General features: G+C 42.3%; 61 protein-coding genes and 2 pseudogenes (2 of these 63 running past the window's edge). 27 read left to right on the forward strand and 36 right to left on the reverse strand.

The features are described from left to right. The 3 genes from A0256_18655 to A0256_18665 form a co-directional block, all read right to left on the reverse strand. Positions 1 to 846: the 5' portion of a hypothetical protein gene (locus tag A0256_18655; protein AMR33296.1), read on the reverse strand. It extends 96 nt beyond the left edge of the window; the window shows 846 of its 942 coding nt (coding positions 1-846); its start codon is at positions 844 to 846; its stop codon lies beyond the left edge, outside the window. A 184-nt stretch (positions 847 to 1030) separates the two neighbouring features. Next, the gene (locus A0256_18660; protein ID AMR33297.1) at positions 1031 to 1582 is read right to left on the reverse strand and encodes a hypothetical protein; all 552 of its coding nucleotides are present in this window, start codon (positions 1580 to 1582) and stop codon (positions 1031 to 1033) included. 466 nt (positions 1583 to 2048) lie between these two features. Further along, on the reverse strand, positions 2049 to 2738 hold the full coding sequence (locus A0256_18665; GenBank protein AMR33298.1) for a methyltransferase: 690 nt from the start codon (positions 2736 to 2738) through the stop codon (positions 2049 to 2051). A 184-nt stretch (positions 2739 to 2922) separates the two neighbouring features. On the opposite strand from A0256_18665, the gene A0256_18670 reads away from it, so the two are divergent. Continuing rightward, positions 2923 to 3672 (forward strand): HAD family hydrolase, encoded by a 750-nt coding sequence (locus A0256_18670; GenBank protein AMR34615.1) that lies wholly within the window; start codon positions 2923 to 2925, stop codon positions 3670 to 3672. Positions 3673 to 3722: 50 nt separating this feature from the next. On the opposite strand, the gene A0256_18675 is transcribed toward A0256_18670, so the two are convergent. From A0256_18675 to A0256_18685, 3 genes are all read right to left on the reverse strand, one after another. Next, positions 3723 to 4520: an oxidoreductase gene (locus A0256_18675; protein AMR33299.1), complete on the reverse strand. Its 798-nt coding sequence runs from the start codon at positions 4518 to 4520 to the stop codon at positions 3723 to 3725. A 72-nt stretch (positions 4521 to 4592) separates the two neighbouring features. After that, positions 4593 to 5453, reverse strand: a complete 861-nt coding sequence (locus A0256_18680; GenBank protein AMR33300.1) for an NAD(P)-dependent oxidoreductase — start codon at positions 5451 to 5453, stop codon at positions 4593 to 4595. Between the two features lie 59 nt (positions 5454 to 5512). Then, positions 5513 to 6670 (reverse strand): glutathione-dependent formaldehyde dehydrogenase, encoded by a 1158-nt coding sequence (locus A0256_18685; GenBank protein ID AMR33301.1) that lies wholly within the window; start codon positions 6668 to 6670, stop codon positions 5513 to 5515. Between the two features lie 208 nt (positions 6671 to 6878). Between A0256_18685 and A0256_18690 the strand changes: the two genes are divergently transcribed. The 6 genes from A0256_18690 to A0256_18715 all read left to right on the forward strand — a co-directional run bounded on the left by A0256_18690 (position 6879) and on the right by A0256_18715 (position 14334). Continuing rightward, positions 6879 to 7718 (forward strand): MBL fold metallo-hydrolase, encoded by an 840-nt coding sequence (locus A0256_18690; protein ID AMR33302.1) that lies wholly within the window; start codon positions 6879 to 6881, stop codon positions 7716 to 7718. Between the two features lie 119 nt (positions 7719 to 7837). Beyond that, complete coding sequence (locus A0256_18695) at positions 7838 to 8698, forward strand: RNA polymerase subunit sigma (protein AMR33303.1); 861 nt, start codon at positions 7838 to 7840, stop codon at positions 8696 to 8698. A 168-nt stretch (positions 8699 to 8866) separates the two neighbouring features. Beyond that, positions 8867 to 9124, forward strand: coding sequence for a hypothetical protein (locus A0256_18700; GenBank protein ID AMR33304.1), 258 nt, complete (start codon positions 8867 to 8869; stop codon positions 9122 to 9124). Continuing rightward, positions 9102 to 9761, forward strand: a complete 660-nt coding sequence (locus A0256_18705; GenBank protein ID AMR34616.1) for a hypothetical protein — start codon at positions 9102 to 9104, stop codon at positions 9759 to 9761. The genes A0256_18700 and A0256_18705 overlap by 23 nt, the downstream gene beginning before the upstream one ends. Before the next feature lie 10 nt (positions 9762 to 9771). Then, positions 9772 to 10557 (forward strand): isomerase, encoded by a 786-nt coding sequence (locus A0256_18710; GenBank protein ID AMR33305.1) that lies wholly within the window; start codon positions 9772 to 9774, stop codon positions 10555 to 10557. Positions 10558 to 10737: 180 nt separating this feature from the next. Further along, positions 10738 to 14334, forward strand: a complete 3597-nt coding sequence (locus A0256_18715) for a chromosome segregation protein SMC (protein ID AMR33306.1) — start codon at positions 10738 to 10740, stop codon at positions 14332 to 14334. A 50-nt stretch (positions 14335 to 14384) separates the two neighbouring features. Here A0256_18715 and A0256_18720 read toward each other — a convergent pair whose 3' ends face one another. From A0256_18720 to A0256_18735, 4 genes are read right to left on the reverse strand one after another with little or no spacing between them, the layout of a single operon-like run. After that, on the reverse strand, positions 14385 to 15953 hold the full coding sequence (locus A0256_18720; GenBank protein ID AMR33307.1) for a hypothetical protein: 1569 nt from the start codon (positions 15951 to 15953) through the stop codon (positions 14385 to 14387). 60 nt (positions 15954 to 16013) lie between these two features. Further along, positions 16014 to 16631 (reverse strand): haloacid dehalogenase, encoded by a 618-nt coding sequence (locus A0256_18725; protein ID AMR33308.1) that lies wholly within the window; start codon positions 16629 to 16631, stop codon positions 16014 to 16016. Next, the gene (locus A0256_18730; GenBank protein ID AMR33309.1) at positions 16612 to 16920 is read right to left on the reverse strand and encodes a hypothetical protein; all 309 of its coding nucleotides are present in this window, start codon (positions 16918 to 16920) and stop codon (positions 16612 to 16614) included. The genes A0256_18725 and A0256_18730 overlap by 20 nt, the downstream gene beginning before the upstream one ends. Before the next feature lie 3 nt (positions 16921 to 16923). After that, positions 16924 to 17580 carry a lipoprotein ABC transporter ATP-binding protein gene (locus A0256_18735; GenBank protein AMR33310.1) on the reverse strand — a complete coding sequence of 219 codons (657 nt, stop codon included), beginning with the start codon at positions 17578 to 17580 and terminating at the stop codon, positions 16924 to 16926. 254 nt (positions 17581 to 17834) lie between these two features. Here A0256_18735 and sucC point away from each other — a divergent pair, with 254 nt between their 5' ends. After that, positions 17835 to 19028, forward strand: coding sequence for a succinate--CoA ligase subunit beta (gene sucC / locus A0256_18740; protein ID AMR33311.1), 1194 nt, complete (start codon positions 17835 to 17837; stop codon positions 19026 to 19028). 199 nt (positions 19029 to 19227) lie between these two features. Next, positions 19228 to 19761: a hypothetical protein gene (locus tag A0256_18745; protein AMR33312.1), complete on the forward strand. Its 534-nt coding sequence runs from the start codon at positions 19228 to 19230 to the stop codon at positions 19759 to 19761. Between the two features lie 200 nt (positions 19762 to 19961). Here the strand turns inward: A0256_18745 and A0256_18750 are convergent, their stop codons facing one another. Further along, on the reverse strand, positions 19962 to 21077 hold the full coding sequence (locus tag A0256_18750) for a tetracycline resistance protein (protein ID AMR33313.1): 1116 nt from the start codon (positions 21075 to 21077) through the stop codon (positions 19962 to 19964). 91 nt (positions 21078 to 21168) lie between these two features. On the opposite strand from A0256_18750, the pseudogene A0256_18755 reads away from it, so the two are divergent. Then, positions 21169 to 22122: pseudogene (locus A0256_18755) on the forward strand (transcriptional regulator). 183 nt (positions 22123 to 22305) lie between these two features. Here the strand turns inward: A0256_18755 and A0256_18760 are convergent. Both A0256_18760 and A0256_18765 read right to left on the reverse strand, forming a co-directional pair. Beyond that, the gene (locus A0256_18760; protein ID AMR33314.1) at positions 22306 to 22839 is read right to left on the reverse strand and encodes a hypothetical protein; all 534 of its coding nucleotides are present in this window, start codon (positions 22837 to 22839) and stop codon (positions 22306 to 22308) included. Beyond that, positions 22836 to 23015 (reverse strand): hypothetical protein, encoded by a 180-nt coding sequence (locus A0256_18765; protein ID AMR33315.1) that lies wholly within the window; start codon positions 23013 to 23015, stop codon positions 22836 to 22838. The genes A0256_18760 and A0256_18765 overlap by 4 nt, the downstream gene beginning before the upstream one ends. A 570-nt stretch (positions 23016 to 23585) precedes the next feature. Between A0256_18765 and A0256_18770 the strand changes: the two genes are divergently transcribed. Both A0256_18770 and A0256_18775 read left to right on the forward strand, forming a co-directional pair. Next, entirely contained in the window at positions 23586 to 24206 is a 621-nt protein-coding gene (locus A0256_18770; GenBank protein AMR33316.1) for a threonylcarbamoyl-AMP synthase, read from the forward strand. A 32-nt stretch (positions 24207 to 24238) separates the two neighbouring features. Continuing rightward, positions 24239 to 25417, forward strand: coding sequence for a hypothetical protein (locus A0256_18775; GenBank protein AMR33317.1), 1179 nt, complete (start codon positions 24239 to 24241; stop codon positions 25415 to 25417). Positions 25418 to 25437: 20 nt separating this feature from the next. Here the strand turns inward: A0256_18775 and A0256_18780 are convergent, their stop codons facing one another. From A0256_18780 to A0256_18820, 9 genes are all read right to left on the reverse strand, one after another. Further along, entirely contained in the window at positions 25438 to 26208 is a 771-nt protein-coding gene (locus tag A0256_18780) for a tryptophan synthase subunit alpha (protein ID AMR34617.1), read from the reverse strand. A gap of 140 nt (positions 26209 to 26348) precedes the next feature. After that, positions 26349 to 27251, reverse strand: coding sequence for a deacetylase (locus tag A0256_18785; protein ID AMR33318.1), 903 nt, complete (start codon positions 27249 to 27251; stop codon positions 26349 to 26351). 4 nt (positions 27252 to 27255) lie between these two features. Continuing rightward, on the reverse strand, positions 27256 to 28113 hold the full coding sequence (locus A0256_18790) for a hypothetical protein (protein ID AMR33319.1): 858 nt from the start codon (positions 28111 to 28113) through the stop codon (positions 27256 to 27258). Then, a complete protein-coding gene (locus A0256_18795; GenBank protein AMR33320.1) occupies positions 28113 to 29405 on the reverse strand; it encodes a kynureninase in 1293 nt (430 codons plus the stop codon). Before A0256_18795 ends, A0256_18790 begins: the two co-directional genes overlap by 1 nt. A gap of 145 nt (positions 29406 to 29550) precedes the next feature. Further along, positions 29551 to 30048, reverse strand: coding sequence for a pyridoxamine 5'-phosphate oxidase (locus A0256_18800; protein AMR33321.1), 498 nt, complete (start codon positions 30046 to 30048; stop codon positions 29551 to 29553). Positions 30049 to 30087: 39 nt separating this feature from the next. Next, positions 30088 to 30690 carry a 3-methyladenine DNA glycosylase gene (locus A0256_18805; protein ID AMR33322.1) on the reverse strand — a complete coding sequence of 201 codons (603 nt, stop codon included), beginning with the start codon at positions 30688 to 30690 and terminating at the stop codon, positions 30088 to 30090. Continuing rightward, positions 30687 to 30956, reverse strand: coding sequence for a hypothetical protein (locus A0256_18810; protein AMR33323.1), 270 nt, complete (start codon positions 30954 to 30956; stop codon positions 30687 to 30689). Before A0256_18810 ends, A0256_18805 begins: the two co-directional genes overlap by 4 nt. A gap of 38 nt (positions 30957 to 30994) precedes the next feature. Beyond that, positions 30995 to 31342, reverse strand: coding sequence for a hypothetical protein (locus A0256_18815; protein AMR33324.1), 348 nt, complete (start codon positions 31340 to 31342; stop codon positions 30995 to 30997). Then, complete coding sequence (locus tag A0256_18820) at positions 31342 to 31818, reverse strand: diguanylate cyclase (protein AMR33325.1); 477 nt, start codon at positions 31816 to 31818, stop codon at positions 31342 to 31344. Before A0256_18820 ends, A0256_18815 begins: the two co-directional genes overlap by 1 nt. On the opposite strand from A0256_18820, the gene A0256_18825 reads away from it, so the two are divergent. The 3 genes from A0256_18825 to A0256_18835 all read left to right on the forward strand — a co-directional run bounded on the left by A0256_18825 (position 31817) and on the right by A0256_18835 (position 33488). Then, a complete protein-coding gene (locus tag A0256_18825) occupies positions 31817 to 32470 on the forward strand; it encodes a hypothetical protein (GenBank protein ID AMR33326.1) in 654 nt (217 codons plus the stop codon). The genes A0256_18820 and A0256_18825 overlap by 2 nt on opposite strands. After that, a complete protein-coding gene (locus A0256_18830; protein AMR33327.1) occupies positions 32471 to 33169 on the forward strand; it encodes a spheroidene monooxygenase in 699 nt (232 codons plus the stop codon). Between the two features lie 70 nt (positions 33170 to 33239). After that, positions 33240 to 33488, forward strand: a complete 249-nt coding sequence (locus A0256_18835) for a hypothetical protein (GenBank protein ID AMR33328.1) — start codon at positions 33240 to 33242, stop codon at positions 33486 to 33488. Positions 33489 to 33877: 389 nt separating this feature from the next. Here the strand turns inward: A0256_18835 and A0256_18840 are convergent, their stop codons facing one another. Next, on the reverse strand, positions 33878 to 34963 hold the full coding sequence (locus tag A0256_18840) for a DNA topoisomerase I (GenBank protein AMR33329.1): 1086 nt from the start codon (positions 34961 to 34963) through the stop codon (positions 33878 to 33880). Between the two features lie 100 nt (positions 34964 to 35063). On the opposite strand from A0256_18840, the gene A0256_18845 reads away from it, so the two are divergent. Further along, on the forward strand, positions 35064 to 36080 hold the full coding sequence (locus A0256_18845; GenBank protein AMR33330.1) for an aldo/keto reductase: 1017 nt from the start codon (positions 35064 to 35066) through the stop codon (positions 36078 to 36080). Between the two features lie 96 nt (positions 36081 to 36176). Here the strand turns inward: A0256_18845 and A0256_18850 are convergent, their stop codons facing one another. Then, a complete protein-coding gene (locus A0256_18850; GenBank protein ID AMR33331.1) occupies positions 36177 to 37181 on the reverse strand; it encodes a threonine aldolase in 1005 nt (334 codons plus the stop codon). Positions 37182 to 37221: 40 nt separating this feature from the next. Between A0256_18850 and A0256_18855 the strand changes: the two genes are divergently transcribed. Beyond that, complete coding sequence (locus tag A0256_18855) at positions 37222 to 37908, forward strand: hypothetical protein (GenBank protein ID AMR33332.1); 687 nt, start codon at positions 37222 to 37224, stop codon at positions 37906 to 37908. Between the two features lie 44 nt (positions 37909 to 37952). Here the strand turns inward: A0256_18855 and A0256_18860 are convergent, their stop codons facing one another. After that, on the reverse strand, positions 37953 to 38612 hold the full coding sequence (locus A0256_18860) for a hypothetical protein (GenBank protein AMR33333.1): 660 nt from the start codon (positions 38610 to 38612) through the stop codon (positions 37953 to 37955). Between the two features lie 191 nt (positions 38613 to 38803). Between A0256_18860 and A0256_18865 the strand changes: the two genes are divergently transcribed. Next, positions 38804 to 39328: a 5'(3')-deoxyribonucleotidase gene (locus tag A0256_18865; protein ID AMR33334.1), complete on the forward strand. Its 525-nt coding sequence runs from the start codon at positions 38804 to 38806 to the stop codon at positions 39326 to 39328. Between the two features lie 14 nt (positions 39329 to 39342). On the opposite strand, the gene A0256_18870 is transcribed toward A0256_18865, so the two are convergent. Together A0256_18870 and A0256_18875 are read right to left on the reverse strand one after the other, a co-directional pair. Beyond that, positions 39343 to 40203, reverse strand: a complete 861-nt coding sequence (locus A0256_18870) for an alpha/beta hydrolase (GenBank protein AMR33335.1) — start codon at positions 40201 to 40203, stop codon at positions 39343 to 39345. A 31-nt stretch (positions 40204 to 40234) separates the two neighbouring features. Next, on the reverse strand, positions 40235 to 41176 hold the full coding sequence (locus tag A0256_18875; protein ID AMR33336.1) for a cation transporter: 942 nt from the start codon (positions 41174 to 41176) through the stop codon (positions 40235 to 40237). A gap of 30 nt (positions 41177 to 41206) precedes the next feature. Between A0256_18875 and A0256_18880 the strand changes: the two genes are divergently transcribed. After that, complete coding sequence (locus A0256_18880) at positions 41207 to 41596, forward strand: hypothetical protein (protein ID AMR33337.1); 390 nt, start codon at positions 41207 to 41209, stop codon at positions 41594 to 41596. Positions 41597 to 41612: 16 nt separating this feature from the next. Here the strand turns inward: A0256_18880 and A0256_18885 are convergent, their stop codons facing one another. Continuing rightward, entirely contained in the window at positions 41613 to 43091 is a 1479-nt protein-coding gene (locus A0256_18885; protein AMR33338.1) for a hypothetical protein, read from the reverse strand. A 137-nt stretch (positions 43092 to 43228) separates the two neighbouring features. On the opposite strand from A0256_18885, the gene A0256_18890 reads away from it, so the two are divergent. After that, positions 43229 to 46042, forward strand: a complete 2814-nt coding sequence (locus tag A0256_18890; protein ID AMR33339.1) for a peptidase S9 — start codon at positions 43229 to 43231, stop codon at positions 46040 to 46042. Positions 46043 to 46153: 111 nt separating this feature from the next. On the opposite strand, the gene gpmA is transcribed toward A0256_18890, so the two are convergent. Continuing rightward, positions 46154 to 46840 (reverse strand): phosphoglyceromutase, encoded by a 687-nt coding sequence (gpmA, locus tag A0256_18895; protein ID AMR33340.1) that lies wholly within the window; start codon positions 46838 to 46840, stop codon positions 46154 to 46156. A 105-nt stretch (positions 46841 to 46945) separates the two neighbouring features. On the opposite strand from gpmA, the gene A0256_18900 reads away from it, so the two are divergent. Both A0256_18900 and A0256_18905 read left to right on the forward strand, forming a co-directional pair. Then, positions 46946 to 47530: a hypothetical protein gene (locus tag A0256_18900; GenBank protein AMR33341.1), complete on the forward strand. Its 585-nt coding sequence runs from the start codon at positions 46946 to 46948 to the stop codon at positions 47528 to 47530. Positions 47531 to 47699: 169 nt separating this feature from the next. Further along, positions 47700 to 48083: an ATPase gene (locus A0256_18905; GenBank protein ID AMR33342.1), complete on the forward strand. Its 384-nt coding sequence runs from the start codon at positions 47700 to 47702 to the stop codon at positions 48081 to 48083. Between the two features lie 174 nt (positions 48084 to 48257). Here the strand turns inward: A0256_18905 and A0256_18910 are convergent, their stop codons facing one another. From A0256_18910 to A0256_18925, 4 genes are all read right to left on the reverse strand, one after another. After that, positions 48258 to 49613, reverse strand: a complete 1356-nt coding sequence (locus A0256_18910; GenBank protein AMR33343.1) for a flagellar motor protein MotB — start codon at positions 49611 to 49613, stop codon at positions 48258 to 48260. A gap of 351 nt (positions 49614 to 49964) precedes the next feature. After that, positions 49965 to 50801 carry a hypothetical protein gene (locus A0256_18915; GenBank protein AMR33344.1) on the reverse strand — a complete coding sequence of 279 codons (837 nt, stop codon included), beginning with the start codon at positions 50799 to 50801 and terminating at the stop codon, positions 49965 to 49967. Positions 50802 to 50807: 6 nt separating this feature from the next. Continuing rightward, positions 50808 to 51989: an O-succinylhomoserine sulfhydrylase gene (locus A0256_18920; protein ID AMR33345.1), complete on the reverse strand. Its 1182-nt coding sequence runs from the start codon at positions 51987 to 51989 to the stop codon at positions 50808 to 50810. An 18-nt stretch (positions 51990 to 52007) separates the two neighbouring features. Further along, positions 52008 to 52439 carry an osmotically inducible protein OsmC gene (locus A0256_18925; protein ID AMR33346.1) on the reverse strand — a complete coding sequence of 144 codons (432 nt, stop codon included), beginning with the start codon at positions 52437 to 52439 and terminating at the stop codon, positions 52008 to 52010. 201 nt (positions 52440 to 52640) lie between these two features. Here A0256_18925 and A0256_18930 point away from each other — a divergent pair, with 201 nt between their 5' ends. Continuing rightward, positions 52641 to 53117: a hypothetical protein gene (locus A0256_18930; protein AMR33347.1), complete on the forward strand. Its 477-nt coding sequence runs from the start codon at positions 52641 to 52643 to the stop codon at positions 53115 to 53117. Between the two features lie 36 nt (positions 53118 to 53153). Here A0256_18930 and A0256_18935 read toward each other — a convergent pair whose 3' ends face one another. After that, positions 53154 to 53573: a hypothetical protein gene (locus A0256_18935; GenBank protein ID AMR33348.1), complete on the reverse strand. Its 420-nt coding sequence runs from the start codon at positions 53571 to 53573 to the stop codon at positions 53154 to 53156. Between the two features lie 349 nt (positions 53574 to 53922). Here A0256_18935 and A0256_18940 point away from each other — a divergent pair, with 349 nt between their 5' ends. The 3 genes from A0256_18940 to A0256_18950 are packed head-to-tail and all read left to right on the forward strand — an operon-like array spanning position 53923 to position 56025. Beyond that, complete coding sequence (locus A0256_18940; GenBank protein ID AMR34618.1) at positions 53923 to 55161, forward strand: hypothetical protein; 1239 nt, start codon at positions 53923 to 53925, stop codon at positions 55159 to 55161. Positions 55162 to 55185: 24 nt separating this feature from the next. Continuing rightward, positions 55186 to 55593, forward strand: coding sequence for a hypothetical protein (locus A0256_18945; protein AMR33349.1), 408 nt, complete (start codon positions 55186 to 55188; stop codon positions 55591 to 55593). An 18-nt stretch (positions 55594 to 55611) separates the two neighbouring features. Continuing rightward, positions 55612 to 56025: a peroxiredoxin gene (locus A0256_18950; protein AMR33350.1), complete on the forward strand. Its 414-nt coding sequence runs from the start codon at positions 55612 to 55614 to the stop codon at positions 56023 to 56025. A 1-nt stretch (position 56026) separates the two neighbouring features. On the opposite strand, the gene A0256_18955 is transcribed toward A0256_18950, so the two are convergent. Next, a complete protein-coding gene (locus tag A0256_18955) occupies positions 56027 to 56641 on the reverse strand; it encodes a hypothetical protein (protein AMR33351.1) in 615 nt (204 codons plus the stop codon). A 185-nt stretch (positions 56642 to 56826) separates the two neighbouring features. Further along, complete coding sequence (locus A0256_18960; GenBank protein ID AMR33352.1) at positions 56827 to 57351, reverse strand: hypothetical protein; 525 nt, start codon at positions 57349 to 57351, stop codon at positions 56827 to 56829. A 95-nt stretch (positions 57352 to 57446) separates the two neighbouring features. Here A0256_18960 and A0256_18965 point away from each other — a divergent pair. After that, positions 57447 to 57671: pseudogene (locus A0256_18965) on the forward strand (hypothetical protein) (it continues 237 nt past the right edge of the window).

A 57671-nucleotide genomic window follows, 5' to 3' on the forward strand; every position in this document is an offset into this window, starting at 1 on the left:
GTTAGCGCCGGCGGTTAACTCAAGCCCGAGTAACGACTGAAACATGTATTTCGCCAGGCCGCCAACCGCTGTTGCATTCATTCGGTTGCTTGGGAAAGGCATATTATTACGCGTTATATCAAAACCGCTTGTTGAAGTATACTTGGTTGCAATAGCTTCAACATTTAATTGCAAGCTGCGGAAACCTGCACTTACCAAAAAGTTGGTTGCATTTGGCATTGCTACCTGGTTGGTGTAGTGCATCTCAGTTGTGTAATAAGAGTCCCTGTCAATGGTGATATTATCCCGGCGAATATACTGCCCAGCCCCTGCGACGAAGAAACGGCCTACCTGGTAATTCAATAAACCGCGGATAGCAACACTTCTGCTACGGCTGCCCAGTGCAAGCGGTAAATAGTCTGGCTGATAACTACCCAAAGGAATAGAACCAGTTGCAATGGCATGAAAGCTTAAAAGACCCCGGCCAATCTGCTCGCGAACGGCCATCCATTTAAAGGCAAGCGCAATGTCCTGTACACCGCGCTGCGACCGCAAAGTGCCCGCACTAACATTGGTTTGAATATAAGGAACGAAAGCTGAAATGTTGATCCTATTGCTAAGGCCATAAACAAGGCCAAGGTTATAAACGTTGCTGCTCACCGTACCAAGGTTTAAATTGTTCCGGTTAAGGGTGCCTTCCCAGTAATGATCCCAGTTATTGTGTGCATACATACCCGCAACGCACAGGTAGTTTTTTGGGATCATGATCGCGTCAGACTCCGTTTGCGCACTAGCAGTTTGCACCAATGCGGTAAGAACAAAAATTCCAACACAATACCTGTAAGTATATTGTAAAAGATGTTTCATATAAAACAAGTAAAATAAAATAGAAAGTTAAAATACAGCCTAACTTGCCTGTACAGGCAAAGTAATATCCCCTTTACATTTTTTACCGCGAAGCCAGTACTAGGAATTGCAAAATCAAAAACTACCCCAATAGTATTGGAACTACCGTAAAAAATGTAAGGGATACAAAATCAAATATATTTTGTTAAGCGCTGAAATTGGGCGGTTTGCCCGGAGATTCAATGTATGGATTGGTAAGACTGGAAGATATAGGGTTCTCAGGTCCTTTCAAATGTTGGGCGAAGGTAACGAAGCTGTATTGCACAGATGGGTTATTGTACTCAAAGCCGCCGGATGCTTTCTTTACCGTGGTCTCCGATCCCTTTTTACTTACAGGAACATCGGCAACATCTTTTGCAACAATAAGGTTAGCACTTACCAGCCGGGTTTTTACACTGTTGGCAATACAAACCAGGTACATGGTATCCCTGGTCATTTTCACACCCAGGTAATTGTAATAACCATCCTTTAGCTGAACCTGGCCCTGCAGGTGTTCATAATCCTTCCAATCCTGGATACCGGGCATATGTACAGGAATTTTAATTTGAATCAGCTGGGTTGCATCTACTTTATTTTCGTAGATCTGTTTTACCATCTTCACCTCAGACCGGTGGATGAAATATTGGAAGAAAAGGGTATAGCCTCCTGAATTAAACAGGTGAACACTTAACAAAAGTATTACTAAAAGCCTTTTCACTAAGATTTTGAATCAATTAGGTATAATTCGGAGGTAAATATATATTAAAAAAATGTAATCGCAAATAATATTCGCGGGACTTACACCTATTATACTTTTACAGGTATCATAAAAAATATTCTTTCAATCATACGAGTATAATAGGCACGTTGCCGCAAATTCAAAACCGGGTCAACACAAATGAAAATAATTCTATTCTAACTTTCTCTAATCCCTAATAATCAATTATTTAAAGTATAAAAAACGTCATGCGAACTATTTAAGATTCGATAAGCATTAGATATTCGATATTGTCCCAAATTTTTTTCCATGTCCTTTACTCAAAAGTCGGCCCCATAGGGGTCATATGTTTGCGGGAAGAAAAATTAAAAAAAATATTGTGCAGCAGGCACAGCACTTAGCTTTCGGTAATCATAAATTGCACATATAATAATGGTGATCTAAAAAAGACACCAGGCAAAATGTTTTAGTCTGCCACCATCAGTCGCGCAAGGTATTGGTCCATATTATCTTCGTGCAAAATCTCAACGGCCCATCCTTCTTCCGAGGCAATATCAATAAGCATATCCTGATCTATATAGAGCCACTGAAACCAGTCGGTTTTTTGACCCTTGTATCCATACTGATACCACAACTCGCCGTAATATCTTCCTGCCGGCAGGTTTCCCTGGTATAGATAGGCAATATCCGAAGAATCAAACAATAACTGGCCGCCCAAATTAAGAAGCGTTTTGCTGTGGCGTAAAAAAACGCGTAATCGCTCTGTATTACCAGCGAGGCCAATGCCATTCATCAATAGTAACAAGGTGTCATACTTTTCACCTTTGTAGGTATAAATATCCTGCTCAATGGCTTGCTTTAAACCACGCTCGCGCATGATATCTACTGCCCTGCCCGAAATGTCCAATGCGGTAACATCGGTGCCAAGGTTTTGCAGGCATAAAGCATGGCTGCCAGCGCCCGCACCAATATCCAACACCCGGCCATGGCAGCGGCCAAGTGCCATTAATTCCAGCTCGGGCATTTCTAACTCTGTGCGGAAGTATACTTCAAGTGGCATTTCTTCTTTTGGCCCATATTTATTGTAGATAAATAGCTTGGCTGCTTTTGTGCCCTTAAAATGATCGTATAGTGCGGTGCCGAAAATGTCTTTCAATATGATAATTATTTTGTGAGCCAAAGTAAGGGATTGTATGTTATTTTGAAGAAATAAATTTTCAAATGAGTTATGAGCCAGGGTGACTCAAGCAAATACCTGATCAATTTAATTATTTTAATATTACTGTCTTGCTACCCGCCACTAAATGAAACAAGCCGGAATGACTACTGTTAAAGGGATCATGAAGAAGCTGGTAATATTTGATTTGGATGGTACACTTGCTGAAAGCAAAGCTGCAATAGATGAGGAAATGGCAAATACGCTTAGCAATCTGTTGAAAGTTGCCAAAGTGGCGATCATATCGGGGGGCGACTGGCCCCAGTTTGAAAAGCAAGTACTCTCCCACTTAGATGATAAAGCTTTGAAAAGGCTCTCCATCCTGCCAACTTGCGGTACTAAATACTATTCTTATAAAAATGGCTGGAAACAGCGATATGCAGAAAATTTCACCATGGCAGAAAAACAGCTAATTATTAAAGAATTGGAAGCAGCAGTTGAAGAGTCGGGTTTTAAAGCAAAGAAAACCTGGGGCGAACAAATTGAAGACCGTGGCAGCCAGGTAACTTTTTCTGCATTAGGCCAGCAGGCGCCACTTAACGATAAAAAGAAATGGGATCCGGATTTTGCAAAACGCAAAGTGATCAAGAAAACTTTGGACCAAACACTTAAGGCTTTTTCGGTACAAATGGGCGGTGCAACATCCATAGATATTACCAAACCGGGTATAGATAAGGCTTACGGTATTCGCAAACTTAAAAAAGTGTTGGATATAAAGATCTCTGAGATGATCTTTATCGGAGATGCATTATTTGAGGGCGGTAACGATCATCCTGCGCGCAAAACCGGTGTAACCTGCATCCAGGTTCGCGACCCTGAGGAAACAAAAAGAGTGATTGAGGGAATAGTAGCCTGTTTAGGTTCCAAAAAATAGATGTGCAGTTTAAAATATAGCCGCCCTTTTAGGGCAGCTATAAGTTCTTGTTAGTCACGTTCAACTGGTTTCTGTTGTTCATAAACCATATGTGCCAATGCGGCATCTGGTGTTAAGTTCCCCATAGCTACCTGTACTTTATTTTTAATACCGGATACTACTTTATCGGTACCGGCCATTAAAGCATCATAACCATCTTTGGCTACGTCGGCCGCATTAGCCATTGCAGATTTATCCTGCACTGCCTTGCTGCTATTCATACCTGCCTTGTTGAAGAAATCGGTATCAGTTACACCCGGCAGCAATGCAGTGATAACCACCTCTGTATCTTTCACTTCTTCTCGCACAGCTTCTGTCAGCGATAACACATATGCCTTGGTTGCATGGTAAACTGCTTGCCACGGGCCGGGAGTGGTACTGGCTATAGATGCCAGGTTGAGAATCTTACCCGAGTTCCGGCTAGTCATTTCTTTAACAAAATACTTTGTCAGAATGGTTAATGCACCAATATTAAGGTCGATAATTCGCAGTTCACGGTCTATTTCGGTATCTTTAAACTCACCATAAACGCCCTGTCCTGCATCATTTACCAGCACATCTATTTGCAATCCGCGGGCTTTGATATCATCGCAAAGCGAAAACACTTCATCTCGATTAAAAAAGTCTTTGGCAATCGTAATTACCTCTACCCCACTTTGACGAAATTCAGCGGCTTTGTTATCCAATTCCTGCTGATTGCGTGATACGATGACCATGTTATATCCGTCTTTCGCAAAAAGTTTCGCTAATTCGTACCCTATTCCGCTGGTTGCACCGGTTATCAGGGCATATTTTCCTGTGTTTGCCATAATTTAAGTTTAGTTTTAAATAGATATATAATCGGTCAATTATCAAGCCGATAACTATTATCCTCTCCTTATCTAACCATTAACCACTTCTCCCCCGTTTACATGTATTACCTGCCCGGTAATAAATGAGGAGTCATCAGAAGCAAGGAAGACGTAGGCCGGCGCTACCTCGGAGGGCTGCCCTGCCCGTTTCATTGCAGTTTCACTTCCAAAATCTTTTATCTTCTCTTCCTCAAATGTTGATACGATGAGCGGAGTCCAAACCGGGCCGGGTGCAACTGCATTCACCCTGATATTTTTTTCGACCAAATTGGTGGCCAGCGAACGGGTGAAAGTAGTGATTGCCCCTTTTGTTGATGAATAATCAACAAGGTTAGGTGAAGAGCGGTAAGCGGTTACCGATGTTGTATTTATTATGGTATCGCCTGCTTTTAAATGATCCAAAGCTGCTGCTGCGAAATGGAAATAAGCAAAGATATTTGTTTTAAAGGTAGTTTCGAGTTGCTCCCCGCTGATATCTCTGAACTCCTTTTGAGGGAATTGAACACCCGCATTATTGACCAGAATGTTGAGCTTGCCTAGCTTTGCTATCTTTTGCTCAACGGCATTTTTACAAAAATCGCGATCTTTTACGTCCCCCGGTATTAATATACATTGTTTGCCCTTTGCCTCAACCAATCTTTTGGTTTCTTCGGCATCTTCGCTTTCATCCAGGTAAACAATGGCAACGTCCGCACCTTCCGCTGCATAGTGTACCGCTATTGCCCGGCCAATGCCACTATCTCCGCCGGTTATCAGTGCTACTTTATCAGCCAGTTTCCCTGCTGCTTTGTAGGTTGCCTTCATATACTCTGGCCTCGGCTCCATCTTTGCTTCTATACCAGGCTGGTGTTCCTGCTTATCAGCCACTTTTACTCCTTCTTTATTTTCCATTTTTACTTAAATAAAAAAACCGGCGCAACGTTAAGCTGCGCCGGTTTGGGTAATTATAATTATGGTTTTAAAACCACTTTAACGCAATCGTCCTCTTTCTTGTCGAAGATTTCATAAGCATGAGTTACCTCACTCAATGGCAATGTGTGGCTGATAATATCATCCAACACAACCTTTTCCTCTTTAACCAGGTCAATCAAATGATCAATATAGTTGATCACCGGCGCCTGCCCCATTTTCAGCGTTATGCCTTTATCAAATAAGCGGTGGAAAGGGAAATTATCATAGGTAGAGCCGTAAACGCCCACTATGCTTACAGTACCCATACGGCGAACTGCTTTAAAAGCCATATCCAGCACTTTCATACTGCCAACTTCAAAGTTAATTGCTGCTTTTGCCCTGTCAAGGATGGTGCGCTCCGGTTCGAAACCTACTGCATCCACGCAAACATCTGCTCCACGACCACCGGTCATTTCGCGGATAGCTTCAACCACGTCAACTTCGTTGGGGTTTAATGTATCAACTTTATTTACCGCGCGGGCTTTATCCAGGCGATAGTTAACCGGGTCGATAGCGATGACGCGGCTTGCACCATTGATCCATGCAGCTTTTTGCGCCATCAGGCCAACTGGTCCCGAACCGAATATGGCCACTACTTCACCGCCTTTAAGTTGCGCCCAGTCAATAGCCGACCAACCTGTTGGAAATATATCAGTAAGGAACAAAACTTGTTCATCCGTCATGTTATCTGGCACCACGCGCGGGCTGATATCAGCGTAGGGAACCCGTACGTATTCTGCCTGGCCGCCAGAATATCCACCGTAAAGATCGGTGTAACCAAATAATGCTGCCCCTTTTTGATCGGCCATGTCACCATTAGGTCCGTAGTGCTTATAATTAGAATTTTCGCAAGCCGGAGAAGCATCGTGATTACAGAAAAAACAATGCCCGCATGCAATTGGGAATGGTACCACAACGCGGTCACCACGTTTTAAGTTAGTAATTTCTGATCCTACCTCTTCCACTATGCCCATAAATTCGTGCCCCATTACCATTGGGTCGGCTTGCGGCACGCCGCCACTGAGAATATGTAAATCCGAACCGCAAATAGCTGTCGAGGTTACTTTGAGAATTACATCACGTGAGTTTTCGATCCTGGGATCTTCTACCGTGTCATAGCGTATGTCGCCTGGTTTGTGAAATACTGCAGCTTTCATATTGTTGTTTTGTTTGAGTTTATTTTACAACAGATTTGAGTGCATTATAGTTTTAAGAATAATTATAAATTATAAGTAACAAGAAATTACTTTGCGTAAAATTCAAACAAGAGTATCAGGAATAGGTGTTAGGAGGTGGTAATATTTTGTCTCATTCTGTTAAAATCATAAAAATCATCCCAAATAAAATTTTGAAATTCGTAGTCATATGAAACTGCATACGATAGATACCGGTTTTTTTAAATTAGATGGCGGGGCAATGTTTGGAGTTGTGCCGAAAGCGATCTGGCAAAAAACCAACCCGGCTGATGATAATAACCTGTGTACATGGGCGATGCGTTGTTTATTGGTGGAAGACGGGAACCGGTTAATTTTGATAGATACGGGTATAGGTAACAAACAAAGTGAAAAGTTCTTCAGTCACTATTACCTGCATGGCAGTGCATCCATGGATAGCTCATTAGCGGCCAAAGGTTTTCACCGCGATGATATCACCGATGTTTTTCTTACACACCTGCACTTTGATCATGTTGGCGGTGCGGTTATACGAGTGGGCGACAATTTGCAACCTGCATTTAGAAACGCCACTTACTGGAGCAACACCCAACATTGGGATTGGGCGGTAAACCCAAATGACCGGGAGAAGGCCTCGTTTTTAAAAGAAAATATCTTACCGATACAGGAGAGCGGACAACTTAAATTTATAGATGCGGTTAATGGATTTAAATTTACGGAAAACATCAGCATTCGGCTTGCCTTTGGGCATACAGATGCCATGATGCTCCCGCTGATCAGCTACAAGGGGCATCAGATTTTATATATGGCCGACCTGCTGCCTTCTGTAGGGCACCTGCCGTTACCCTATGTAATGGCTTATGATATATTCCCCTTGAAAACCTTGCAAGAGCGCAAAGTTTATTGGGCTGAGGCAGTAGAAAAAGAATACATATTGTACCTGGAGCATGACCCTTTTAATGAATGTTGTACCCTGCAGCAAACGGAAAAAGGTATAAAAGTGAAGGAAATTTTTGACCTGGATAAACTTTAATTTAGCTTTACATTTATAATAAATTAATGCATTTTAGCAACCGCCAAATTTAGATTTTGGAAACAAAATAATAGCTTTGCACGTTTAATTTAAAACCCAGAACCGAGGTTAAAAAATAGATGAGACAACTCAAAATAACCCAATCAATAACCAATCGTGAGTCACAATCCCTCGATAAATACTTGCACGAAATTGGTAAAGTTGATTTGATAACCGCCGAAGAAGAAGTAATACTAGCCCAAAAAATACGCGAAGGCGATCAGGCTGCATTGGAAAGGTTAACCAAAACCAATCTTCGTTTTGTTGTGTCTGTTGCTAAACAATATCAAAACCAGGGCCTCACCCTTGGAGATTTAATAAATGAGGGTAACCTGGGGTTGATAAAAGCAGCCAAGCGCTTCGATGAAACCAAAGGATTTAAATTTATTTCTTACGCAGTTTGGTGGATCCGCCAGTCAATTTTGCAGGCCATTGCCGAGCAGAGCCGTATTGTGCGTTTGCCGTTAAACCAGGTTGGGAGTTTAAGTAAAATAAGCAAGGCGTTCTCCAAATTAGAGCAGGAGTTTGAACGTGAGCCATCTCCGGAAGAACTTGCAGACACACTGGAAACTACGGTAGACAAAATATCTGACACATTAAGTAACAGCGGCCGCCACGTATCGATGGATGCACCGTTTGTACAAGGCGAAGAAAACACATTGCTGGATGTACTGGAAAATAAAGAGCCCAATACAGACTCGATTTTGATCAACGAATCTCTGTCTGAAGAGATCAAACGTTCCTTATCAACCCTAACCGAGCGCGAGCGGGAGATCATTGTATTATTCTTTGGCCTTGGCAGTAACCACCCGCTTTCATTGGAAGAAATTGGCGAAAAATTTAACCTTACCCGCGAACGGGTTCGCCAGATAAAAGATAAAGCTTTGCAGCGTTTACGCCATACCTCGCGCAGCAAAATCCTCAAATCATACCTCGGTTAAGTAATCGATACAGCTATCTTTTAAAGCCTTTGCCTAAATAACAAAGGCTTTTTTTGTGGTACACAATTTATTGCTGCTATAAGCGTATAGTATCAGCAAATGAATCGCCTCATCACCCTAACAATTCAATACTATAGGTCTATCTTACTCTATAATGTTGCCTTTTTTATGTTGACCATCCTTTTTGTTCTATTCGGTGTTGGGGCAGGTACTGGTGGCTGGTTATTTTGTAAAATATTTGCCGTATTAGGTGCAATTGGATTACACTACTATTCATCGCCGCAAACTTTTTTTTATTATCGTAATGCCGGCCTTAGCATTCGTAGGCTGTACGGCTATACGTTACTGATTGATCTGGGTATATTTATCATTATTGCCCTGCCCCTAAACCTTATTGCCCATGCTGCCGCTCACTTTAAAGGTTGATAGTGTACAATTGGAATTTGGCAACCGCAGAATATTGCAGGATGTACATCTGGACTGTAAACAGGGTGAGATCATTGGCCTTTTAGGGCGAAACGGATGCGGTAAATCATCTCTTCTCCGCATTATTTTTGGCACATTGGAGCCTTCTTATAAATATGTGGGCATCAATAATAATGTCATTCAAAAAGGCTATTTAAATAACCGCATTGCCTACCTGCCACAACATGGGTATTTGCCGAAGAATATCAAAATTAAAAATCTTGCCCGGATGTTAGTGGATGGAACTTTATGGAATGAATTTGCGCAATTGCCGATCTTTACTGCAAATGAAGAAAAAACAGCTGATCAGGTCTCTGGTGGGGAATTGCGCCAGCTGGAGATGCTGATGATCATACATAGCCGGGCCGACTTTATCCTTTTAGACGAACCCTTTACCCACATCTCCCCCATACAGGCAGACGAATTTAAACCCATAATGAGAGCCTGCGCCAAACGCAAGGGCATCATTGTTACCGATCATCAGTATTATAATATTTTAGACGTGAGTGACAGGGTTATTCTATTGCAGGATGGCACCACAAAACACATCACCGATAATAGTGAATTGGTAACATATGGCTACCTTAGTGGAACGTAAATATTACCTTATGACTATCCCAATTTACCAGGCCGATGCTTTTACCGATCAACTATTTGGCGGGAACCCCGCTGCTGTTTGTCCGCTGAGTGACTGGCTGCCGGATGAAGTAATGCAAAAAATAGCCTTAGAGAATAATTTAGCCGAAACAGCTTTCTTCGTGAAAAATGAAACCGGTTACCTCTTGCGGTGGTTTACGCCGGAGTTAGAAATTGATCTCTGCGGCCATGCCACGCTTGCTTCGGCTCATATTATTTTTACTGAGTTGAATTTTCAGGGCGATACCATCCATTTCGATACGCTAAAAGCAGGCGTACTAACAGTAAAGCGCGATGGTGATAAATATGTAATGGATTTCCCTTCGAGGCCACCATTTCCGGCCGAACTTCCGATAGGCTTGGTAGAGGCCCTGGGCGATAAGCAACCACAAAAAGTGCTGCGATCAAGGGATTACTTATTGATCTATGAAACCGAAGATGATATTGCCAGTATAGTGCCCAACCATTCTGCCCTTGCTAAAATAAATACGCTGGGCGTTATTGTAAGCGCGCCAGGAAATGATGTCGATTTCGTGTCGCGCTTTTTTGCGCCGGCGGCCGGTGTACCGGAGGATCCTGTTACCGGATCAGCTCATTGTAACCTGATCCCCTATTGGGCCGAAAAATTGGGCAAGAATAAATTGCATGCCTTTCAGATCTCCGCCCGGAGAGGCGAATTGTGGTGCGAATTAAAAGGCGAAAGAGTAACCATGGCTGGCAAGGCAGTAACTTATTTAAAGGGAGAAATTTATGTGTAGTATTGTTTTAATAAACGGTTTCTAAATTATGTTAAAGTCCATCACTTGCCCAATAAAGCAAGTGGTTGAGCCTTGCAAAGTCAGGAACACGGCTCTTCAAAACGGCAAAATTCAGTTAATAAAAGTCGCATTAAATCCCTACCTTAAAATTTCAATTCTACAAACGGACTACTCCATTTAATGCAGCTTACTCAGTTAGAAATCAAGGGATTCAAAAGCTTTGGCGATAAAATCACCATCAACTTTAACGAGGGTGTTACCGCTATTGTTGGCCCAAACGGCTGTGGTAAAAGCAACGTGGTGGATGCAATCCGCTGGGTTTTAGGGGAGCAGAGTACCCGCATGCTGCGTTCTGAAAAAATGGATAACGTTATTTTTAACGGAACCAAAAGCCGCAAAGCAGCTAACCTCGCAGAAGTATCGCTTACGTTTGATAATACCAAAAACATTCTCCCTACCGATTTTTCGCAGGTGACTCTTACGCGCCGCCTTTATCGTACCGGCGAAAGCGAGTACCGACTGAATGATGTACAATGCCGCTTAAAAGATATCACCGACCTGTTTATGGACACCGGCGTGGGGGCCGACTCCTACTCTATCATCGAATTGCGGATGATCGACGAGATCATCAATAATAAAGAAGGTTCGCGCAGGAATTTATTTGAGGAGGCTTCCGGAATCTCTAAATATAAGCTGCGCAAAAAGCAAACCTTTAGCAAGCTTAAAGATACCGAGGCGGACCTTGAGCGCGTGGAGGACCTATTATTTGAAATAGACAAAAATTTAAAAACACTAGAAAATCAAGCTAAAAAAACAGAACGTTACTACCGCCTGCGCGACCAGTATAAAGGCTTAAGTATTTCACTGGCTTCGTTCCGTATCGCCGGCTTTAGTAATACCCTGGCAGCAATAGAGGAAAAAGAACAAAAGCAACGGCTGGAAAAATCGGGCATTGTAACGCAGATTGATACCCTGGAAGCTACTTTGCAGCAGCAGAAACTCGAAAGCCTTACACGGGAAAAAAACCTGGCGGCACAGCAGAAAACAACCAATGAATTTATTTCAAAAATTCGCGCTTATGAGAGCGAGAAGCGGATAAAGAACGAACAATTAAAGAATCAGAAAGATAGAGAAAGCCGTTTAAAGGACGAGTTGGATCGTGATGGCAACCAGCATAAACACGTACAGTATAACATTAAGCGCCTGAATGAAGAGCAAATGCAGGAAGAAGAAAACCTGCAAAATATTACCGGGCAGGTGGCAGACCTGAAGGCAGCGGTTGACCAACTCAGACTAGAGCAAACCACAGCCCGTAATGAGTTGAACGAGTTAAATACCATCAGCAACCGCCTCCAAAACCAGGTTTACAAAACTGAAAAGGAAATCGATATCCTTCATATTCAGCAGCAGGCTTTAGAGCAGGAAAGCCTGCGCAATATGGAGGACGCCAGTAGCAAAGAAACTGAACTATCCCATTTTAACAGCGTAGTAAACGAACTGCACAACCGAACCGAAACCTTAAAAAAGGCCTATGAAGTTGCTTTAGAGACCGATAACAAACTGCAGGAACAAATAGCTGAAACAGAAACGCAACTCAAATCCGTAACGCAAAATATTGCTACCGACGGGCGTAAACTGGATGCCAAGCAAAACGAATACAACCTGACAAAAAGTATGGTGGATAATTTGGAGGGGTTCCCTGAATCGATCCGGTTTTTAAAAAAGAACACCACCTGGGCAAAAAACATCACCTTGTTCAGCGATATACTATTTTGCAAGGAAGAGTTCAGAATAGCCATAGAGAACTACCTGGAACCGCTGATGAATCATTACGTGGTAAACAATTACGATGAAGCTATCGCAGCCATCAATTTGTTGAGTAATTCCTCCCGCGGGCGTGCGCAATTTTTTATCCTGGAAAATTACAACGCTAATTCAACCCCATCCAACTTTTTGCCGGAAGGCGAGACTTTAAAATCTCTTGACGACCTGCCTCCAGTTGAGGAATTGATTGGAGTTGATGCCATCCCTGCCCTATCGGTAATTGAGGTTGATGAACGTTATAAAGCGCTATGCACTGATTTGCTCAAGAACGTTTACCTCGTTAACGACCATACTGAAAAAGATATCAATAATGCGCCCCTTCCCGATAATATCGTGCTGATTGGTAAGAGTGGTAAGTTCAATAAATCCCTGCATACGATGGCGGGAGGATCAGTTGGACTTTTTGAAGGGAAACGGATTGGCCGCGCAAAAAACCTCGATAACTTATTAAAAGAAATCAAACTGGCCGAGAGCAGCATTGGCATTTTGAAAAGCCAAAGTGAAGCATTGCAAAGCAATTTATATGCGCTAAGGGCATCTGTAAAAACCAGCGACGTGCGGCAAAAGCAAGTGGAACTTAATCAGCTGAATACGGAGCTGATTACCGTTAAAACCAAGAAGGAACAATACCAGGCCTTTATAGAGAACAGCCTCAATCGAAAGCAGGATATCGCTAACCGGATTAGCAGTATCAAAGAAGAGATCTTGAAACTCCTGCCCCAACTGGCCGAATTTAAAACACAAAAACAGATTCAGGCAGATTTAGCGCTTGACAAACAGCAAGCTTTTAATGAACTTAACGAGTTGGTAACGGTACAATCCAACACCTATAGCCAGGAAAACATCCGCTTTCATCAACAGCAAAACCGCGTTTCGGGTTTGATGAAGGATCTGGAGTACCGGGAATCTCAAATGGATAATCTGGATAGCCGCATTAAACAAAATAGTGCTGAACTTGATAAGGTAAAGGCTTTGATCAAAGAAAACCTGCAGCAAACAGGCGATAGTGATGAGAGCCTGCTGGAGATGTATGAGCAAAAGGAAAACCTGGAGAAAGCCACACAGGAAGCCGAGCGTGAATATTATACTTTCAGGGGAAACATTACCGAGGCAGAAAATCAGATCCTTACATTACGACGCAGTAAAGACCAGGCCGAACTTTTGGAGAATGAGTTAAAGGATGCGCGTAACAATCTAAAACTGGATCTAAACGCTTTAAAAGAACGCCTGTCGGTTGAGTTTAACGTGGATATAGCAGACCTCCCCGAGACTGAAGATAATCAAACTGAAAGCGAAAACGAGATCCGTGAGAAAACGGAAAAAATGAAACGCCAGCTGGATGATTTTGGCGCCATTAATCCTATGGCGGTAGAAGCCTATACCGAAATGAGCGAACGCCACACTTTTATCCAGTCGCAAAAGAAAGATCTGGCAGAAGCTAAAGCGTCTTTACTGGCAACCATACAAGAGATTGATGACACTGCCAAAGAAAAATTCATGTCTGCTTTTACGATGGTGCGCGAAAACTTCATTAAAGTATTCCGGTCATTATTTAACGAAGAAGATTCCTGCGACCTGATCCTCTCCGATCCTACGCGTCCCCTGGAGTCTGAAATTGACATCATTGCCCGGCCAAAAGGTAAACGTCCGCTTTCGATCAATCAATTATCCGGCGGAGAAAAAACACTTACCGCAACGGCTATCCTCTTTTCACTTTATTTATTGAAACCGGCACCCTTCTGTATCTTTGATGAGGTGGATGCGCCGCTGGATGATACCAATATTGATAAGTTCAACAATATCATCCGCAAATTTTCTAAAGAGTCGCAATTTATCATCATATCCCATAACAAACGCACCATTGCCTGTACAGATATCATCTATGGAGTTACCATGGTGGAGCAAGGGATATCCCGGGTAGTGCCGGTAGATTTGCGCGAACTGGCAGATTAAAAAAAAGCGCTCCATTTTACCGGAACGCTTCTAAGTCATCGTCAAAAGAACTATTTTTTTATACGTGGGTTTTTATATAACATACCGTTAAATTTGTTCCCGTCTAACTGAATTCCTGCATCGTGCGATTCATCAATTGACATAGTTTTAACCTTGCCGGCACTTTGAATAACCTGCCCACTTACAGTAAAGGTTCCGTTTTTCACAAAGTTAAGTGCGTGAGCCAGCAAACCTTCAGTTGGGTCGCCAAACTCTTTCGTAACGTCATCACTCGCTCTAAATCCTTTATAATCTGTTGACCCTGGCGTCATGCCTGAATAGTAGCCCCCCTGACCAGCAGAATTTTTAGTTTCAAAGTTTGGGGTATACATTTGGTATTTATTAATATCGATATCAAAAAAGCCTACCGGTTTGCCATAACTGGTAGTACCTATCAGCTGAACATCCATTACCGGGCGTAAGTTATTAATGGTTAGTTCGCTCGCTGAGGCGGTAGAGCCCGTTACGATAAAGAACACATGGCCTAATGTTAATGATACGGGCACACCTGTTTTAGAAAAATGTGTAGTTTGTGCAGCCGCAGAATAATCGATCTGGCTATAGTTATATAAGCTGTTATCTTCAGGGTCTCTGCGCACCTGATTTTTTAGCAGCGTAGATTTGTTTGAAGATAAAATGCTGTTATAAAAAGCAGTAAACATAACTGACCCGTTTTTTGATGCAGGAGCTATCAAATCGCTTAAGTATTCTGCAGTTTCTACATAACCGCCCCCATTATAACGCAAATCAACTACCAGGTCGGTAATACCCTTTGCAGCAAAGTTTGCAAACGCAGCATCTAATTTGGGCTTAGCGTTGGCTTTGGATGTAAATGTGTTAAAAGCTATATAACCTACTTTATGCCCGTTAGATTGATCAAACACCTGGGTTGCGATCACCGGGTTAACTGTGTAATTTGCAACATTTAAGTTTACTGTTAAAGCGCTGCCATCAGGTTTTTTCAATATCATGGTAATGTTGCTGCTTTCGGCATAGGCATTTACCACATATTTAACGTTGGCACCAGATCCGCCATCACCATCATAGGTAAGATTGGTACGGCCGTTTATGCTGGTGATTTGATAACCACGTTTTATACCAGCCAAATCTGCCGGTGAGCCCGGATAAACATAACGTACCCGCAAATCGTTGAGGTCGATATAAATCGGCGCAAAGCCAAAATCTCCGTTTACCCCATTTAATTGCGAAGACACGCTACCATCATCAATGAAGGAATATTTGGCCGAGCCGGGGGCAGCCGAATAATACTCATAAGGCCTGCTGGTTACCGGATTGATTTTATATTGAGATAAAGCATCCAATTCGCTGGTTAAAGCGGTTACATCATCGCTGGCTGTAAAACTACGGGGCTTAAATACACTGTAAGTAGGTAATGCATCGTTCCAGTAGTAGGTTTCTTTAGCGTATAAGTAAACCGAATCGCGGATCAGGTCCAGCGTTGAACCTGTTTTTGAGGGTTGATCACCGGTCGTATCTCCGGTGGTTGAAGGGTTGCTTTTTTTACAGCCTGCAATTGCAACAACTGTAAATAAAACTAATGCGTATTTTATTTTTTGCATTTAACTAAAATTAAATTGTGTTTATAACGATTTAACAAATAACATATTACTGCGGTTTGGTTACAAAAACTCATTAACATTGATATAATCTATCCCGGTAGCCTGTGCACACAAAACGTCGGTTTCAGAATTCTCTATCATCAGCAGATCTCTTCGCTGCAGATCGTGATCTTTCATCAACAACTCCAATACATCAGGCTCAGGCTTTGGCATTGTTTCATCGGCAAAATAACAGATCAGATAGGGCTCTAGCCCGTGCCATTCCATTTGCTTCAATTTGTTCAGCTGCCGGTGGGGGTTGCCATTGGTAACGATAAATATCTTTTTCCGGTCAGTAACTGCCTCTTGTATAAAACTCAGCATGTTTTGATACAGCAAAAGCTTCAAAGGTAACTTAGCGGTCGTCATCAAATCGGTTAGGTTAGCCCTAAATCGCTCTTCAACGTTGAGCCTTACAACCAATTCATCAAAAACTGCATCAGGACCCTTGTTTACATACGTATCAACCATCAGAGTGGTTGTTTGCATGGCATCATTAAGGGCAGTGTATTCTAAAAGACTGGCAAACAGGTAATAAACCTGGTAAATATAATCTTTCTCCGGATACAGCACATTATCCAAATCTAAAATAATAGCCTTTTTCCGCTGATCTATATCGCTATACGTTTGTACGGGCATCTATAATATTAATGTAATATTCTTTAAATAATTGAAAGGATTCTGCCAGCAGGTGCATTTCTTCGGCACCCAACACATAAAGGTCTTCTACACCTGTATCCATACAAAATGTAAGCATTTCGTGCTGATAACTAGCAGAACCAGGGTTTGGCAGCTTAACCCATCCCATCTTTTCCGCCATAAACGTGGGTAACTCGCGGTAATCTCCTAAAACAATATCCGGATTGTTTAATATACTCTTGAGCTTATGCGCTTTAGCCGATGTGGCCGACGTGATTAGTTTACTCATTTATCAGCTGTTAACGATTAATCCGTCCTTCATTAAAATCGTCCTGTCGGCCATGCCGGCCAATTCCTCGTTATGAGTTACAATAACAAAAGTTTGATTGAATTCCTTGCGCAGTCTCACAAACAACTCATGCAACTCCAAAGCATTTTTTGAATCGAGGTTACCGGAAGGCTCATCTGCGAAGATCAACGCCGGCTTGTTAATTAATGCACGCGCTACTGCAACCCTTTGCTGTTCGCCGCCGGAAAGTTCGGCGGGTTTGTGCGTTGTTCGATTGCCCAGCCCCAGCATTTCCAATAGTTCTTTGGCACGTTTTTCCGCTTCAGCACGCGGAACGCCGGCTATAAATGCAGGCATACACACATTTTCTATCGCGTTGAACTCTACCAGTAAGTGGTGAAACTGAAAGATGAAACCGATTTTGCGATTGCGAAAATCGCTCAGGTTTTTGTTATCCAGGCTGCTTACCTCTATGTTATCGATAAAAAGCTGCCCGGAGTCTGGATTGTCCAATGTACCCAGGATATTAAGCAAGGAACTTTTACCGGCACCCGATGCACCAACTATGGTTACAATTTCTCCGCGATTCACCTCAAGGTCTACCCCTTTTAAAATGTGCAGCTGGCCGTATGATTTATGAATAGATTGCGCTTTAAGCATGGGGTAAAATTAGTGATTTGAGATTAGTTAATAAGAGATTAGTTTGAGTTGCATACCAGTCACGGATTCATTTGCTTTGTATACAGGCATTACCCTTCCGAAGTTTTACCAGAGCAGCAAATTTATTGATGTTAAACTGATGTTAAATCTGCAGGTTAGTTTAATAAAATCCACATCCATTGGTAAATCTCTAATCGCAAACCTCCAATCTCTAAAAAGAAAATAGTAGTTTTACCGCAAATCTTTCAAAAAACATGAATATTCACGAATATCAGGGCAAAGCGATATTAAAAAGCTTTGGCGTTAGAGTACAGGAAGGCATCGTTGCAGATACACCTGAAGAGGCTGTAGCAGCAGCTCAGAAGATGAAGGAAGACTACGGGTCGGACTGGACAGTTATAAAAGCACAGATCCACGCAGGTGGCCGCGGTAAAGGCGGTGGTGTAAAGCTGGCTAAAAATGCGGAGCAGGTAAAAGAGATTGCAACCAATATCATTGGCATGCAACTGGTAACCCCGCAAACCGGCCCCGAAGGTAAACTGGTTAAAAAAGTATTAGTTGCACAGGATGTATATTATCCCGGCGAAAGCGAAGTAAAAGAATTTTACATCAGTGTTCTGTTAGATCGCGCCAAAGGCCGCAACATCATCATGTATTCAACCGAAGGTGGTATGGATATCGAAGAAGTGGCACACTCTACTCCTGAACTGATCCATAAAGAAGAGATTGATCCTAAAGTAGGCTTACAGGGTTTCCAAGCACGTAAAATTGCCTTCAACCTGGGTTTAAGCGGAGATGCTTTAAAAGACATGGTGAAATTCATCACGGCTTTATACAAAGCATATGATGCTACTGATTCATCACAGTTTGAGATCAACCCTGTATTAAAAACATCTGATAATAAAATATTGGCAGTTGATGCTAAGGTAAATTTAGATGATAACGCTTTATACCGCCACCCGGATTATGCAGCCATGCGCGATACCGATGAGGAGGATCCAACAGAAGTAGAAGCAAGCAAAAGCAACCTGAACTATGTGAAGCTTGATGGTAACGTAGGCTGTATGGTAAATGGTGCCGGTTTGGCTATGGCTACTATGGATATCATTAAGATTGCCGGCGGCGAGCCTGCTAACTTTTTGGATGTTGGCGGTACTGCAAATGCCCAAACGGTAAAAGCAGGTTTTAATATCATCCTGTCAGATCCCAACGTTAAAGCGATCCTGATCAACATCTTCGGTGGTATCGTTCGTTGCGACCGTGTTGCTCAGGGCGTGATTGATGCTTATAAAGAGATCGGTAACATCCCTGTCCCTATCATCGTTCGCTTACAAGGCACCAATGCCGAAGAAGGAAAAGCGCTGATAGACAACTCCGGGCTAAAAGTATACTCTGCTATCCTGTTGAAGGAAGCTGCTGAGCGTGTGAAAGAAGTGTTAGCATTATAATAACATAAACATAACTGATTAAAGGGGCTTTATGCCCCTTTTTTGTTGATTATTTGTTAAACAATCAGGTTAGATCCATGTTGCAACCTATATATGTCTCTCTATTGTAAATTAAACAATATTAAATAGATGTTTAAACATCTATTATTATCTTTGCATGGTAAGTAATTATTAAACAAAACATTAAAATATAAACATTATGGCTACAGCAACAAAGTGGGTTTTGGATCCCATGCACTCAGAAGTACAATTTAAGGTAAAGCACTTAGTTATTTCTACTGTTACCGGTTCTTTCAAAACATTTGAAGGTGAATTAACTACAGAGGGAGATGATTTTGAAAATGCTGCCATCAGCTTTTCTTTGGATGTGGCCAGTGTTGACACCAACCAGGAGCAACGCGATGGTCACCTTAAATCCGGTGAGTTTTTTGATGTAGGAACTTATCCAAAAATATCATTTAAATCAACCTCTTTTACAAAATCGGGTGACGATTATCAATTAACCGGCGACTTAACAATTAAAGATGTGACCAAATCTGTTACATTAGATGTGGAGCATGGTGGTGTAGCAGGCGATTTTTACGGAAATACCAAAGCAGGTTTTGAAGTAACCGGCAAAATCAACCGTAAAGATTTTGGCTTGGTATGGGATGGCGTAACCGAAGCAGGTTCGATTGTATTAGGTTCAGATATAAAACTAATTATTAACGTACAGTTCGCCAAACAAGCGTAATTCGCTTACTGGAGTTCGGAATTTCAATTTCGGGTTTAAATACTATACAAAAGGGTGTATCATTAATTTGATCACCCTTTTTCTATGTTGCACGGTAAGCAAATGCCGATGTAATTTAATCATCGCGCACTTGCAAGTGCGTTCGGAGGTAGATCTACAATGGAATCTACCCGTATAGCGCTGCCTCCCCCAGAGCAATTCTAATTGCTAAACCTTTGTCGAAATGAAAAAGTTGGCTGATGCATTTCAATCTCATTTTTGCTCGTCTCGGCTTGCGCAGCTTTGGCATAGATGAACATTTTTTGCTCATAATCGCTAATTGCTGCACCCAGGGTACCAAAATTTGTATCGACTAAATTACGGGATAAAATCAGTGCGTCCATCATTCCGGTGTTCACACCCTGCCCTGCGAAAGGCGGCATAATATGGGCTGCATCACCAATGAGTGTCACCGGGAGCAGTCTATCCGTTTTCCATGGACGATCCAAAGGGAGCAGCCTTGACGGCAGGCCGGCAAAAGAAGTTGTAGCTCGAAACAATCCCTTATAAACTTCGTCCCAGTTGGTGAACATGGTCATCAGAAATTTAATTGTGCTGACGCTATCCCGGAAATCAAAACAATTCAACCCGACATCTAAATTGCTGAATGTAATGCCATAACTCATCACTCCTCCATTGCAGGGGTTAAGCACCAGATTAATACCTTGTTTTGATGTCATCAAAATATTCCCTTTACAAAACCGGTAAAATTCAGGGCAACGTAGTTCAGGCTGTGCAATATCTCCCTGAATGATGAAGCTGCCGGTATATTCCACCTCTGTATTCGTAACAAATTGTCTAACGTTAGACAATCCGCCGTCGGCGCCGATCACCATATCAGCCACGCTGGTCGTTTTACCTTCAAAATGAAGCAGCCATTGCTCCCGGTCTGGTTCAAGTGCAATAAGTCTCTTGTCCCAAACAATGGTATCATTTGCGAGGCTTTCAAGCAGTATATTTCTCAGAACAGTTCTGTTTATTTCGGGGTTGCTGTAATCTGCTGGTCTTGTTGAAAGTAGTTTGTTTTTTTCATCTGTGACAATCCTTCCCATGGGCAGTGCCTGATCGAAATACAGCTTTAAAAGCCCGGCCTCATTCCATGCTTTTTGCCCCGAGTCTTTGTGCAAATCCAATGTGCTGCCCCAAACCCTTGCCTCTGCATTTTTATCCCTTTCGTAAACATTTACTTTTAAGCCTTTCTGTTGTAATAACCTGGCCAGTGTTAGTCCCGCTGGCCCCCCGCCAATGATGGCTACTCGTTTATTTTGCAATAACATACTTCCTGTTTTTTATGGATGATTGCAAAGATGCAGGCCTCATACCGAACAAAATAGGTACTTTAGACCAAATAATAGTCGTAAAAGACCAATGATTGAAAAAGATGCTACCGTACCTAAAATCTTATATGAGTTTGCCGAAGTTTTAGGGACAGCTATAGAGGGGCGAACGCTTACCGTTCCGGATACCGCGGGCTCCGGTTATTGTTCCGGTCTTGTTTTTAACCAAAACATCAGAATGCTCATCTGCAATTATCAGCTCAATGAGGATATTTTGATTAAAAACCCGGATGTCGATACCTTTAAGCGGATGCTATTTTTCAAGTTTCAGCATATTTTCCCGGAAACGAAGGCACGAGGAGGCAAGAAGCCGGCAGCGGGAACGCCCTCCGTATTGGTTGCAACCAGCCGGATGACGACGGAAGGGATGATTGCTATTCACTCCAATGCCAGTACGATCAATATTGAGGTAGATGCAGATTATTTAAAACAACAGTTTAGTTCTTTAAATAGTTCGCCGGTATTGCAGGGTTTGTTAGAGAACATGCAGCCGCTGATATTTGAGCAAATTGTTTACCCCTCGCTATACAAGATTGTAAGCGAACTTCTCAATGAATGTACAAACGATACCTTCGCGCTTTATTTTCGACGAATAAAAGCTGAGGAACTGATCTGCAAGTTGTTAATTGAATTAGATAAAAGGGATGAGCGGCGGCTTTATATTTTAAATACGCAGGACTCCCAAAATCTTTACAGAGTCAAAGAAAGGATGCTGAGTAAACTGGACGAGCCGCCCCTTATCAGAGAACTCGCTATTGAAGCTGGTATGAGCCCAACCAAATTGAAACGATTATTTCAACAGGTCTTTGGCAGCAGTATCTTTAATTATTACCAGCAATTCAGGATGCAGGAAGCCGCGCTATTGCTCCGCAATGAAAAATTATCCGTTTCAGAGGCGGGTTACAGGGTTGGATTTAGCAATTTAAGCCATTTCACAAGAGTTTTCCAGGAACATATCGGGATGAAACCGAAAGAATATAGCCTCGATGCAATAGCTCAAACTGAGATGCTTTTCGCAGCGGCTGCGGCCCATGATGGCACCTACGATCTGTCCAAACGAAAAAGATTGGGACATAACGAGAAACAATACCAGCAAGAAGAGGCAATTAGATTTCATAATGTGAGAAGGTTAAATTAGGTTGTGTAGGTTATTAGAATTCAGAGCAGATCATTGCAATTTAACATCGAAACGGCCGTCTTTTACAACTACCTTTTCGCCTAATGTGTTGACTGCTTCAAAGGAAAATGTTCCGGCGAAAATTTTTTGTGTAACGTCAAATTTCAGAACAGTCAGCGTTCCGGAAAGTGGTGAGATAATGTCATAGCTCCCTCCCGTTTCCCTGGTGATACTATAACCGCCCATAGCGACATTTCTTTTACCAACAATCAACTGAGTCAATTGGATAACATCGCCGGTGTTAAACGAAACATCATTGAAAATAAAACTGAATCCATTATTGTTGTCTGTATTATTAGCCGTCATCTGTAGTTGTTGAGGACTTAGCGAATAAGACACAACCAGTTTCGGGGTAAAATTCCCGAAGTTAACTTTTGGCAAAAATATTTTGCCGTTAACGGTTGCACCGAAGGTATTGGCACCCGTTTGTGAAATAGCCGGAAGACCATCAGTCTCCACAGCATCTTTTTTGCAGGTTGCACTCATTAATGCAACAACTACCATTAACAATACAAATTTTTTCATAAACTTATCAACTTTATATCGCCGCACTGGGTAGCTTCAGCCTGATCTACACCAAGCTTTTGTTGATAGTAGGTGTTTGCAGGCGTGTTTTTCAAAGTATCTTTTTGTTGCCCAAAGCTTTTATTGGATAATTTAATCACTAAAAAGGCAACAACAACTGATAAGAAATATTTCATATTGGTTTAGATTGGTGAATTAAAGGTATAATATAGTTTGTAAAAACATGTACTATATTATACCTTTAATTATTTAGAAACATAAATTTATTTATTTCAGCTGATTAAATTCAAATAAATTACGATGTTTTCCTGACGTAATTAAAAAGCCATCTAATTTAGCTTTAAAAGATAATTTTTCAATCGCACATTGTATTCAGCTCGATAGATTTTGTAGGAATTGAATGACTTCGAATTTCGAATGTTTAATTTCGAAATTATTTATAAAGTACCGCCAGGTTTAGTTATTCTTTTCAACCGAAATTGTACCAATACGTTCGTGTTTTTTAATCCTTTGAATCAGCAAATTCGAAATTGAAAATTCGAAATACTCAAGTAATTTCGAATTTACTTCCCTCCAATCCTAATGATTTTGCATCAGCAATTTCGAAATTGAAAATTCGAATTTCGAGATAATTTATTGATTGAACATTCGAAATTCGAAATTCCTTCCCTCCATTCGGAATGGTTATTGCACTTTTGCATCAGCGAATTCGAAACCAAAAATTCGAATCTCTAAACTTCTACATTATGCTTATCAAAATCTATCCAGAAAATCCGAACCAAAAAGCTATTGAGCAGGCAGCTGATGTGTTAAGAAAGGGCGGGCTCATCATCTACCCTACCGATACAGTTTACGGTTTGGGCTGCGATATCACCAATCATAAAGCCATTGAGGCCATCTGCAAGATCAGGAACATTAAGCCCGAGAAAGCCAACTTTTCTTTTATCTGCTACGATCTGAGCCATATTTCGGATTATATCAAACCAATAGATAATACTACTTTCCGGGTGCTGAAGAAAGCGTTGCCCGGGCCGTTTACGTTTATATTCAATGCCAGTCATGCTGTACCAAAACTGTTAAGCTCTAATAAAAAAACAGTCGGCATTCGTGTTCCGGATAACAATATCGCCAGGGAGATTGTCAAAGCACTAGGCAACCCTATTCTCTCAACCTCCATCAGAGACGATGATGACATTATCGAATATTCTACTGACCCGGAACTGATCTATGAAAAATACCAGGACATGGTTGACCTGGTGATCGATGGCGGCTACGGTGATAACGTAGCATCCACGGTAATCAACTGTACATCCGGTGAGTTTGAGGTAATTCGCGAAGGAAAAGGAAAACTGGAAGATTACCTGTAGGAAATTCTTTAAAATAGCAATAGTTTTAGCTTGTGATCGATAACTGGGTTTACCTATCTATATTCGCTATTCTTGGTTTGTTATGTATAAATACGGTAAGTTTTATTCTCATTTTTTTGCATGAATTGGCACATGCGCTACCGGCTATTTATTATACAAAAAGGAATGTAACCATTTATATTGGCTCTTATTCCGAATTTGAGGGCTGGAAATTTGTAATAGGAAAACTTACTATTAAGGTTAAATTGCGCCTTTCCTATCTGCGTGCGGAAGGGTTTTGCCGTTTTGAACCGCTACCATCCACCCTTGAAAATGCTATCATTTTATTTGCCGGTCCTGCAGGCACTCTGCTTATTGCATCATTGCTGTACCCTTTCTTAATTGATACCAGTGTGCATGGTGCGCTGAAACTTATTATTGTAGTATTTTTCGCTTTAGCCTTGTTAAGTTTAATAAGCAATTTATACCCACGTAAGTTAGAGCGCGATTCTACGCTCTATTCTGATGGGCTGCAGATATTGACTCTGCTTAAACTTAGGGGTGCCAACAAAAATCTGTTTAAAGCTGCCAGTCTGTTTCATAACGATGAATTTGAGAAAACATTAGCCGAGCTTGATCAAATAGACAAAAAATACTTAAACGAATATATCTGCAGCCTGTACATCCAAAGTTATGTTGAGCTTAAGCAATTTGAACTACTTACTACTTTTACTAACAGGTATCTGACGGCAACGTTGAAGCAATCGCTGACCTCTTATAATTGCGTCAACTTATCATTTGCTCATATCCAATTGAAAGAGTATAATGAGGCACTGGAATTATTGACCCGGGCCATTGAATTGAATGAGGATTACTACGCCCTCAATAACCGGGGTTTTGTGTACAACTTGCTTGGGAATTATAACGCAGCCTGTGATGACCTGAATAAGGCTATAGAAATAGATCCTGCGTCGGCATATGCGGTAACCAACCGCGCATATGCCAATGTTAAACTCGGGCTGCTTGACGAAGCCCTTGCCGATATCAATAAATCAATGGAATTGAACGACGGCAACTCTTACGTTTATCTTGTACAGGGAATGTATTTATTAGAAACCGGCGACGCTAGCGCAGCGCTGCATAATTTTGAAACAGCCAAGAAATTAAATCCCACCACGGTATTGGTGGATGAGTACATTACCCTTGCTATAGAAAAAACAACCAAGGTTTAGGGGCAGATCCCCCATCTCGGTTAAGCCTTTATTCCTTTTATAAAAGCAGGGATCTTTTGCATGTAATCATCCTGCCCCAGCAGCTTTACAAATGCGCTCCCTACAATGGCTCCGTTGGCATATTGACAGGCTTTGCTAAAGGAATTATGGTCGGAAATTCCGAAGCCGATTATAGCAGGGTTTTTCAGCTGCATGCCTTTTACGCGCTTGTAGTAGTCTTCAATACTGTCGGTTAATTGCAGGCTGCCGCCAGTAATAGAGGACGACGAAAGCAGGTAGATAAAGCTATTGCTTAACTCATCTACCTTGCGGATGCGTTCTTCTGAAGTTTGAGGCGTCACCAGAAAAATATTGCTGAGGTTATGATCTTGAAAATGGTTGCTGTACAGCATCTCATACTCGTACATTGGCAGATCTGGTACAATAATACCATCTACACCTACCGCCGCAGCTTGCTTACAGAAATTTTCAACACCGTACTGTACAATTGGGTTGACGTAACCCATTAACAGCACCGGGATGCTTACTCTTTTGCGAAGATCTTTCAACTGCTCAAACAAAACGTTTAGCGTCATTCCGTTCAGGAGAGCAGTTTCAGAACTATGCTGAATCGTAGGCCCGTCTGCAACCGGATCAGAATACGGAAAACCAATTTCCAGGAAATCCGCACCGGCTTGTTCCAGGGCTTCGGCAATGTCTACCGTTGTATTTAGTTTAGGGTAGCCTGCTGTAAAATATATTGACAGCAAATTTTCCTTTTTATTAGCAAAAAGTTGGTTTAACCTGTTCATAGCGGTAATTGCATCGGCCATTGTTGTACGTATAAAATAGTATGCTGCAAAATTATTGATATTAATTTGCTTTAGCGTTCAATAGGATAAAAATTCAAATTAATAATGGCTATTAACGATCCTATTAGCATCTTACTCACTCAAAAGAACAAGTCATTCGCTACCCGGTAAGTATTGCAATGTGCTTCTACAATGTCTTTGATGCCGGGTGAATATCCCCCACCCATACTTACCTGCACCGGGAGATTCCGCAATTTGCACTGTTCAAGTACAAACCTGTCACGTTCTTTACAGCCCTGCTTACTTAGTGAAAGTTTTCCCAATTTATCTGATGCCAAAACGTCTACCCCGGCCAGGTAAAAAACAAAATCGGGCACATGGGTTGCAAAAAGGTTTGGCAAAGTGTTTTTGAGTAAGCCCAGATACGCTTCATCGCCGATCCCGTCATCAAGCGGAAGATCAAGATCAGAATGTTCTTTTCTGAACGGAAAATTCTTTTCACCGTGCATAGAGAAAGTGAACACACGGGGATCTTTCTCGAAGATCTGAGCCGTGCCGTTTCCCTGGTGAACATCTAAATCAATAATTAAGATAGAATTTGATAAGTTTCTATTTAATAAGTAGTTAGCTGCAATGGCCTGATCGTTTAATAAACAGAAACCTTCCCCCCAATTGCTGCCTGCATGATGGGTACCACCGGCGACGTTAAAGGCAATACCATGATCAAAAGCGTAGTGGCAGCCATCTATTGTTCCTTTCGCTATCCTGATCTCACGCTCCACCAATTTGGCTGATAAAGGAAAACCGGTACGGCGCTGATCTTTGGCCGGCAGGGTTAAATCACGCAGCTGCTCCCAATAGGCCTTTTCATGCGTAAACAGAATTGTCTCTTCATCCAGCTCCGCAGGTGAAAATAAATTTTCCGGCTCAATCACGCCCTCGTGCAGCAGTTGTGCGGGTATCAGTTCGTATTTGAGCATCGGGAAGCGGTGCCCTTCGGGAAGCGGATGCGCATAGATGGGATCGAAAGCTATTTTAAGCATAGATTTACCTGGAAAAGATCTCGCCAACGTGCTTTTCAATGTTCTCGCAAATATTGTCCACCGGCAAATCATTCGCGTCATAACCAAATGGATCTTCAATTTCTTCAGCAATCAGTTCTATACTGGCGAAAACAAAAAGAATAAAACCAATGATAGGCATGATAAAATACTTAAGATCGAAAGCCCAGGTAAAGGGCAAAGTCATGATATAGGTAAAGATAAACTTCTTGATAAAAACACTGTAAGAAAACGGTATGGGTGTTTTTTTGATCCGCTCACATGCCCCACAAATATCTGTAAAAGAAGTAATTTCGGTGGTTATACTAACCAATTGCTCCGGGTTGATCTGCCCTTGCTTGTTAAGGCGATAAACGTGTTTAATGATGTCCGACGCTACCTGATTAGGTACGTGCTTTTTCGGGTCGATAACTATAAATCCTTGCTCCTCCGCAACATAGGTATCCCGCAGGTGATCGCGAAGGGTTCGCGCAAAGCGGGGAATGGCATAAGCGAAAAAGGCAAACTCCTCATCGTTGACGAGGTGTTTTAATTTGATAGCCAGGTTACGGCTATTGTTGGTAAGGCTCCCCCAGATCTTACGGCCTTCCCACCAGCGATCATAGGCAGAATTAATTCGGAAGGCCAGCAGTAATGAAAATACAAAACCTATGGTTTGATGTATATAGATCACTTTCCTCAAAATACTCGTTTCTTCCAGATGAAAAACATCCAGCAATAAAAAAGTGACAACACCAGCATAGATACTAACACAGGTCATCAGCGGGAAAAGCTCACGCAGGGTATCGGCCTTATTAAACCGGAATATGAGCGAAAACCACTGTTTAGGATTATAGTATATCATTATTCTTTTATAACAGCATCAAGGGCTTTAAAAAGGTATTGTGCGGCATTAAAAACATTCGTAAAGGTATTATATAACGGCACAGCACTCAGGCGGATCACATTCGGCTCCCGCCAGTCGCCAATAACCCCATTTTCAGCCAGGTAATTAAATATGTCTTTTGCATTATTCTTACAAACTATAGATAACTGGCAGCCACGCTCAGCTTTGTTTTTTGGGGTAATGATCCGGTACACCTCATCTTCCATTTTTTCGTTGATCTCATTGATCAAAAACTCGAGATAACCAGTTAAAGCTTCGCTTTTTGCACGAAGCAGCTTAAGCCCCCCTGCATTATCAAAAATATCCAGTGATGCTTTGTGTAGTGCCAGCAGCATGATTGGCGCTGTGCTTACGTTCCAGCCCTCAGCGCCCGCTTCCGGCTCGAACCCTTGTGCCATCAAAAACCGTTTATCATTTCGATACCCCCACCAGCCGGCAAAGCGATCAAGGCCGGTATCTCCAAAATGTTTGTCATGCACAAACACACCGCTGATACCGCCCGGACCAGAATTCATGTATTTGTAGGAGCACCAGCAAGCAAAATCGGCATCCCAATCATGCATGTTAAGAGGTACATTGCCTGCTGCATGTGCCAGGTCGAAACCAGCAAAAGCTCCGGCCCCGTGGGCTGCTTTGGCGATAGCTGCCATATCAAACAGCTGGCCGGTAAAGTAGTTTATTCCGCTAAACATCACCAGCGCCAGCTCACCAGCATTCTCCCGGATCTTTTGAATAATATCTTCGGTACGTAAAGTTACCTCTCCCTCACGCGGATACACTTCCACAATAGCCTCGCCTGGATCGTATCCATGAAACTTTACCTGGCTTTCCATTGCGTATTGATCTGAAGGAAATGCACCAGCTTCCATCAGGATCTTAAATCTTTTACTCGTTGGTTTATAGAAGCTTACCATCAACAGGTGAAGATTCACTGTAAGCGAATTCATGATGGTGATCTCATCCGTTCGGGCACCTATAATATCCGCAAGCGTAGGGATAAGCTGCTTATGGTAGGATAACCAGGGGTCATCTCCCACAAACCAGCCTTCTACAGCATTAGCCTGCCAGGCATCCAGTTGATCCTGCAGATACTTCCTGGCAGAAATGGGCTGTAAGCCTAAGGAGTTTCCGCAAAGGTAAATGGCATCCACACCTTTGTGTTTAGGAATATGGAACTGGGAACGAAACAGTTTAAGCTCATCCCTTTCGTCCTGTTCTGCTGCAAAACTTAAAGTTGACTGGTAAATCATTAGTCAATAATACAGAAAAGAGATGATTTGATCATATACAAATGCAGTTTGCTTATAACATACAGCGGCCTTAAAGTATCTCTTATACTTCAAGGCCGCTGTGTGGTTGCTGCGCTCCGCGCCAAGTTCATTCGCAAAAAATTCGTTATAAATCTATCTTACCGTGCTCACCTTCGCCATACCGTTTACCGGTGACTACGGCTTTAAGCATATTGAACATTACAACCATACTGCTGCTGCTGCTATCCCAAAATTCTGCATCGGTTGGTGTGATTTTTATTAACGTAAGTTTCGGATCTTCGATGCCTTCCGGGAAAAACGCCTTGATAAAAGGATTCCAAAACTCTTTCATCTTAGCCTTATCATCCACAAATTCGGCCTCACCAATGATGCTTAAATAAGTATGATTGCCAGGATCGGAATAGGTGAGCGATACCGTGTTCTCTACGGAAATCTCACTTGCTTTTTCAGAATATTCGTTAGTGAAGAACCATATATTGCCTTCGGTATCTACGTTAGCAGTCCCCATTGGCCTGCTGCTAAAACCCTTTTCCGGGTTATAGGTAGTCAGCATTGCAGTTTTTACTTCTTTAATTTTATCCTGCAGGTATTGCAGGCTTTCGGTTTTAGACCAGTTGCTCATCTTGTTTGTTCTTAGATGAATGATAAACCAACCAAAAAATTATTTGTTGGGCTTACTTACATAAATATTTCCACGCAAGTAAAAGCGGTAAGGCAAAAAAGCGTCCTCTCCGGCGTAACCAACCCCTATCCTTGGCCCTGCTGCGACTTCATCATCCGAAAATCTTAAACCTCTATCCTCTATCCAAATGGTATCGCTCTGTAAGCTAATGGCATTAACCTTCCTGGAAATTCCGAGAGCTTTTGCTACAGACCCCGGCCCTTTGGTAATATTGGCTTTAAGCGTTTCCATGTTCCGGCGGGCCATGATAATATCGATACCCTCTGTTGGAACAACCGCCCTGATCAGTATTGCGTGTGGCTGTCCTTCAACCGAAGTAACGATATTGAACATTTCGTGTATACCGTAACAAAGATAAACATACGCTACACCACCCTGCATATACATAGTTTGGGTACGCGGTGTCAGCTTGCCTCCGTAGGAATGAGAAGCCCTATCGGTAACGCCTGCATAAGCTTCTGTTTCAACTATATAACCGCCACTAACTTCACCGTTTATTGAGGTGAATAAATACTTCCCTATCAGGTCACGGCTCAGGGCAACAACGTCGCTGCTGAGGTAGTATTCATTTGGAAGTTTCATGGTTTCAAGAGGATATCAGCCAGCAGCTTGTTTATCTCACCGGCACTGTCGAACATCATGATGTGGGTGCCGCCTTTTATAATTGCAGTAGGATTTATTATTTTTTCAAATGGGAAAACCAAGTCTTTGTCTCCAATGATATGATACAAATTTGGAATATCTTCCATATTGTCGAAATGAAGCGCAGCACCCATTGACCATTTTAAAAATACAGGCGAAGAATTGCTGAGCATACTTTTAAATAAAGCCAGATCTTCGGGTTGCATTTTACCAAAGATCAATTTTATTAAAGAGCCAACGCCAGTCAATACCTTTTTAGGTATAGCTTTATATATCGGTATAGTTTTAAAAAACTTAAAGTAAGCCGGAGCTTCCGTGATTTTTTAATGCTGGAAATTAAAATCACCTTAACTAATTTAACCTGCTTCGCTATCTCTACCGCTATCATTCCTCCTAATGAATTACCAATCACCACATCCCCCGGTTGAATATGGAAATAAAGAATTAACTTGGTAGCGTACGTAGCCAAGCTATCGGTTTGAGCGGGGCTTATCCAATCCATGGCAATGCCATCAAACCCCACAGGTAATACAATATTTTTATAAAGGCGGCTATCAGCACCCATTCCGGATAGCAAAAACACCCTGGCCATTAAAACCTGATGAGTTTTACAATTTCTTCCAGGTACAGCGCATCTATTTCGTCGAATTTGCTCAGCTCATCTGCATCCGCGTCTAACACGGCAACAACGGAATCCTTGTCCCAAACAGGCACAACCACTTCAGATTTGGCTTGACTGCTGCAAGCTATATGACCCGGGAAAAGATCAACATCTGGTATAATTAAGGTTCTTTCCTGATCCCAGGCCGAACCGCAAACGCCTTTACCTTTGGCAATACGGGTACATGCAACCGGGCCTTGAAAGGGGCCCAACACTAATTGATTTTCCTTCACTAAGTAAAAACCTACCCAAAACCATTTAAATTGTTCTTTAAGTGCGGCGCATACATTAGCAAGGTTAGCTACCAAATCGGTTTCGCCATGCAGTAAAGCCTCAATTTGTGGTATCAATGACCGGTATTGATCGACCTTATCCTCCGATACGATAATATTTAAGTCTTCTGCCATGACTATTAATCTTTTATATTTGAGCAAAATTAATGCAATGCCCGCAATACTAAAGCAACGAAACTTTTTTATTACCAAAAAATTTCAAATCACCGGTAATTCACTAAAGGTTACGGTAAAGAGGCCATTCAACTACACTGAGGATGAGTTCACCTTCGAAGAGATTATACCAAAGACTAACCTGAAAATAAATACTAGTCTACTTACAGTCGTGCCTTCCGTATTTTTCTTTTTGGGCACTATCATTACTACCATTTCGTACCTAAGCCACGATAAAGATGCTTCCTCAACTGCTGATATTATCACCTACGCCGTGCTTACTGTTTTGTTCTTTATTTACGCCGGTTTAAGACGCGAGCGGACCATCAATTTAATGTTAGTCGACAGGAGGTCATTGGCCTTCTATCAGCATTCACCAAAACAGGCCTACGTTTTAGCATTTATAGCGCAGATCAAAAAAGAGCAAAAAACTTATCTATTGAACCGCTATGCCAGGCCAGACCCTTTCGTTTCGCCTGAACAGATGGCCAGTAATCTGAACTGGTTATTTGACAAAGAGATCATCGACACCAAAGAACTTGAACGGCTCAGAAACAGCCTGTTATTTAAGCCCGCTGATCTGACGGTTGGCTTCCATTTTAATCAAAACTAATTGATCGTTACACTCACTATTATCCGCTATCGTAAAGCACTCGTGCCATTTGCACTATTGGCTATGGCTGTTCATCGACTTCCTATGGCGCTACAGCAAGGATGCACCTTTTGGAAACTATTGGGAAGCGGCCGTAATGGCACTTTTGACTTGCAACCCGACTGGCAGCAATGGGGTTTGCTAGCTTGTTGGGATACGCGGGAAGATTATGAACGCTTTAGCCAACAATCTTTCGTGAGCAAATGGTGGCGCGCACTTGGCAGTGAACAATGGACGGCGGTATGCAAGCCAATAGCCAGTCATGGTAAATGGGACGGTAAAGAGCCATTTGGAAAGCCCGATGCAGAAGCGACCAGCGGACCTGTCGCAGTGCTTACCCGTGCAACTATCAAGATCAGCAGATTGAAGAACTTCTGGAGCCATGTTGATGAAGTAGCAGAATTGATGACCGTAGCACCGGGCTATATCACCTCTATTGGTGTAGGCGAAGCACCGGTGTACCGCCAGGCCACTTTTTCAGTTTGGGAAAGTATGGAACAAATGAAAGCATTTGCGTACGGCAGTAAACAACACGCCGAGGTAATTAAAAAAACACGAAGTGAAGGGTGGTACAGCGAGGAGCTATTCGCGCGGTTCAGCATCTTAGAAAGCCACGGAACCATAAATGGCAGAGAACCTTTAGCAGGCAAAATTCAATAAGGCTCCGAAAACTGCAATAGGATCAAAGTACGATCTGATGTGATAAATTAAAAAATAATCCAACACACAAATGAGAATTATAGCAGAACTCCCCCATCCGGAATTTAAGATTTCCATCCTCAATATGAACCAAAAATTTATTGTAAAGATAGAAAGGGGCACCCTTGAACAGAGTTATAAAATCCCGGAGATGGACCTCACCGATGGGGTGAATAGTGTATTTGAATTACTTGATGAAGATTTTTTAAAGACAGTATCAGCCCGTTTTTTAGAAATGGGTAAAGATTACAAAGACGCTTTTTACAGGTATAACTATTAGCTACAAATATTTGAAAATTAGATAGTTAAGATTACCACCAAGTCTTTTCAGAATTAAATTTGGCAAAACACGTTATATCAAACATAAACGTAGTCCTCTATATATCATATTACTTTATAAAACCATCATAAATTATTGATTAATAAGCGATTATAAAAGTTTATAAAATTTAATTTGGAAGCCTAATTGGCCAAATTAATGGGAGGTATGGTCAAAAACTAATGCTTTAGTCCAAGTTTGCTAAGTATCAATCAATACCAATTAAAAAGGAAATAGTTGAATCTCGAGTTTCGTTTTTAACGCTAAGGGCGGCGCTTCTCAATTTGAGAAATTTTAGGTTTTTGAAAGGTAAAACCGAATTAACGATGGCGTCCCCTACCTAACCAATACTAACTTGCCTCTGCCAGCTTTTCATTTTCAAGAAGTTTAAGCAGCGCTTTTTCAGCAAGGTTTAATTCGGAAGATTTGATATCCTTGCTTTCATCCAGTTCGGCTATATATTTGAAAATTGTACCCTCTTCATAACTCTTTATTACGGTGGGGTGCACATAGTATTTTTTGCATACGGTACGGGTGTTACCAAGGTTTATCGCTACCTCATCCAACACACTAACTATCTTCTTCCGGCATTCCGTAATGGTATCAAACTCCCCTGCTTCCTTAAAAGCATACAGCGCACTTACGCTTCCCGCCCAGGTCCGGAAATCCTTTGCAGTAAAATCTTCTCCGGTTATATCTTTCAAATAATTATTGATATCGCCGGAGCCGATGGTACAGCGGCTTCCATCTGCATTGTAATATTGAAAAAGCTCCTTACCGGGAATATCCCTGCATTGCTTTACTAATTTGGCTAATTTTTTACTTTGCAAAGCCACTTTATGAAACACGCCTTTTTTACCTTTAAATTCAAAATTGATCTTGGATCCATCAATTTCTACGTGCTTGTCAAGCAATGTGGTCAGTCCAAAAGAGCCGTAAAGTTTTTTATAGGATTCATTACCAACGCGGATGCTGGTCAGTTCCATCAATCGCACAACTAACGCCACCACCTTATCATGCCCAAGGTCATGTTTCGCCAGGTCATGGTCTACCTGCGCGCGAATGGCCGGCAAATGCGCAGCAAAAGTTTGCAAGCGGTGATATTTAGATTGGTTCCGAATTTTGTTCCAATAAGGATGATAGCGGTACTGCTTCCTGCCCGCAGCATCCGTACCTGTAAATTGAAGGTGCCCATTCTCGTGCGGAGATATCCATACATTAGTATAGGCTGGTGGTATAACCAGCTGACTGAACCGCTTAACCAGTACTTTATCTTTTACCAATTTCGCGTCGGTATCATAAAAACTCCATCCTTTTCCCGACTTTTTACGCGTAAAGCCTGGAGCAGAATCAGATACATAACGCAGGCCGACAGCTTTTGCTGTGATCTTGGGGTCGCGGCCGATTTTTTGGAGCTTTTTAAGGAGGCGGTTCATAATACAATAACACCCGACGATAGCATTAGTTTTAATGACCATTATTTGACCGTTTTGCCATAGCAAAGGCTCAACTTTACTTACATAAATCACCACAATTATGAAATACAATTTTTTAGGAAGCACCGGCTTGCTGGTGTCTGAAATTTGTTTTGGCACGATGACTTTTGGAGGCAGCGGGTATTGGGAGGCCATTGGGAAAGTGCCGCAGGGAGAAGTAAACGACCTGATGAAAACGGTTGTAGAATCTGGCATTAACTTTATAGATACCGCTAACGTATATTCGTTTGGCCAATCTGAAAAAATGCTGGGCCAATCCATTATCGATCTTAATTTGCGGCGCGACCAGCTTATAATAGCAACAAAAGTGCGCGGCAACATGAATGATGGTATCAACAGCATCGGTTTATCCCGTTATCATATTTTCCAATCGGTTAATGATAGCCTGAAACGTTTACAGCTTGACCATATCGACATACTTTATGTACATGGTGTTGACAAACGAACACCTGTAGAAGAAACGATGCGGGCATTAAATGATATTATTCTAACTGGAAAAGTACGGTACATAGCGTGCTGCAACTGGCCTGCCTGGATGGTGATGAAGGCGCAGGGAATTGCCGAAAAGAATGGCTGGAATAAATTTATCGGCTTGCAATATTTTTTTTCGTTATCTGCCAGAGATATAGAGCGGGAAATTGTTCCTTTAGCTGCCGATCAAAACCTTGCAATCTTTCCATGGAGCCCGCTAGCCGGTGGATTTTTATCCGGGAAGTTTACTCGTGAAAATCCAAAACCTGCGGATACGCGCCGTGGCGGCGATTTTGATTTCCCGCCTATTGATAAAGACAAAAGTTATGATATTATAGATGTAATAACCGAAGTAGGCAATGCGTATGGTGTTTCAGCGGCACAAGTTGCACTGGCCTGGGTAAGGCAGCAGCCGGGTATAACGAGTACTATTATTGGGGCCAAACGGATCGATCAGCTTTTGGATAATATCAAGTCGACAGAATTGATCCTCACGCAGGAAGACCTTAATAAAATAGAAGAAATAAATGCGCTGAAAAAAGAGTATCCGCAATGGATGGTAGATTACCAGGGAAGAGATAGGTAACAAATTTTCGATCTCAAACGAAAAGTCCGGAGATATTCGCTAACGCTAAATCTCCGGACTTTCTTATTTATCTGAAGCCGGCTAGTAGCCTTTGTATTAAAGGCTGCTTACAACATACTCAACCTGCTCCGGATGCACATCTAAATGCGTTACAAACCGGATGCGGTGGGTATCTGTACTGTTCGCTTTAATTCCAGTGGCTTCGAGTCTGGCCAATACCACTTCAGCGGGCTCTATGGTATCAAACAGAACGATATTGGTCTCCACCGGTACTACATTGGTCACCCAGTCTTTTTTAAGCAATTCTTCCGCCAGGATTTGTGCGTGCTGATGATCAATCTTTAAACGTTCCACATGATGGTCCAGCGCAAAAATTCCGGCTGCCGCTAAAAACCCCGCCTGGCGCATTCCTCCACCCAACACCTTCCGTATCCTGCGGGCATATTTAATAGTGGCTTTATCAGCCAGTAAAACCGAACCTACAGGCGCACCTAAACCTTTAGAAAGGCAAACAGAAACGCCGTTGAAGTATTTACCATAATCAACAGCAGCATCGCCGGTATGCATTAGCGCATTGAATACGCGTGCACCGTCTAAATGCAGTTTTAAGCCTTGCTGGTTACACAACTCAGCAATGGGTTTTATTTGATCCAGGGTGTAACAACTACCGCCGCCTTTATTCACAGTATTCTCTAAAACCACCAGGCTGGTATGCGGATAATGGATGTTTTCGGCATTAATCTCAGGCGCAATCATGTCTGCCGTAAGAATACCCCGATACCCGTTCAGCAACCGGGTAGACACGCCCGAATTAAATGCAATACCTCCACCCTCGTAACGATATACGTGGGCGGTTTGGTCGGCAATAAGCTCATCCAATGGCTGTGTAAAGCACTTGATAGCTATCTGGTTGGTCATTGTACCCGAAGGGCAAAAAATGGCAGCCTCCATACCAAACATTGCTGCTGCTTTTTCTTCTAATGCATTTACGGTTTCGTCTTCTCCAAAAACATCATCGCCAACTTTTGCGCTCCACATGGCTTCCAGCATCCCGGCGGTCGGCTTTGTTACCGTATCGCTGCGCAGATCAACATTTATCATATATTAAACAGGTAAAAAATGCGTTATTTGTATTTTAATTATGCGCCCAATTTTAATCATTTTATTTTTCATGCTGGTAGGTGTATCAGCGAAATCACAAAAATGGCAGCCCGGTTACTTTACGGATGTTAGAGGAGCCCGATACAGCGGCTTCATCATTCCTAACCCGGGTGGCAGCGGCCCGATAAAAAACGAAGGATTTATTGAATTTAAAGATGGCGAAAAGACGGAACCATACAGACTGAGTACCAGCGACCTGCAATCATTTGTAGTTGGGAAAGATAGTTTTGTGGTAGCGCACGCACCCGGTAACGAAACATGGGCCAAAAAGGATCTTGATTTTGTACAGGTGGTTGTGGATTCGGATACCAAACTTTTCGCTACCCGCGGTGCCGGCAGCGGAAGCGGCGGCAGTAAGGTGCACATCTCGCCGGGTGTAGGCCTGAGCACAGGTGGCGGCTATGGCTCCTCTTACGGCGGCGGACTAGGCATCTCCTTTGGTGGCGGAGGAAACGGTGGCAGCAATAAAGGAAAGGTAACTTACTATTTTGGCAGCAGCACAGCCACTATGCAGCATCTCACCAATGAAAATTTTGTTGATATCATGAGCGACATAATGGGCGACGAGCCCGAAGTGGTGGAGCAGATACGCGCTAATAGATTTGTATTGGGAAATATTGATAAGCTTATTGCCTATTTTAATAAGGTTAGGGCTTCGCATAAATAGAGACCTCATTGCAGTTATTCAATGAGGTCCCTAAAATTGTATCTTTACTTTCCTAAAACGTAAAATACGGAAAGCCCAAGGCCGTTATTAACCAAATTGGCGTTCACTGAATCACCGTTTGTTTTACCCTGTTTACCGCTGTCTGTATTGTAGTGGCTGTAATTTAAGTTAGCCAGCATGAGTGATACCCCCAGTTGTTTCACCGGGTATAATAGCAATTCAAGGTTTACACCTCCATAATAAGTATTGGATTTTCTATCGGAATCATTAATAGAATTTGCACCTGTGCTGGTGCTTTTTACTGAAGAATGGCTGTACCCTAAATATGGCCCGGTGCGAATCCCTACCCTGTTTTGGTACATAATATATTTTCGTAGAAATATACTGCCGCCAAAACTGTTATCCACCGTTTTGGTTGGGTAATAACCGTCTCCATTATCTGCTTTATAATAACTGTAGTTTAAGGCAGCCCCCAGGTCGAGCCCATCGGCTACAAAATAACTATAGTTGGGTCCAATAGCCAATGCCGTATATTTTTGATCGATGTTGGTTACAGTGTTGTCGAACGGATAAATTGATTTGCCTGATAATGTAGACCTGCTAAATTGCAAGTTGACCCCCACGTTTTGACTACCTTTTTCGGTTTGCGCTTGAGCGAACTGGGCGATCGCTAAAATTGCGCCTAGGATAACAAATTTTTTCATATGATTTTTTGGTTTAAATGAGCAGGTTAAACGGAACTCATTAACCAATATTTCATTTTTAAACGAGAATTAATTTATATCTTTCAAGACGAAAATCAACGCAATATCAAACAGAAACTATCGTTTTAGTTGGTTTGTAAATACGCCATAAAAGGCTCTAAATCACCTTTAGCTATACTTATAACCTCATGATGAAAAAATCTATTGCAATTGACATGGATGGCGTACTTGCCGATGTAGAACAACAATTTTTGAATTGGTACCAGCGAGATTATGATGTGCTTTTTAATAAAGAATACCTGATTGGAAAGGATGAAGCTAACTTGTTCCCCGAACCAGGAGCTGCTAGAACGTTTGCTACATCTGCCGGTTTTTTCCTTGATATACCGGTGATGGATGGTGCAATTGAGGCGGTTAAAAAGTTAATGGAGAGCTATGAAATTTACATCGTATCGGCGGCTATGGAGTTCCCGGTAAGTTTAATAGAAAAGCATGAGTGGTTGAAAGTAAACTTCCCATTTATCCACTGGCGCAACATTATTTTCTGCGGAGATAAAAGCATCATTAACACAGATTACATGATTGATGACCATCTTAAAAACCTGGATAATTTTAAAGGGAAAACAATTATGTTCAATGCCTTTCATAACATAAATTATCACCACCACGTACGTGCAAATAACTGGGATGATGTTTTAAAACTACTCTCGACTTAAATTGAGTAGGGTATTTAAATAAGGAACTGTGTAACCGCCTCTACAATATCGCTAATGACCTCCGGCAATTTGATGATCCGCTCATGCCCTGCCCCTGTGTATTCTTTGCTTTTTATAAAAGGCCTTTTAGATAAAAATTCGCTAACAAAGTCACACGGGGAAATTAGATCGGCTTCATCATATAGTACTAAATGTTTTAATTCCGGCCCGAACTTATAAAGCTTATCAATGTCATAATGGAGTGCAGGCCGGCCAACACGGTGCTCGAAGCTCTCAAAATATTCTTCCTGTGCAGCGCGTGACACCCCGGCAGCATTCATACTTGCTTCAAAATTTTCTTTCAGGCGGATCAGCGGCGCTATGCTGATCAGCAGTTTTGGCAGCGTAGTTAACCGAGACAATGCCATAATATTAGCCATGCCACCTAAAGAGTGCCCTATCATTACATCAGGCGTACCATATTTTTCAATTACAGCGAGCGCAGCTTTAGCAAATAGCTCACCGTTTGACAATTCCCCTTCCGAGCTACCCGAGCCCGGCGCGTCAAATGCAATTATCGAAGTGTCCGGCAATTCGCGCAGAGCGGTAATTAATTCAGCGAAATCAGCCGCCTTTGATCCCCATCCATGGGTAATCATAATAAGCCGTGACCCTACCCCCCATTTAAAGCCATTAAAAACTAAATTTCCTTTGGTAAAAAAATCATCAAATGCTTCCAAGCTAAACTTTAGGCTTTCATCCAAAAGGTTTTGCTGTTGCAGGCGCGTGGGCATTTTGGGTGAGTAGCAGATGAGCTGCCAAAGGAGATCCAGGTCTGGACCGCCATTTTCATTTACCTCCTTAACCCTGGTTATAATTTGCTTTAGTTTTTTCATGAGTGATAAGGTATATCCAAAATTATGCAAATCAGACGATATCATGCGTATCATCATTCCAAAGCTCATGGTGCTCTATACTTTCGGGCTGTATGATCACAAAGCGAACAAGTTTAAATTCTTTCTTAACCAAATCACGGATCCTGTCTATCGCGATATTTAGCTCCGCCGTGTCAAGATCGGCCTTAAAAGCGATGATCAGCATAAGCAGTACTTCACTCGGAGACTGGTAGGTAGAGAGGATGTGCAACACCTTATTAACGTCGCCATCATCTTGTATCATGCCGCAGATCCTTTCTTTGGTATGCGCCGATACCCCTTCGCCCATCAGCAGGCTGCGGCTCTCCCTTGCCAATATCGCGGATACGGCTACAAGAATTAACCCGACCAATAAGGAAGCCACACCATCCAGATAAGGCTTGTTTAAAGCATGGCTGATGTACACAAATATCAGTACGACGAACAAACCTGCAACGGCGGCTGCATCCTCAAATAACACCAGAAAGCTTGATGGGTCTTTACTTTTAACAACCGCTTCCCAAAATGGCGTTTCACCCCTCAATTTGTTGAATGCCTTTGCCGCTATAACCAAGGATGTACCTTCGAATAAAATAGAAAGCCCCAAAACGATGTAATTAATGGTTGGGTCGCCCAATTCTTCGGGTTTAATAATGTGAGCGATGCCCTGGTAAACAGAAACGCCTCCACCTAAACCAAAGATCATGATGGAGACAATGAACGACCAGAAATACAATTCTTTACCATAGCCGAACGGATGGGCCGCATCGGCCGGTTTTTTACTGCGGTAGATGCCAAGTAATAGCAACAATTCATTCACCGTATCTACAACCGAGTGCACACCTTCGGAGATCATAGCAGCGCTATTGCTGATGGCACCGGCAATGAACTTGGTAATTGCGATGAGCAGATTAGCTGCCAGCGCAGCGTAGATAGATGTTTTGGATGAAGCCATGGATAGCTTTATAATCAGCCAAGGCCTGGTTTGTTTTTAATTGTTGCAGAATTTATATATTTAGCCATGCAAATTCTTCCCAGCAAACCTAACCTAGATGCTGTTTGTTTTATCAAAGCCAAACTCTACTATAAATTTGGATTCTATATTTTTATTTGGTTGATACTATACCCACAAATAGCTAAAACACTACCTCAAAATTCAATTACTACATATATAAGTGCCTTGATAGTGGTAGTACCATGGCTTGCCGAATATTTTCTGATACCAATGGCGCTAATCAACATTGTTAAGAGTTACAGGCGGAATGAGCCACACAATAAATACAGAATGTTTTATTTGCTTTCGCTGATCATCATAGCGCTGGTGCTAGTATTATTTTTAATATCAATTTTAGGTGATATCGGCTCAACATTATGAGTAAGAAATGCTTCCGTTAATCCAGCGGCAGGGTAAATGTAAAGCAACTACCATTGCCACGCTCACTAACGGCCGTTATCTCGCCATCATGCCTTTTAATAATTTCCGAACTGATATACAAGCCCAGGCCCAGGCCGGAAACGTGCACTTTGGCCAGGCCATCGTATTGTTCTATGATGATATCTACCTGCTTAGTTTGCGGGGAGTATTTAATTGCGTTATTAACGAGATTTACCAGCACTTGGTCTATCCTGCGATAGTCGGCATAAACCATCAGTTCCCGGTCGCCCGTAATGTTTACCTCATGATCATCGTTAAGGCTCAATTGTTCACAGCTGTCGCGAACCAATTCCCCCAGGTTAAACCGGGTTTTGTTCAATACGAGTTGCCCCTGCTGTATTTTAGTAACATTTAAAAGGTCATCCAGCAGATGCACCAGTTTAGCCAGGTTATTGCTCGCCTTACCAAAAAACAGCCGGATCTTATCGTTTATATCCTCGTTCTTTATCAGCTTTTGCAATATCTGCATCGAAGCATTCAACGATGTGATCGGCGTTTTTAATTCGTGGCTGGCTACACTTATAAATTCATCTTTGCGTACCTGGAAATTATACTCCTCGGTAATATCCTGCATGGTACCACTAAACCTAATGGCATCACCTTCGGCATCAAACACAGCCTGACCAATGCTTTTAACGGTACGCCGCCCGCTAGTTTTAGGATCGATGATGGTGTGTTCAATATTATAATTTCCGTCCGATCCGCGTGCCAGCGCCTTGGATATCGCTTCGGCCACCCGCTCTTTGTCTTCTGCTGCCATCACACTAATGGCCTTTGCCAATTCAATTTCAGCCTTATCTTCAGCATCCAACCATTGGAATGTACGTGCGTTTCCAACAATTTTTTTGGTGCGGGGATTATAATCCCAGGTGGCCAGTCCACCCGCTTCTATAGCAAATTCAAGTTCTTTTTTTGCGTCGCTGATCGCATTATAGGTCCTGATATTATCAGTTGTCTCTGTACAAATAACCAGCACCCCTCCAGGCTCGCCTGTTTCATCAATTACGGGGCTGTAACTAAACGTCCAGTATACATCTTCGATGCGGTTGTTCCTATAGATAGGAATGAGTTGGTTATCGCTCCATGTAGCTTCGCCACCAGCCATCACCTGGTCTATCAGCGGATTAATGACAGGCCAGATCTCCGGCCAACATTTTTCGCCGCTTTGGCCAAGGGCTTTGGGGTGTTTGCCGCCTGCACCCAGGCTGGGCCTATAGGCATCATTGTAAAATTGAATCAGTTGCGGGCCCCACCATAAAAACATCGGGAATTTGGACCTCAGAAGGATGCTAACCGTCGTCAGCAGGCTTTGCGACCAAGTATCGGGGCTACCTAAAGGGCTGCTTGCCCAATCATATTGGCGGGTTAATTTCCCCATTTCGCCACCTTCCTGCAAATACATCTGGTAGTTTCCGGACGGTGAAAAAGGGGCCATACTCTTATTTGGAATTAAGGCGCATAAATAAAAAAATTAATCCACAATCACTATAAGGCAGCCAACTTACTTGTAAATTTTCATTTCATCCACCACTAAAGCACAAAGTTTAGCATCTTTAGCTTTTATCACCCGCCATGAAACAAGTTATTCTCCCCGCACTTTTTCTGCTTACTTATCTAACTGCTTCTGCTCAGAAGATTAACAAAAAGCCATTAGACCAATCTGTATATGATGGCTGGCAAAGCATCAGCAATCAAAACATTAGCAATGATGGCAAATGGGTACTTTATGTAGTAAAGCCACAAGAGGGCGACGCTGAACTGGTGATTACCAATGCGAAGAACAAACGGCAGCTGCATGTGCCAAGGGCTGATACGGCCCGGATAACTAACGATTCCAAATATGCGGTAATGCTGATCCGCCCGTTTTTCAAGGATCTACGCCAGGCAAAGATCAAGAAAAAAAAGCAAATGGAATTCCCGAAGGATACGTTGGGAATAGCGATATTGGGCGGCAGTTCTGTTGAAAAGATCCCGGCCGTCCGATCATTCAAGATAGCCGAGAAAGCTTCCGTTATCGCCTACCTTTCGCCTGCCGATACGATAAAAGTCCCTGCCGCCGGAGATACTTCTAAAACAGCGGTTGCCACAACCATTGCACCGCCAGTAAAAGATGGAGCAGAACTTACGCTGCGCCAATTGCTCAATGGTAAGTCACGCACTTTCAAATACGTAAGCGAATATCTTTTGAGTAAAAACGGCAAGTTACTTGCCTTCTCGGTAACGGCGCCGAAAAACTCAAAAACGGTGGTATCCGGTCTGTTTGTTTACGATGTAGATAAGGATAGTCTCAAAGCTGTTAGCACCGGCCGGGGTAATTACCGCAACCTTGCCTTTGATGATGCGGGTAAACAGCTAGCTTTCACAGCGGAAAAGAATCCCGAAAAAGCTTTAGTCAAACCTTTCAAGCTATATTATTACGATACCGCAAAAGATAGTGCTGCTATAATTGCGGAGCCTGCTTCGGCAGGAATGCCAGCAAACTGGGCTGTAAGTGGTGATGGTAAGGTGAGCTTCAGCAAAAACGGCGCTAATCTTTACTTTGGTACCGCACCTATCCCAAAACCCGCTGATACTACGATCGTAGATTTTGAAGTAGCCAGGGTAGATATTTGGAACTATAAGGATGATTACCTGCAACCTTACCAGCTTAAGAACCTGCAACGCGACCTTAAGCGAAGTTACCTTGCGGTAATTCGTCCGCAGGAGCAATCAAAAGCGTTAATACAACTGGGTGATAAGGCTATCGACGACGTTTTCCTTCCGGACAACAATAATGGTTTTTACGCATTGGGCCTGAGTGATACAGGCGCTCGTGTGCAATCCCAATGGGAAGGCAGCAACAATCAGGAGGCTTACCTCATTAATTCCAAAACAGGCGAACGTACCCGCATCAATAACCGGTTGAAAGCCCGTTACAGTATCTCGCCCGATGGCCGTTATATTATTTGGTTTGATAGCAAAGACCAGAACTGGCACAGCTTCAATATTGCAACGGGTAAAAAGATAAACCTTACTGCTGCAACCGTCCAAAAAATGGGCGACGAACAAAACGACGTGCCGGATGATCCATCGGCTTATGGGGTAGTTGCCTGGGAGAAAGATGATAATAGTGTATTGTTCTATGATCGCTATGATATTTGGCGTGTTAACCCGGCCACCGGGGAATCAGCCAATCTCACCAATGGTTTTGGGCGCAGAAACAAGATCATATTCCGCTATAATTCCGCCGTAAGCGATGAGAAATTCATCCCGGCAAAGGCAAACTTATGGTTAATTGCGCAAAATGAGGAAACCAAGCACTGGGGATACTATCAAAAAAACATGGGCATGGCTGGTGACCCGGTTACAGTGGTGGTTGCACCATTGGGATACAGCAATCTGCAAAGAGCCAAAAATGCGGAGGCCTTTATCTATACAAAATACAGCTACACCCAATCGCCTGACCTTTATATTTCATCAGACTTAAAAAACGAAACAAAGCTAAGTGCAATCAATCCGCAACAAGCTCAATACAATTGGGGAACAGCCGAACTGGTAGAATGGACCACACCGAAAGGTTTTAAATCTAAAGGGATTCTATACAAACCCGAAAATTTTGACCCGGCTAAGAAATACCCGATGATCGCTTATTTCTACGAGAAGCTAAGTGATGGCCTTTACAATTATGTACCTCCTGCCCCTACGCCTTCCCGGCTACCCATTTCCTGGTTTGTAAGTAATGGTTATTTGGTGTTCGCGCCGGATATCAGCTACCTTGCCGGGCATCCGGGGGCTTCGGCTGTTGAGTTCGTAAATTCGGGTGTTGAATCTTTAAAGAAAAATACCTGGGTTGATGCCGCTCACATCGGCATCCAGGGCCAAAGCTGGGGCGGCTACCAGGTGGCTTACCTTATCACCCAAACCAACATGTATGCAGCCGCTTGGGCTGGTGCACCTGTTGCCAACATGACATCGGCTTATGGCGGCATTCGTTGGGAAAGCGGCGTAAACAGGCAATTTCAATATGAAAAAACCCAGAGCCGTATTGGTGCTACGCTATGGGAAAAGCCGGAGCTTTACATTGAGAACTCACCGCTGTTTCAATTTCCTAAAGCAAAAACCCCCGTAGTGATAATGAGTAATGACGCCGACGGGGCCGTGCCATGGTACCAGGGCATAGAAATGTTTACCGCATTACGCCGGCTGGGCAAACCGGTTTGGCTGCTGCAATACAATGACGAGGCCCACAACCTGGTAAAAAGACAAAACCGTAAAGATATCAGTATCCGCGAAGCCCAGTTCTTTGATCATTTTTTAAAGGGCGCCCCTATCCCCGTTTGGATGGATAAAGGCGTGCCTGCTGTTGATAAAGGCAAGGATTGGGGTTTTGCAGTAAGCGGGCAGTAAAGTGCTGTGGTGGTAGCAGTTGCAGGGAAAGGATAAAGCCAGCAGGTTTTCTATCGATTGGCAGCAGTGTATTTACTGCGCCTGCTACCACAACTGATACTGCAAACCAGCTTACAAATAATAATGCTTGATACAATTCAGCCGGTCATCCAATTCATAAACCCATGGTGTGGCCGTAGGAATATCCAGCTTAGTTACATCCTCATCGGTGAGGTTTTCAATATATTGAATCAAGGCACGCAAACTATTGCCATGCGCGCAGATAATTACTTTTTTATCATCTTTAATAGCCGGCACAATGTGTTCATGCCAAAACGGTAATACCCTATCCATAGTTTGGCTCAGGTTTTCTGTTAGTGGCAGTTCCCGATAGGTTAAATCATTGTAACGCAAATAATGCCCGGGAAAACGCTCATCCTGCTCGGTAATAGCGGGCGGTTGCTCGTGTGGGTCGCGCCGCCATTTATGTACTTGTTCTTCCCCATATTTGGCAATTGTTTCATCTTTGTTCAAACCCTGCAAAGCGCCGTAAAAGCGCTCGTTCAACCGCCATGATTTTTGTACGGGAATCCAAAGGTGCTCCAGTTCCTCCAATACAAAATGCATCGTTTTGATGGATCGCTTCAATACTGAGGTGAAGCCGACATCAAAGGTGTAACCACTTTCTCTTAGAAGCGCTCCTGCCCTCCGGGCCTGCTTAAAGCCTTCGTCAGAGAGGTCTACATCAGCCCATCCGGTGAATCGGTTCTCTTTATTCCAAACACTTTCGCCATGGCGAATCAAAACAAGTTTCTGCATATCCGAGTATAAACGCCCGTTGGCTTTTACAGTTTAAATATACTTGCTATTTATTAGTTTTTGCTTTAGATTGCACAGATAAACCAATTAAAAACCTTTTAGCAAATGATTCCGACTACACCTGTTGTTGTGAAAGATGGCATAGCCAACCCTGCACCACTTGGCCTGTGCGCCTTTGGCATGACCACCGTTCTGTTAAATATTCACAATGCCGGTTTTTACGAAATGAATACGATGATCTTAGCTATGGGTATTTTTTACGGCGGCCTGGCACAAGTGATTGCCGGTATAATCGAAGCTAAAAAAAACAACACTTTCGGGCTCACCGCCTTCACCTCTTACGGCTTCTTTTGGCTTTCGCTGGTTGGCCTTATCGTTATGCCAAAACTGGGTTGGGGCGCCAAACCCGCAGAAGGCGCAATGGTAGCCTATTTAAGCATTTGGGGTGTTTTTACTTTTTGCCTTTTCTTTGGAACGCTTAAGCTTAACCGCGCCTTACAATTTGTATTTGGTTCATTAACAATATTATTTGCATTGTTAGCCATAGGGGACGCCACCGGTAACAAGAGTATTACTACTTTGGCGGGTTACGAAGGTATAATTTGCGGCGCATCCGCAATTTACACAGGCATTGCAGGAGTAATGAACGAGGTTTATGGCAAAACGGTGATGCCGGTCGGCACAATTTAGGCACTTATTCAAAACTTAATCGGCTCAATACGGCAGCCAACGCAGGACAACCAGATCAGCACTGGTAAATTGTTCGTGTTTATACTGCGAATTATAAAAACGGCGTAAACAGCCCGAACACACCCGAACACGGCATAAACAAATCTAAAATTCTTCCTAAATTGCGTCCGTGAAAGATTTAAAGAAATACTACATCATTCCGGCAACGCCCGAAGAAATTTATATGGCGCTGACCAATCCGATCACGATCCAATTGTGGACTGGTGAAGAAGCAGAAATGTCAACCAATCCCGGTTCAGAATTTTCCATGTGGGAAGGCAGCATTGTGGGAAAAAACGTGGAGTTTGAAGAAAATAAGAAAATAGTACAGCAATGGTACTTTGACGGTCAGTCGGACGAATCTATCGTTACTATAAAGCTGCATCCGGATAAAAATGGCACATCCGTAGAACTAAAACATACCAACATCCCCGACGCCGATTTTAATGATATCGCCGACGGCTGGAACGATGCTTATATGGGCAGCCTGGTAGATTTCTTTTCTGAAGGCTAATTATTAGAAATAAAGAGTAAAGAAACAAGAATCAAGAAACAAAAGTAAATAAATAACAATCAAGCGGTAACCGAAAATTTGTCTAGTAACTAAAATAGCCCCGGTCAAATGACCGGGGCTGTTTATTTTTAGACTTTACTGAATCTTGAAATATATTTTCGCGATTCTTAGCCCTTAGTATAATGTGAATTCAACCCTACGGTTAGCCTGACGGCCGGCAGCAGTTTTGTTATTAGCAATTGGCTGGCTTTCACCGTAACCTGTTGCTTCAATGCGTGATGCATTAGCACCCTGGCTTACTAAGTAAGCTTTGATTGATTCAGCACGGTCCTTAGATAATGCTAAGTTTAAAGCATCAGAACCAGTGTTATCTGTGTGACCTGCTAATTTCAAGCTGAAGTTTTTATCAGTTAATAATTTAGCAACTCTGTCTAAACTTGGGTAAGATTTAGCACGGATTGTAGCTTTTCCTAAGTCAAACTCTAAGTTAGTAATCGCATCTTTCACAACACGTTTGTCTTCCTCAGTGATAATAACTACTGCCTTAGCTAATGGGCAACCAGAACCATCAACTTTTTGTCCGGCTGGAGTATTAGGGCACTTATCATAGAAATCAGGAACACCATCAGCATCACTATCAACAGTAAATTTAGCCAAATTAGCGTTTGTTGCATCTAAGTCAGTACGTAACTTATCGTTAGCTGCTTTTTCAGCATCAATTTGTGCCTGCAATACCTGTTTGGTTTTTTGATTTTCCCAAAGGTATTCAGTACGCATAGAGTTAACAGGGTTATAAGTAGCTAACTGTGGTTTTGAGCTTTTACCCAATGCAAATTCTAAACCGATGTGAGCGTAAGAGAATCTGTCATTGCCACCAACATTTAAACCATCAAAGTTATCAGTTGCAACAAAGTTTACCTGGTAGCCTAAATCTAAATTAACACCAGATGCGATGTTGAATTTCAAGCCTGCACCAAGTGGAATAAAAAACTCACGAGCGCTCTCGTCATTAGCAAAAATAGGTGTTGATGCACCTGCAGTTGTAGTTAATACCGGTTTGTAGTTTAGTACACCACCACCAAAGGTAACATACGGCTGGATAGCACCTTTTTTGTGTCTCCAGTTGATGTTAGCTAAAGTTAAGTTACCGCTCAACGCAGCAGACCATTGCATTTTTGTTTGGAAGCTGTTATAACCGCCACCATTTGCCTGTGCATCTTTACCTTTAACTTTACCAGCAAGGAAATCAGCTTGTATACCAAATGATGAAGTCAGTTGCTTTTTAATGTACGCTCCGTAGCCGATTTCATATTGAGGAGTTCTGAAATCTTGTTTGTTGTTTGTACCGAAAATAGTGAAGGGGCTTAACGCACCACCATTCACTCCGATAGACCAAGTGCGTAATCCACCGTCAGAAAACGGTTGTACATAATCTTTTGTGCTTGTAGAATCGGGGGTTTGGGCTAATAATTTACCACCAACCATTAAGCCGGTTAGCAGTAATGAAGCTTTTTTTAAATTTGTTTTCATATTGTTGTTTTTTGGGGTCTGCTATAATCTACAGCAGAGTTGACTCACATATTCAAGATTGGTGCCAACCCACCATATAATTTAGCGCGATGCGTGTTTGAACCACGGGTGATTGTCACTGGTAGGTAAATGCGGCTTTGAATCAATCATTTACCTATCAAATTGGTAGTTTATCAGAATTTCTACAGATTTAATAGTCTAATTCAGCTTAGTGCCTATAATAATATACACTAAGCCCAATTTTAGTCAGTTATGGAACTTTAATGAGTAACATGTATACTTTAATGGTGACCAAGTTGGCAATTAAACCATCGTAAGCAGCTGTTTTTTGACATTTCTTAAGATAAGTTCTCAAGCCATCACCGCTATCGAATTAAAGCACGGAGAGGTCAGCGTTGCATCGCCAGTTATTAAAGCTGTTTGTTTGGCTGCCTCGGGAAATATTCCTTTTGTAAAAAGCCGCCACGCGGTATCTGGAGGTAGCGTAACCGAAGCATCTGGCTGATTTATTGAAGAGTTGATCAATATCCAGTTTTGTTTTTCTTTCTGCAGAAACCAATCCCCGCCTGCATCGCCACTGATGCTAAATTTAATAAGGGTACCTTCATCGGCATCAACATTTCGATAAGTAAATGGCAAGGCATGAACAAATGTAGCCATGCAAGGAAAAAACAACTCACGGTGCATAATACCTGGCTTATTTACCGCATCCCTTATCTGCTGCTGATGATGCCATCTTTCAGTGTACTCCCTTGCGATATGGAACCAATTGGAAGACGTTTCTTGTCCTGCCCAGGCAACGGGAAATGTTGCCTGCGAAAATGGATCAAGCGTTTGAAAATATTTAAGAGAGCGTTCACTGCTCCGTTGCAGTTCCTCTGTCAACCATGCCGGGCTAACTCTTTTCATTGCATTAACCCAGCTGGCGTTGAGCTCATTTAAATGTGCCACCAGGTCTTTATTACTATCGATTTGCGGTATAGGGGCCGGGTTTTGGTAATTGTTAAGTGAACTTATTGCGCGAACGTTTCCATCCAACAGATGAGCTGCTACGTCCTTAACATTCCAAAGTTTGGCAGCAGTGGGTTTGTGCCATTCCGCTTCGGATAAAGAAGCAAGTAATTCCACCAATAATTTATCCAGCACCGGAAAAAGGTGCAAGGTTGGAATGGGAATTACTTGCTCCATGAGTATTTAAGCCATGCTTTTTTCTAATGCCTGAATAATATCATCTATTACGTCTTCAGCTTTCTCTAAACCCGCGGAGATCCGGATCAGTCCTGGCGTAATACCTACAGAAGCACGCTCTTCATCAGTTAACTTAGAATGAGTGGTACTTGCCGGGTGTGAGGCAATACTGCGGCTATCACCAAGGTTAGCTGTTACAGAGAGCAGTTCCAGCGCATCCAGAAACTTACGGCCAGCCGCAACACCACCTTTTATTTCGAAGCATAAAACGCCGCCTCCTGCCTTCATTTGTTTTTTGGCAATTTCGTACTGTGGGTGCCCAACAAGAAATGGATATTTCACCCAGGTCACACCAGGATGACTTTGCAGCGTTTCTGCAATTTTAAGTGCGTTTTTGCAGTGCCTTTCCATCCTCACATCTAGGGTTTCCAAGCTTTTACTCAATACCCAGGCATTAAATGGCGACATGGCCGGCCCGGTATTACGGCAAAACAAGTAAATCTCTTTAATCAGATCCTTGCGGCCGACAATTACACCGCCTAATACCCTACCCTGCCCGTCGATCCACTTAGTAGCAGAGTGTACAATAATATCTGCACCAAAATCAACAGGACGCTGCAGCAATGGCGTAGCAAAACAATTGTCGACATTAAATATAAGGTTATGCTTCTTAGTGAATTGCCCTGCCCATTCCAGATCGATAACTTCCAGTTGTGGATTTGTCGGCGTTTCAAGATAAAGCATTTTAGTATTTGGCTGAACAGCGGCTTCCCAGGCATCTTTATCATTGGCAGGTACCAGTGTACAGGTAATACCGTAACGCGGCAGGTATTTATTTACGATGGTAAAAGTACTCCCGAATACGGAACTACAGCATAACAGATGATCTCCGGATTGCAGCAGCCCCATAAATGTAGAGAAGATGGCACTCATACCTGTAGAAGTAGCAAAACCATCATCGCAGCCTTCTAAAGCACACATTTTAGCTACAAATTCATCAACGGTAGGGTTACTGAACCGGCTGTAAATGTTTTCGTCGTTTTCATCGGCAAATGCTGCCCGCATAGTTTCTGCCTCGTTAAAGGTGAAACTACTGGTTAAGTATAGCGGCGATGAATGTTCGTTTTGTAATGTTTTAGGCGCACGGATACGAATGGCCTGCGTTATTGGGTCTAATTCTTTTGACATTATTATATCTGGTCGTAATTATGATTTAGCCGGGTGAATAAACACCTGCCATTTTATTTCAGCATCGGCTTTATATAGCGTTGCAGCTACAGAACAATATTTATCCAGCGATAGCTCAACTGCTTTGTTAGCTTTATCTTCATCAATAGTTCCATATAAATGAAACTCCATATTAATTGTTTGCCAAAGCGAAGGCTCCTTACCCGCTTCGCGTTCGCCGTTGATTACCATTTCATAATCGATAACGTTTTGGCGTTGCTTGCGCAATATGGCAATAACATCAATGGCAGAGCAGCCACCGAGACCCATTAATAACATTTGCATTGGCCGTACACCAAAATTTTCGCCGCCGCTCTCAGGGCTGCTGTCCATCCGTACGGTGTGGCCGTACTCATCATTGGCTTCAAAGCCATATTCGCCGCTTACGCGTGATAGTTTTATAGTAGGCATGATCGTAAATTAATTTCGCTAAGGTAATAATGATATCATACGATTTACAGGCAATACTGCGTTTTTTAGCTATTTGTAAACTAGCGTGACATAAACGCGGTAGGCAGCTGTGTAATAATTCTGTTGTAGAGCGTACACTCAACTTAAATCTTTGAACTTAGAGGAGCAGTACAACAAGGCTAAACTATATTATCACACATCATGAAAAAATTTCTTTTAACTATTATACTCGTGTTTTCAGCAATTATTTGCTTTGCGCAAAGTAACCTCGTATCCTATGATGACATCAGTTATCTGCTCCATAATAATATTAATAAGGCCGATACTTTTTTCACATCTAAAGACTACAAAGTTGTGGATAAGAACCCGAAGAAGAATATTCGGAAATACCACTTGGCTATTCCTGGCGGGGCCTACAACGATGTTAGTTTACGCACCGACGGCAAACGCATGTATATTGAGATAGAGACCAACGAACTTCAGCAATACAGTCTTATTTATAATTCAATAGCTGATTATGTTAAAAAATCGAATTCGACACCAGATGTGCAGGCTTTTGCTGTAAAAGACCTTGGCAGTATTTATGTCATGGTTAACGATGCAGTTCCATACAATCCGTTGCGAAGGGTTTATGATATACAGATAGTTTCTGATAAAGGAATAACTGCCTATAACTAAATTTTAGCGAAATATGAATCCCTACCGGCAGCGTGGTTAGCGTCTCATCCTATCGGCAAGTGGAATTACGAGTTTTAAGCCAGACCACACTTCGTCCACTGCACAAACTTTTATATCCACCAGCCCTAGCTGCAATGCGTAGTTCCGGATAATATCGTCCCTAACATCTGTCGCAACTTTCGATGCTTTTTTGGGCCATGATACCCAGATGATGCCGTTCTTTTTGATCTGGCCTTTGAGCACTGGAAGTGTTTTTATCAAATCCGACTGACTTTTGGTAAAAAAATGCACAAAATCCACACCAACAGCAATCTCGTCTGCAGCGGTCAAATCAGCTGGCAGATCTGTAAACAAATCGAAATAATAGTCGGGCTTATTGATGAGACGTATGATGAAGCCTTGTTTAATACCCAGCTTTTTTGCCATCGGTGTTCCGGAATACCCTGCAGTTGCCATTTATAAAATTGTTTAGTTGGTAAGGCATTTTAAATTGAATTTTACCGCCATTGCTCACTTTACACTATTAGATTTTTCTAAAAGTATACCAGCCAAAGGGTTGCAGGCTAACATGCAACTATAAATTAAATGACCAGGAATTTTATCATTACTCATTTTGTCTCGAAAGTTGGTCCTTACTAGCTTGAACATTGGCGCTTACCATCCCAAAAAAAGCAATAACTATATAATAAAGTTCGGTAATGGCATTTGACATTTCTTAATATTTCGTCAAGTGATTTCACTTTAAATATCCATATTGTTTACCAACTATTCAAAAAAACTTAACTTAAGGCCCTTAAACTTGCTTATGGCCCTTAACTACATTTGGATTGCTTTTTTTTTGATTGCCTTTGTGATTGCGCTCTGCAAATTGGTTTTCCTGGGTGATGTAGATTCTTTTAAATTGCTGGTTGACGGGATGTTTGATTCTTCTAAGTCATCGGTGATGGATATTGCCCTGCCCCTCGCAGGAAATATGGTGCTTTGGTTGGGTATTATGAATATTGGGGAACGTGCAGGTGCAATGAATTTCCTTGCCCGTATAGTAGGCCCTTTCCTGAGCCGATTATTTCCTGGTGTTCCGCGTAACCACCCGGCAACGGGCCAAATGATGATGAATTTTTCGGCTAATTTACTCGGTCTCGATAATGCAGCTACGCCGCTAGGCTTAAAGGCGATGGGCAGTCTCCAGGAACTAAATCCCGATAAGGAGTCAGCGACGGACGCACAGATCATGTTTCTGGTGCTGCACACCTCGGGCCTGCAGCTATTACCAGTAACGATAATTGCACAGCGTTTTATCCTTCATGCCAAAGATCCTGCTGACGTTTTTCTGCCCTGCATTATTGCCACTTACGTTGCTACCATAGTTGGAATGCTTGCCGTAGCTATTAAACAAAAAATCAATCTATGGGATCGGGTGATCATTGGCTGGCTAGGCGGCATGACTGCTTTTATCACATTGCTGGTTTGGTTTTTTATTACGCAGCTAAATCATGATCAAATTTCAGTGGTATCTAAAGTAATCAGCAATATTATGCTGTTTGCCATACCAACCATTTTTATACTAGGTGCTCTGCGAAAAGGCATTAACGTTTTTGAGGCATTTATCGACGGCGCCAAGTCGGGTTTCGAAGTTTCGGTTAAGATCATCCCTTATTTGGTGGCCATGTTGGTAGCAATCAGTGTGTTTCGTAACTGCGGTGCACTGGGATATCTGAATGACGGATTACGATGGGTGGTAACTAAAATAAACCTGGATACACGGTTTGTTGATGCCATGCCGGTGGCTTATATGAAACCGCTCAGCGGATCGGGCTCCAAAGCTATGATGATAAACGTTATGCAAACTTATGGACCTGATAGTTTTGCAGGCAGGCTAGGCTCGGTTTTCAATGGTTCTGCCGATACCACATTTTTCATTGTTGCGCTATATTTCGGCTCGGTAGGGATTAAGAAATCAAGGTATGCAATTCCTGCCGGATTATTGGCCGACCTGGCTGGCGTTATCGCTGCAATTTTTGTTTCGTATTTATTTTTTGGTTAATTTTTAAATCGTTTTATTCCGCCCATGGAAACAAATTACCTGAAAGATAAGAAAGACAAAAAAAAATCAGCCATGAAGGCCGTATGGCTATTGGTAATAATTGTTGTGGCGTTTTTAGTAGTGATACTAAAAATTGCGGGCATAAATTCGTTGGTGGTGTTTAAAGGCTTACCTAGCAGTGATGACGCCTATTCCATTGCAAAAGGTTATATCAGGCCTACCGTAAGGTCCAACAATGTAAATTTTGAAGATAATTCTTATAAATTTGCTAAAAAGTCAGATTCTGTATACGTGATCAAATCCACTTATTCTGCGGTGAACACAAGCGGCGAAAGCGCTACAACAAATTTTACAATTTCTTTACGCTATGTTGGAGGCAACTTTAAAAGCGAAAACAGCTGGAAGATGCTGGATTTAAACCAGGATAACTAACCCTCGAAATTAGAATTTATGAATGACGGCGAAGATTTTATTATTGATGCCACGGCCAAAATAGGCCGTACCAAATATCAAACTATAGTAGCTAGCGGAAATCATAGTATTATTGTAGATGAGCCAGTAAGCCTTGAAGGCGGAGATACAGGAATGTCACCTTATAATTTATTGATGGCAAGCCTGGCAAGTTGTACCACCATCACACTTCGGATGTATATCAACCGCAAAATGTGGCTAGTAGACGAAATTTGCGTAACCGTTGAAATGTACCGGAAGGGTAAAGACATTTTTATAGAAAGCAAATTACGCTTCAAGGGTACGTTAAGCGATGAACAGAAGAAGCGGTTGATAACTATTGCTGATGCATGCCCTATTCACAAAATATTAGTGGGCAATATCGCTATCAATACCAGCCTGGAAAAGGACTAAGCTATCTTAAACCCTTTACAAAAATATCTATAAGCAGCAGGCGCTTTTTATGGATCTCATCAAGATGTTCCTTTTTGGGAAAGTTAACTTTTCTATGCTGCATAGAACCCACCTTAATTCCTGTAAGAGCATCTAAAAATACATCTACAATATCGGCCGGGTTGGTTACTGGCTGAATATGCCCTTTCTCTGTTTCTGCCTGTATCGCGTAAACTAACAGGGCCGTCTCTGCTTCACGAATTTCATTGACCAAACTCCAAATGTTATCAGGCAGATTTTGTTCGTTCAGCCTTACAAAATCAAAGAAATTGTAATTGGTTACTATAAAATCGTGGTGAGTATTTACCTGAAAAAGAAAAGCATCGCGTAAGTCAGTAAAATGATCCAGCTTATTCTGAAGCGTTTTTAAATAATCGTTAGCCAGCTTTCGCATTACGGCCATATACAACTCACTCTTATCAGGAAAGTAATAATAAAGCAGGGCCTTCGACATCGAAAGATCGCCTGCAATCTCATTCATGGTGGTTTTTGAATAACCGTAGTGTAAAAACCGCTGATGCGATGCTTCTAAAATTTTTTCTCTTTTAATATCTTGCTGCTCGGCTCCTAAACTCATATTATGGTATCCAATTCTTACTACTTCCTGACTTATTTAACAAAAATATCAAATAATCAGTTCAGTAGGAATAAAGCACAACAAAAGATGAGATTCAAATGTTTAAAACAGCTGTGTACCTGCTTATTTACTAATACGATCCAGCTAAAATATTGAGTTGTTGGCTAAGCTAGAAAAAGCCTGCACTATTTGTTTCTGTATAATGCAATACCTGCCCTTATTACCAGAGCATCTTCAGCCACACCCAAGAATGCATCAGGGATATTAAACCTTTTCCCTATCGCTTTGCGCAAAAAGAAACAACCAAACGTAGATGCCACTGCTGAAAGCCCACCTATTACCCCTCCTACAACCGGCATATGCCCGCTGGCTTTATAAACCGCCGCGCCAACTAATGCACCCGATACCGTCCTGCCGATCAGTCCGGGTCCGGACGTGCGATCTGGCGCTTTGGGCATTTTATCCCCAATCAATTCGCCAGCAGCCAGAACTTTAAAAACTTTTGAAGTTTGGATAGTTTGCATAAAAGCTAGTGGTGATTTGCCCAACATTTTGCGGGGATGCCTGCTATAGATGTGCGTAAATATTGCCGGTGCATAGAACGTACGCATGCCTGCAATTACGCCTAAGGAAGCTGCCTTAAAGGCCGGAGATTTTGTGATCGAACCCATAATAATGAGGTATTTAAAGTGATCAGTTACAATAATCATTCCCCAAAACAGATGAGCCTAAAATACTTTGATAAAAGATAAATCAATAATTAATTTAAGATGTTAATCTAAAAACAAAAATTTCATCTACTACTATGAAAATACACGAAAACAATGCACTTGGCGAATTGGGCAGTGCTATAGGTAAAGGCCTGCTGGCAGGCTTAGCCGCAACAGCTGCAATGACCCTATCGCAAACTATCGAAATGAAAATCACCAAACGCGGACCCAGCGAAGCTCCGCTTAAAGTGGTTGAGGATACAGCAGGCGCAAAACCAGCCAGCCATGCAGATAAGCAATTACTTGCACAAGAGATCCAT

Source organism: Mucilaginibacter sp. PAMC 26640 (assembly GCA_001596135.1).
GTDB lineage: Bacteria > Bacteroidota > Bacteroidia > Sphingobacteriales > Sphingobacteriaceae > Mucilaginibacter.

Bases quoted from the DNA above. Each gene is read 5' to 3' on its own strand.
- A0256_18670 (AMR34615.1), top strand. From the start codon at position 2,923: ATGAAGAAGCTGGTAATATTTGATTTGGATGGTACACTTGCTGAAAGC.
- A0256_18675 (AMR33299.1), bottom strand. From the start codon at position 4,520: ATGGCAAACACAGGAAAATATGCCCTGATAACCGGTGCAACCAGCGGA.
- A0256_18680 (AMR33300.1), bottom strand. From the start codon at position 5,453: ATGGAAAATAAAGAAGGAGTAAAAGTGGCTGATAAGCAGGAACACCAG.
- A0256_18685 (AMR33301.1), bottom strand. From the start codon at position 6,670: ATGAAAGCTGCAGTATTTCACAAACCAGGCGACATACGCTATGACACG.
- A0256_18690 (AMR33302.1), top strand. From the start codon at position 6,879: ATGAAACTGCATACGATAGATACCGGTTTTTTTAAATTAGATGGCGGG.
- A0256_18695 (AMR33303.1), top strand. From the start codon at position 7,838: ATGAGACAACTCAAAATAACCCAATCAATAACCAATCGTGAGTCACAA.
- A0256_18700 (AMR33304.1), top strand. From the start codon at position 8,867: ATGTTGACCATCCTTTTTGTTCTATTCGGTGTTGGGGCAGGTACTGGT.
- A0256_18710 (AMR33305.1), top strand. From the start codon at position 9,772: ATGACTATCCCAATTTACCAGGCCGATGCTTTTACCGATCAACTATTT.
- A0256_18715 (AMR33306.1), top strand. From the start codon at position 10,738: ATGCAGCTTACTCAGTTAGAAATCAAGGGATTCAAAAGCTTTGGCGAT.
- A0256_18720 (AMR33307.1), bottom strand. From the start codon at position 15,953: ATGCAAAAAATAAAATACGCATTAGTTTTATTTACAGTTGTTGCAATT.
- A0256_18725 (AMR33308.1), bottom strand. From the start codon at position 16,631: ATGCCCGTACAAACGTATAGCGATATAGATCAGCGGAAAAAGGCTATT.
- A0256_18730 (AMR33309.1), bottom strand. From the start codon at position 16,920: ATGAGTAAACTAATCACGTCGGCCACATCGGCTAAAGCGCATAAGCTC.
- A0256_18735 (AMR33310.1), bottom strand. From the start codon at position 17,580: ATGCTTAAAGCGCAATCTATTCATAAATCATACGGCCAGCTGCACATT.
- sucC (AMR33311.1), top strand. From the start codon at position 17,835: ATGAATATTCACGAATATCAGGGCAAAGCGATATTAAAAAGCTTTGGC.
- A0256_18745 (AMR33312.1), top strand. From the start codon at position 19,228: ATGGCTACAGCAACAAAGTGGGTTTTGGATCCCATGCACTCAGAAGTA.
- A0256_18750 (AMR33313.1), bottom strand. From the start codon at position 21,077: ATGTTATTGCAAAATAAACGAGTAGCCATCATTGGCGGGGGGCCAGCG.
- A0256_18760 (AMR33314.1), bottom strand. From the start codon at position 22,839: ATGAAAAAATTTGTATTGTTAATGGTAGTTGTTGCATTAATGAGTGCA.
- A0256_18765 (AMR33315.1), bottom strand. From the start codon at position 23,015: ATGAAATATTTCTTATCAGTTGTTGTTGCCTTTTTAGTGATTAAATTA.
- A0256_18770 (AMR33316.1), top strand. From the start codon at position 23,586: ATGCTTATCAAAATCTATCCAGAAAATCCGAACCAAAAAGCTATTGAG.
- A0256_18780 (AMR34617.1), bottom strand. From the start codon at position 26,208: ATGAACAGGTTAAACCAACTTTTTGCTAATAAAAAGGAAAATTTGCTG.
- A0256_18785 (AMR33318.1), bottom strand. From the start codon at position 27,251: ATGCTTAAAATAGCTTTCGATCCCATCTATGCGCATCCGCTTCCCGAA.
- A0256_18790 (AMR33319.1), bottom strand. From the start codon at position 28,113: ATGATATACTATAATCCTAAACAGTGGTTTTCGCTCATATTCCGGTTT.
- A0256_18795 (AMR33320.1), bottom strand. From the start codon at position 29,405: ATGATTTACCAGTCAACTTTAAGTTTTGCAGCAGAACAGGACGAAAGG.
- A0256_18800 (AMR33321.1), bottom strand. From the start codon at position 30,048: ATGAGCAACTGGTCTAAAACCGAAAGCCTGCAATACCTGCAGGATAAA.
- A0256_18805 (AMR33322.1), bottom strand. From the start codon at position 30,690: ATGAAACTTCCAAATGAATACTACCTCAGCAGCGACGTTGTTGCCCTG.
- A0256_18810 (AMR33323.1), bottom strand. From the start codon at position 30,956: ATGCAACCCGAAGATCTGGCTTTATTTAAAAGTATGCTCAGCAATTCT.
- A0256_18815 (AMR33324.1), bottom strand. From the start codon at position 31,342: ATGGCCAGGGTGTTTTTGCTATCCGGAATGGGTGCTGATAGCCGCCTT.
- A0256_18825 (AMR33326.1), top strand. From the start codon at position 31,817: ATGACTATTAATCTTTTATATTTGAGCAAAATTAATGCAATGCCCGCA.
- A0256_18820 (AMR33325.1), bottom strand. From the start codon at position 31,818: ATGGCAGAAGACTTAAATATTATCGTATCGGAGGATAAGGTCGATCAA.
- A0256_18835 (AMR33328.1), top strand. From the start codon at position 33,240: ATGAGAATTATAGCAGAACTCCCCCATCCGGAATTTAAGATTTCCATC.
- A0256_18840 (AMR33329.1), bottom strand. From the start codon at position 34,963: ATGAACCGCCTCCTTAAAAAGCTCCAAAAAATCGGCCGCGACCCCAAG.
- A0256_18845 (AMR33330.1), top strand. From the start codon at position 35,064: ATGAAATACAATTTTTTAGGAAGCACCGGCTTGCTGGTGTCTGAAATT.
- A0256_18850 (AMR33331.1), bottom strand. From the start codon at position 37,181: ATGATAAATGTTGATCTGCGCAGCGATACGGTAACAAAGCCGACCGCC.
- A0256_18855 (AMR33332.1), top strand. From the start codon at position 37,222: ATGCGCCCAATTTTAATCATTTTATTTTTCATGCTGGTAGGTGTATCA.
- A0256_18860 (AMR33333.1), bottom strand. From the start codon at position 38,612: ATGAAAAAATTTGTTATCCTAGGCGCAATTTTAGCGATCGCCCAGTTC.
- A0256_18865 (AMR33334.1), top strand. From the start codon at position 38,804: ATGAAAAAATCTATTGCAATTGACATGGATGGCGTACTTGCCGATGTA.
- A0256_18870 (AMR33335.1), bottom strand. From the start codon at position 40,203: ATGAAAAAACTAAAGCAAATTATAACCAGGGTTAAGGAGGTAAATGAA.
- A0256_18875 (AMR33336.1), bottom strand. From the start codon at position 41,176: ATGGCTTCATCCAAAACATCTATCTACGCTGCGCTGGCAGCTAATCTG.
- A0256_18885 (AMR33338.1), bottom strand. From the start codon at position 43,091: ATGGCCCCTTTTTCACCGTCCGGAAACTACCAGATGTATTTGCAGGAA.
- A0256_18890 (AMR33339.1), top strand. From the start codon at position 43,229: ATGAAACAAGTTATTCTCCCCGCACTTTTTCTGCTTACTTATCTAACT.
- gpmA (AMR33340.1), bottom strand. From the start codon at position 46,840: ATGCAGAAACTTGTTTTGATTCGCCATGGCGAAAGTGTTTGGAATAAA.
- A0256_18900 (AMR33341.1), top strand. From the start codon at position 46,946: ATGATTCCGACTACACCTGTTGTTGTGAAAGATGGCATAGCCAACCCT.
- A0256_18910 (AMR33343.1), bottom strand. From the start codon at position 49,613: ATGAAAACAAATTTAAAAAAAGCTTCATTACTGCTAACCGGCTTAATG.
- A0256_18915 (AMR33344.1), bottom strand. From the start codon at position 50,801: ATGGAGCAAGTAATTCCCATTCCAACCTTGCACCTTTTTCCGGTGCTG.
- A0256_18920 (AMR33345.1), bottom strand. From the start codon at position 51,989: ATGTCAAAAGAATTAGACCCAATAACGCAGGCCATTCGTATCCGTGCG.
- A0256_18925 (AMR33346.1), bottom strand. From the start codon at position 52,439: ATGCCTACTATAAAACTATCACGCGTAAGCGGCGAATATGGCTTTGAA.
- A0256_18930 (AMR33347.1), top strand. From the start codon at position 52,641: ATGAAAAAATTTCTTTTAACTATTATACTCGTGTTTTCAGCAATTATT.
- A0256_18935 (AMR33348.1), bottom strand. From the start codon at position 53,573: ATGGCAACTGCAGGGTATTCCGGAACACCGATGGCAAAAAAGCTGGGT.
- A0256_18940 (AMR34618.1), top strand. From the start codon at position 53,923: ATGGCCCTTAACTACATTTGGATTGCTTTTTTTTTGATTGCCTTTGTG.
- A0256_18945 (AMR33349.1), top strand. From the start codon at position 55,186: ATGGAAACAAATTACCTGAAAGATAAGAAAGACAAAAAAAAATCAGCC.
- A0256_18950 (AMR33350.1), top strand. From the start codon at position 55,612: ATGAATGACGGCGAAGATTTTATTATTGATGCCACGGCCAAAATAGGC.
- A0256_18955 (AMR33351.1), bottom strand. From the start codon at position 56,641: ATGAGTTTAGGAGCCGAGCAGCAAGATATTAAAAGAGAAAAAATTTTA.
- A0256_18960 (AMR33352.1), bottom strand. From the start codon at position 57,351: ATGATTATTGTAACTGATCACTTTAAATACCTCATTATTATGGGTTCG.